Origin of the sequence: Dermabacter hominis NBRC 106157, assembly GCF_001570785.1 — a bacterium.
In the GTDB taxonomy this organism is placed as follows: domain Bacteria; phylum Actinomycetota; class Actinomycetes; order Actinomycetales; family Dermabacteraceae; genus Dermabacter; species Dermabacter hominis.
Genome location: NZ_BCSI01000001.1, coordinates 511,400 through 567,286 on the forward strand (window position 1 = coordinate 511,400; position 55,887 = coordinate 567,286).

The 55,887-nt window shown below is 63.6% G+C and carries 55 protein-coding genes (2 of these 55 only partly in view); 37 read left to right on the forward strand and 18 right to left on the reverse strand.

Annotated elements, in window-relative coordinates; all coding sequences use genetic code 11:
* From gcvP to DEHOM01_RS02305, 3 genes are all read left to right on the forward strand, one after another.
* A protein-coding gene (gcvP, locus tag DEHOM01_RS02295) for an aminomethyl-transferring glycine dehydrogenase (protein ID WP_174519425.1) crosses the window boundary here: on the forward strand, window positions 1-30 show its 3' portion. 2,964 nt of this gene lie to the left of the window's left edge; only the last 30 of its 2,994 coding nucleotides appear in the window; its start codon lies beyond the left edge, outside the window; it ends in the stop codon at window positions 28-30.
* Window positions 31-154: 124 nt separating this feature from the next.
* Entirely contained in the window at window positions 155-1,378 is a 1,224-nt protein-coding gene (locus tag DEHOM01_RS02300) for a cobalamin-independent methionine synthase II family protein (protein ID WP_061211295.1), read from the forward strand.
* A 120-nt stretch (window positions 1,379-1,498) separates the two neighbouring features.
* Window positions 1,499-2,641, forward strand: coding sequence for a glycosyltransferase family 4 protein (locus DEHOM01_RS02305; protein ID WP_061211296.1), 1,143 nt, complete (start codon window positions 1,499-1,501; stop codon window positions 2,639-2,641).
* A 21-nt stretch (window positions 2,642-2,662) separates the two neighbouring features.
* Here the strand turns inward: DEHOM01_RS02305 and DEHOM01_RS02310 are convergent, their stop codons facing one another.
* Window positions 2,663-3,445, reverse strand: a complete 783-nt coding sequence (locus tag DEHOM01_RS02310) for a type 1 glutamine amidotransferase (RefSeq protein ID WP_061211297.1) — start codon at window positions 3,443-3,445, stop codon at window positions 2,663-2,665.
* A 127-nt stretch (window positions 3,446-3,572) separates the two neighbouring features.
* On the opposite strand from DEHOM01_RS02310, the gene DEHOM01_RS02315 reads away from it, so the two are divergent.
* Complete coding sequence (locus tag DEHOM01_RS02315) at window positions 3,573-3,797, forward strand: hypothetical protein (protein WP_082738654.1); 225 nt, start codon at window positions 3,573-3,575, stop codon at window positions 3,795-3,797.
* Between the two features lie 71 nt (window positions 3,798-3,868).
* Here the strand turns inward: DEHOM01_RS02315 and deoD are convergent, their stop codons facing one another.
* Window positions 3,869-4,603, reverse strand: a complete 735-nt coding sequence (deoD, locus tag DEHOM01_RS02320) for a purine-nucleoside phosphorylase (RefSeq protein ID WP_034372715.1) — start codon at window positions 4,601-4,603, stop codon at window positions 3,869-3,871.
* An 89-nt stretch (window positions 4,604-4,692) separates the two neighbouring features.
* Here deoD and DEHOM01_RS02325 point away from each other — a divergent pair, with 89 nt between their 5' ends.
* The gene (locus tag DEHOM01_RS02325) at window positions 4,693-5,925 is read left to right on the forward strand and encodes an MFS transporter (RefSeq protein ID WP_245630636.1); all 1,233 of its coding nucleotides are present in this window, start codon (window positions 4,693-4,695) and stop codon (window positions 5,923-5,925) included.
* 47 nt (window positions 5,926-5,972) lie between these two features.
* Here the strand turns inward: DEHOM01_RS02325 and DEHOM01_RS02330 are convergent, their stop codons facing one another.
* Complete coding sequence (locus DEHOM01_RS02330) at window positions 5,973-6,593, reverse strand: L-threonylcarbamoyladenylate synthase (protein ID WP_061211300.1); 621 nt, start codon at window positions 6,591-6,593, stop codon at window positions 5,973-5,975.
* Between the two features lie 9 nt (window positions 6,594-6,602).
* Window positions 6,603-8,012, reverse strand: coding sequence for an AMP-binding protein (locus DEHOM01_RS02335; RefSeq protein WP_061211301.1), 1,410 nt, complete (start codon window positions 8,010-8,012; stop codon window positions 6,603-6,605).
* Between the two features lie 161 nt (window positions 8,013-8,173).
* Between DEHOM01_RS02335 and DEHOM01_RS02340 the strand changes: the two genes are divergently transcribed.
* Entirely contained in the window at window positions 8,174-8,623 is a 450-nt protein-coding gene (locus tag DEHOM01_RS02340; protein ID WP_061211389.1) for an RNA-binding S4 domain-containing protein, read from the forward strand.
* Window positions 8,624-8,752: 129 nt separating this feature from the next.
* The gene (gene clpB / locus DEHOM01_RS02345; protein WP_061211302.1) at window positions 8,753-11,371 is read left to right on the forward strand and encodes an ATP-dependent chaperone ClpB; all 2,619 of its coding nucleotides are present in this window, start codon (window positions 8,753-8,755) and stop codon (window positions 11,369-11,371) included.
* A 90-nt stretch (window positions 11,372-11,461) separates the two neighbouring features.
* Here clpB and DEHOM01_RS09930 read toward each other — a convergent pair whose 3' ends face one another.
* Complete coding sequence (locus DEHOM01_RS09930; RefSeq protein ID WP_156468285.1) at window positions 11,462-12,667, reverse strand: putative endonuclease domain-containing protein; 1,206 nt, start codon at window positions 12,665-12,667, stop codon at window positions 11,462-11,464.
* A 253-nt stretch (window positions 12,668-12,920) separates the two neighbouring features.
* On the reverse strand, window positions 12,921-15,905 hold the full coding sequence (leuS, locus tag DEHOM01_RS02355; RefSeq protein WP_061211304.1) for a leucine--tRNA ligase: 2,985 nt from the start codon (window positions 15,903-15,905) through the stop codon (window positions 12,921-12,923).
* A 166-nt stretch (window positions 15,906-16,071) separates the two neighbouring features.
* Between leuS and DEHOM01_RS02360 the strand changes: the two genes are divergently transcribed.
* Window positions 16,072-16,608 carry a GrpB family protein gene (locus DEHOM01_RS02360; RefSeq protein ID WP_061211305.1) on the forward strand — a complete coding sequence of 179 codons (537 nt, stop codon included), beginning with the start codon at window positions 16,072-16,074 and terminating at the stop codon, window positions 16,606-16,608.
* On the opposite strand, the gene DEHOM01_RS02365 is transcribed toward DEHOM01_RS02360, so the two are convergent.
* Both DEHOM01_RS02365 and panD read right to left on the reverse strand, forming a co-directional pair.
* Window positions 16,605-17,069, reverse strand: coding sequence for a low molecular weight protein-tyrosine-phosphatase (locus tag DEHOM01_RS02365; RefSeq protein WP_061211306.1), 465 nt, complete (start codon window positions 17,067-17,069; stop codon window positions 16,605-16,607). The two genes, DEHOM01_RS02360 and DEHOM01_RS02365, sit on opposite strands and share 4 nt — an antisense overlap.
* A gap of 48 nt (window positions 17,070-17,117) precedes the next feature.
* A complete protein-coding gene (gene panD, locus DEHOM01_RS02370; protein ID WP_276546829.1) occupies window positions 17,118-17,510 on the reverse strand; it encodes an aspartate 1-decarboxylase in 393 nt (130 codons plus the stop codon).
* A gap of 215 nt (window positions 17,511-17,725) precedes the next feature.
* On the opposite strand from panD, the gene DEHOM01_RS02375 reads away from it, so the two are divergent.
* The 6 genes from DEHOM01_RS02375 (at window position 17,726) to rlmB (ending at window position 24,972) form a co-directional block, all read left to right on the forward strand.
* Window positions 17,726-19,189, forward strand: coding sequence for a DEAD/DEAH box helicase (locus DEHOM01_RS02375; protein ID WP_061211307.1), 1,464 nt, complete (start codon window positions 17,726-17,728; stop codon window positions 19,187-19,189).
* 52 nt (window positions 19,190-19,241) lie between these two features.
* Window positions 19,242-20,657, forward strand: a complete 1,416-nt coding sequence (locus DEHOM01_RS02380) for an L-serine ammonia-lyase (protein WP_061211308.1) — start codon at window positions 19,242-19,244, stop codon at window positions 20,655-20,657.
* An 82-nt stretch (window positions 20,658-20,739) separates the two neighbouring features.
* Window positions 20,740-21,903, forward strand: coding sequence for a LacI family DNA-binding transcriptional regulator (locus tag DEHOM01_RS02385; protein ID WP_061211309.1), 1,164 nt, complete (start codon window positions 20,740-20,742; stop codon window positions 21,901-21,903).
* A 75-nt stretch (window positions 21,904-21,978) separates the two neighbouring features.
* The gene (locus DEHOM01_RS02390) at window positions 21,979-22,485 is read left to right on the forward strand and encodes a phage holin family protein (RefSeq protein ID WP_034372745.1); all 507 of its coding nucleotides are present in this window, start codon (window positions 21,979-21,981) and stop codon (window positions 22,483-22,485) included.
* Between the two features lie 79 nt (window positions 22,486-22,564).
* Window positions 22,565-24,001 (forward strand): cysteine--tRNA ligase, encoded by a 1,437-nt coding sequence (cysS, locus tag DEHOM01_RS02395; RefSeq protein ID WP_061211310.1) that lies wholly within the window; start codon window positions 22,565-22,567, stop codon window positions 23,999-24,001.
* Window positions 24,002-24,009: 8 nt separating this feature from the next.
* Window positions 24,010-24,972: a 23S rRNA (guanosine(2251)-2'-O)-methyltransferase RlmB gene (gene rlmB, locus DEHOM01_RS02400; RefSeq protein WP_061211311.1), complete on the forward strand. Its 963-nt coding sequence runs from the start codon at window positions 24,010-24,012 to the stop codon at window positions 24,970-24,972.
* A gap of 12 nt (window positions 24,973-24,984) precedes the next feature.
* Here the strand turns inward: rlmB and DEHOM01_RS02405 are convergent, their stop codons facing one another.
* Together DEHOM01_RS02405 and DEHOM01_RS02410 are read right to left on the reverse strand one after the other, a co-directional pair.
* Window positions 24,985-26,238 carry a DUF4032 domain-containing protein gene (locus DEHOM01_RS02405; protein WP_016664318.1) on the reverse strand — a complete coding sequence of 418 codons (1,254 nt, stop codon included), beginning with the start codon at window positions 26,236-26,238 and terminating at the stop codon, window positions 24,985-24,987.
* Between the two features lie 99 nt (window positions 26,239-26,337).
* Window positions 26,338-27,417, reverse strand: coding sequence for an ABC transporter ATP-binding protein (locus DEHOM01_RS02410; RefSeq protein WP_034372768.1), 1,080 nt, complete (start codon window positions 27,415-27,417; stop codon window positions 26,338-26,340).
* Window positions 27,418-27,709: 292 nt separating this feature from the next.
* Here DEHOM01_RS02410 and DEHOM01_RS02415 point away from each other — a divergent pair, with 292 nt between their 5' ends.
* Both DEHOM01_RS02415 and DEHOM01_RS02420 read left to right on the forward strand, forming a co-directional pair.
* A complete protein-coding gene (locus DEHOM01_RS02415) occupies window positions 27,710-28,417 on the forward strand; it encodes a peptide deformylase (RefSeq protein ID WP_061211312.1) in 708 nt (235 codons plus the stop codon).
* A 43-nt stretch (window positions 28,418-28,460) separates the two neighbouring features.
* Window positions 28,461-29,204, forward strand: a complete 744-nt coding sequence (locus tag DEHOM01_RS02420; RefSeq protein ID WP_061211313.1) for a hypothetical protein — start codon at window positions 28,461-28,463, stop codon at window positions 29,202-29,204.
* Window positions 29,205-29,278: 74 nt separating this feature from the next.
* Here DEHOM01_RS02420 and DEHOM01_RS02425 read toward each other — a convergent pair whose 3' ends face one another.
* Entirely contained in the window at window positions 29,279-29,791 is a 513-nt protein-coding gene (locus DEHOM01_RS02425) for an inorganic diphosphatase (protein WP_016664322.1), read from the reverse strand.
* A gap of 195 nt (window positions 29,792-29,986) precedes the next feature.
* Between DEHOM01_RS02425 and DEHOM01_RS02430 the strand changes: the two genes are divergently transcribed.
* From DEHOM01_RS02430 to DEHOM01_RS02495, 14 genes are all read left to right on the forward strand, one after another.
* Window positions 29,987-31,486, forward strand: coding sequence for a D-alanyl-D-alanine carboxypeptidase/D-alanyl-D-alanine-endopeptidase (locus tag DEHOM01_RS02430; protein ID WP_061211314.1), 1,500 nt, complete (start codon window positions 29,987-29,989; stop codon window positions 31,484-31,486).
* Window positions 31,486-32,586 (forward strand): tRNA lysidine(34) synthetase TilS, encoded by a 1,101-nt coding sequence (gene tilS / locus DEHOM01_RS02435; RefSeq protein ID WP_061211315.1) that lies wholly within the window; start codon window positions 31,486-31,488, stop codon window positions 32,584-32,586. The genes DEHOM01_RS02430 and tilS overlap by 1 nt, the downstream gene beginning before the upstream one ends.
* Window positions 32,587-32,629: 43 nt before the next feature.
* Entirely contained in the window at window positions 32,630-33,175 is a 546-nt protein-coding gene (gene hpt, locus DEHOM01_RS02440; protein ID WP_439645378.1) for a hypoxanthine phosphoribosyltransferase, read from the forward strand.
* Between the two features lie 119 nt (window positions 33,176-33,294).
* The gene (gene ftsH / locus DEHOM01_RS02445) at window positions 33,295-35,328 is read left to right on the forward strand and encodes an ATP-dependent zinc metalloprotease FtsH (RefSeq protein WP_061211316.1); all 2,034 of its coding nucleotides are present in this window, start codon (window positions 33,295-33,297) and stop codon (window positions 35,326-35,328) included.
* A gap of 27 nt (window positions 35,329-35,355) precedes the next feature.
* Window positions 35,356-35,958 carry a GTP cyclohydrolase I FolE gene (gene folE, locus DEHOM01_RS02450; protein ID WP_061211392.1) on the forward strand — a complete coding sequence of 201 codons (603 nt, stop codon included), beginning with the start codon at window positions 35,356-35,358 and terminating at the stop codon, window positions 35,956-35,958.
* Between the two features lie 94 nt (window positions 35,959-36,052).
* Window positions 36,053-36,949 (forward strand): dihydropteroate synthase, encoded by an 897-nt coding sequence (folP, locus tag DEHOM01_RS02455; RefSeq protein ID WP_369405716.1) that lies wholly within the window; start codon window positions 36,053-36,055, stop codon window positions 36,947-36,949.
* Window positions 36,946-37,872, forward strand: a complete 927-nt coding sequence (gene folK, locus DEHOM01_RS02460; RefSeq protein WP_061211318.1) for a 2-amino-4-hydroxy-6-hydroxymethyldihydropteridine diphosphokinase — start codon at window positions 36,946-36,948, stop codon at window positions 37,870-37,872. Before folP ends, folK begins: the two co-directional genes overlap by 4 nt.
* Window positions 37,872-38,387, forward strand: a complete 516-nt coding sequence (locus DEHOM01_RS02465) for a DUF3180 domain-containing protein (protein ID WP_082738655.1) — start codon at window positions 37,872-37,874, stop codon at window positions 38,385-38,387. Before folK ends, DEHOM01_RS02465 begins: the two co-directional genes overlap by 1 nt.
* A gap of 33 nt (window positions 38,388-38,420) precedes the next feature.
* Window positions 38,421-38,981 carry a PH domain-containing protein gene (locus DEHOM01_RS02470; protein ID WP_082738656.1) on the forward strand — a complete coding sequence of 187 codons (561 nt, stop codon included), beginning with the start codon at window positions 38,421-38,423 and terminating at the stop codon, window positions 38,979-38,981.
* Window positions 38,978-40,600 carry a PH domain-containing protein gene (locus DEHOM01_RS02475; RefSeq protein ID WP_061211321.1) on the forward strand — a complete coding sequence of 541 codons (1,623 nt, stop codon included), beginning with the start codon at window positions 38,978-38,980 and terminating at the stop codon, window positions 40,598-40,600. Before DEHOM01_RS02470 ends, DEHOM01_RS02475 begins: the two co-directional genes overlap by 4 nt.
* A complete protein-coding gene (locus DEHOM01_RS02480; protein WP_259874957.1) occupies window positions 40,597-41,490 on the forward strand; it encodes a Rossmann-like and DUF2520 domain-containing protein in 894 nt (297 codons plus the stop codon). Before DEHOM01_RS02475 ends, DEHOM01_RS02480 begins: the two co-directional genes overlap by 4 nt.
* On the forward strand, window positions 41,487-42,332 hold the full coding sequence (panC, locus tag DEHOM01_RS02485) for a pantoate--beta-alanine ligase (RefSeq protein ID WP_061211323.1): 846 nt from the start codon (window positions 41,487-41,489) through the stop codon (window positions 42,330-42,332). The genes DEHOM01_RS02480 and panC overlap by 4 nt, the downstream gene beginning before the upstream one ends.
* Before the next feature lie 19 nt (window positions 42,333-42,351).
* A complete protein-coding gene (locus DEHOM01_RS02490) occupies window positions 42,352-42,585 on the forward strand; it encodes a hypothetical protein (protein WP_061211324.1) in 234 nt (77 codons plus the stop codon).
* Window positions 42,586-42,716: 131 nt separating this feature from the next.
* Window positions 42,717-43,043, forward strand: coding sequence for a histone-like nucleoid-structuring protein Lsr2 (locus tag DEHOM01_RS02495; RefSeq protein ID WP_034372798.1), 327 nt, complete (start codon window positions 42,717-42,719; stop codon window positions 43,041-43,043).
* A 73-nt stretch (window positions 43,044-43,116) separates the two neighbouring features.
* Here the strand turns inward: DEHOM01_RS02495 and DEHOM01_RS02500 are convergent, their stop codons facing one another.
* Entirely contained in the window at window positions 43,117-44,031 is a 915-nt protein-coding gene (locus DEHOM01_RS02500) for an aldose 1-epimerase family protein (protein WP_061211325.1), read from the reverse strand.
* 10 nt (window positions 44,032-44,041) lie between these two features.
* Complete coding sequence (gene mqo / locus DEHOM01_RS02505; protein ID WP_061211326.1) at window positions 44,042-45,532, reverse strand: malate dehydrogenase (quinone); 1,491 nt, start codon at window positions 45,530-45,532, stop codon at window positions 44,042-44,044.
* Between the two features lie 209 nt (window positions 45,533-45,741).
* Here mqo and DEHOM01_RS02510 point away from each other — a divergent pair, with 209 nt between their 5' ends.
* Window positions 45,742-48,252, forward strand: coding sequence for an ATP-dependent Clp protease ATP-binding subunit (locus DEHOM01_RS02510; RefSeq protein WP_061211327.1), 2,511 nt, complete (start codon window positions 45,742-45,744; stop codon window positions 48,250-48,252).
* A gap of 22 nt (window positions 48,253-48,274) precedes the next feature.
* A complete protein-coding gene (locus tag DEHOM01_RS02515; protein WP_061211328.1) occupies window positions 48,275-48,898 on the forward strand; it encodes a DedA family protein in 624 nt (207 codons plus the stop codon).
* 15 nt (window positions 48,899-48,913) lie between these two features.
* Here DEHOM01_RS02515 and DEHOM01_RS02520 read toward each other — a convergent pair whose 3' ends face one another.
* The 3 genes from DEHOM01_RS02520 to DEHOM01_RS02530 form a co-directional block, all read right to left on the reverse strand.
* Window positions 48,914-49,816 carry an HhH-GPD family protein gene (locus tag DEHOM01_RS02520; RefSeq protein WP_061211329.1) on the reverse strand — a complete coding sequence of 301 codons (903 nt, stop codon included), beginning with the start codon at window positions 49,814-49,816 and terminating at the stop codon, window positions 48,914-48,916.
* Window positions 49,817-50,039: 223 nt separating this feature from the next.
* A complete protein-coding gene (gene mscL, locus DEHOM01_RS02525; RefSeq protein WP_016664342.1) occupies window positions 50,040-50,438 on the reverse strand; it encodes a large conductance mechanosensitive channel protein MscL in 399 nt (132 codons plus the stop codon).
* 70 nt (window positions 50,439-50,508) lie between these two features.
* Window positions 50,509-51,186: an SAF domain-containing protein gene (locus DEHOM01_RS02530; RefSeq protein ID WP_061211330.1), complete on the reverse strand. Its 678-nt coding sequence runs from the start codon at window positions 51,184-51,186 to the stop codon at window positions 50,509-50,511.
* 207 nt (window positions 51,187-51,393) lie between these two features.
* On the opposite strand from DEHOM01_RS02530, the gene DEHOM01_RS02535 reads away from it, so the two are divergent.
* On the forward strand, window positions 51,394-51,900 hold the full coding sequence (locus DEHOM01_RS02535) for a DUF2938 domain-containing protein (protein WP_061211331.1): 507 nt from the start codon (window positions 51,394-51,396) through the stop codon (window positions 51,898-51,900).
* Here the strand turns inward: DEHOM01_RS02535 and DEHOM01_RS02540 are convergent.
* Window positions 51,859-52,464, reverse strand: coding sequence for a helix-turn-helix domain-containing protein (locus DEHOM01_RS02540; protein WP_061211393.1), 606 nt, complete (start codon window positions 52,462-52,464; stop codon window positions 51,859-51,861). The two genes, DEHOM01_RS02535 and DEHOM01_RS02540, sit on opposite strands and share 42 nt — an antisense overlap.
* A 34-nt stretch (window positions 52,465-52,498) precedes the next feature.
* Here DEHOM01_RS02540 and DEHOM01_RS02545 point away from each other — a divergent pair, with 34 nt between their 5' ends.
* Complete coding sequence (locus tag DEHOM01_RS02545) at window positions 52,499-53,500, forward strand: IS481 family transposase (RefSeq protein ID WP_061211332.1); 1,002 nt, start codon at window positions 52,499-52,501, stop codon at window positions 53,498-53,500.
* Here the strand turns inward: DEHOM01_RS02545 and DEHOM01_RS02550 are convergent.
* Entirely contained in the window at window positions 53,497-54,120 is a 624-nt protein-coding gene (locus tag DEHOM01_RS02550; RefSeq protein ID WP_061211333.1) for a 5-formyltetrahydrofolate cyclo-ligase, read from the reverse strand. The genes DEHOM01_RS02545 and DEHOM01_RS02550 overlap by 4 nt on opposite strands.
* A gap of 90 nt (window positions 54,121-54,210) precedes the next feature.
* On the opposite strand from DEHOM01_RS02550, the gene DEHOM01_RS02555 reads away from it, so the two are divergent.
* From DEHOM01_RS02555 to DEHOM01_RS02565, 3 genes are all read left to right on the forward strand, one after another.
* A complete protein-coding gene (locus DEHOM01_RS02555) occupies window positions 54,211-54,804 on the forward strand; it encodes a GNAT family N-acetyltransferase (protein WP_167346635.1) in 594 nt (197 codons plus the stop codon).
* Window positions 54,805-54,876: 72 nt separating this feature from the next.
* Window positions 54,877-55,761: a hypothetical protein gene (locus tag DEHOM01_RS02560; RefSeq protein WP_061211334.1), complete on the forward strand. Its 885-nt coding sequence runs from the start codon at window positions 54,877-54,879 to the stop codon at window positions 55,759-55,761.
* Window positions 55,762-55,781: 20 nt separating this feature from the next.
* Window positions 55,782-55,887, forward strand: partial view of an alanine racemase gene (locus DEHOM01_RS02565; protein WP_369405718.1) — the beginning only. 1,115 nt of this gene lie beyond the right edge of the window; only the first 106 of its 1,221 coding nucleotides appear in the window; it begins with the start codon at window positions 55,782-55,784; the stop codon falls past the right edge of the window.

Genomic DNA, 55,887 nt, shown 5'->3' on the forward strand with positions numbered 1-55,887 from the left:
CAGCCACTTGACGCCTACGAACAGGGCTAATAGCGCAGCCTAAGGGTGGGGCGTTCCTTCGGGAACGCCCCACCTTTGCGTTGGTCTTGGGAAACATGAACGAGCGTGAACTGGAGTTTGGCCACGCCATTGCGAATCTCGTAGGTTGATGGCCATGACAGAGATACTCACCACACACGCGGGCTCGCTCCCGCGCACCCAAGAACTGATCGACGCGAACTACAACAGGGAGCTTGAGGCCGACGGCTTCACCCCAAAGAAATCGCCTGAGTTTGAACGCATTCTCGCGGACGCGGTCGATGGCGTCGTGGCCCGCCAGAAGGAGATCGGTATTTCTGTGCCGGGCGATGGCGAGTACGGCAAGGCGATGGGCTCAGCCGTGAATTACGGCTCCTGGTGGTCATACATCTACGACCGCACCGAGGGGCTCGAGCTCACGGGGACCGATTTCTTCAATGCAAAACCGCAGCGCAGCGAGCCCGGCAAGATTGTCTTGACGAGCTTCGAGGATCGCCGCGACCGCAGCCTTTTCCCTGGAGCGTACGCCGATCCCATTACCGGTGTTCCCACGACCAACGACAAGCCCGAAACGTTCATCATTCCTGCTGCCACCGGGCCGGTTGCCTTCTCCGAACTCGGTAAGGACCTGTGCGCGAACGACATTCGAAACTTCTCGCACGCACTTGAGAAGTCGGGGTATGAAAAGGGCTACCTTTCGACCCTGTCGCCGGGCTCGGGCGCCAGAATTCACGACGAATACTACGGTGATCCGGATGCGTTCCTCGACGCGTGGGTGGAGGTGATGCGCCCCGAGTACAAGGCCATCACCGACGCCGGCATTCAGATCCAGATCGATGACCCTTCGCTTGCCGAAAACTTCGACCAGATCAACCCTGAGCCGAGCGTTGAGGACTACCTCGCGTTCACGAAGAAGCGCGTCGATGCCATCAACCGTGCGATCGATGGAATCCCTCGCGAGCTCGTGCGCCTGCACACGTGCTGGGGTTCGTGGCACGGGCCGCACGTGACGGACTTCGAGTTCAAATATCTCGCCGAGCTCATGCTCGAGGTTAACGCGAAGTACTACTCGTTCGAAGCGGCGAATGTGCGCCACGAGCACGAGTGGGTTGTCTGGAAGGACGTCACGCTGCCCGAGGATCGCGTGATCGTTCCCGGCATCGTCTCGCACTCGACGAACGTCGTGGAGCATCCCGAGCTCGTGGCGCAGCGCATCGAGCGCTTTGCGGACATCGTGGGCCCCGAGCGTGTGATTGCGTCGACCGACTGTGGTCTTGGCGGCCGCATCCACCCGGAGATCGCATGGGCGAAGCTCGAGTCCCTCGTGGAGGGCGCGGGCATCGCCTCGGCGAAGTACTGAGGTTATCCGCGACCAGCCGCGAAAGTCACGGGGGCGTGACGCGTAGCGTTCACGCCCCCGTCACATTGGGGACACGTGTCTTTATCGTGGGCGTTGCTCCGAGGCTGCACAATCGGAAGCGTGAAAATCCTCGTAGTTGCCGAATCGTTCCTTCCCCACATGAACGGCGTGACCAACTCCGTTCTTCGCGTCGTCGAGTGCTTCGCTCTCTCCGGCCACGAGGTGCGGATTGTCGCCCCCGGCGCGCCCGGTATCCCGAATGAATTGACGTTCGGCGCGGAGCGCGTGCCAATCATCCCCGTGCTGTCGATCCCCATGATGGGCTACGGGCAGGTGCGCATGAGTGCGACGACCAACTACCGCATTCGCTCGATCATCGACGATTTTCATCCCGATGTCGTCCACCTTGCCTGCCCCGCCCTGCTCGGCAACGCAGCGTCGAAGGCCGCCGTCAAAAGAGGTATCCCAACGGTCGCGATCTACCAAACTGACCTTCCTGGCTACACGCGCAAGTACGGGGCGCCAGTTCTCGAGGAAGCGATGTGGATGTTCCTCCGCGACATCCATAACCGCTGCGAGGTGAATCTTGCACCGTCGTCAAGCACGCGCAACCAGATCGTCGAGCACGGCATCGAACGCGTGCAGATCTGGCGCCGTGGGGTCGACACTTCGCAATTCTCGCCCTCGCGGCGCAGCGACGAGCTTCGCGAGCGCCTTGCCCCGAATGGTGAAAAGCTCGTGGTGTACGTCGGGCGCCTTGCAGCCGAGAAGCAGGTCGAGGACCTCGCCGTGCTTGAATCGCTTCCCAACGTTCGCCTTGTGATCGTTGGCGAAGGGCCCCTCGAGGCAGAGCTTCGCGCGGCCATGCCGGGCGCGTATTTCGCGGGGTTCAAGAAGGGCGCCGAGCTCGCGGAGGTTGTGGCTACGTGCGACCTGTTTGTGCACACGGGAGAGCTCGAAACTTTCTGCCAGACGATCCAGGAAGCGATGGCTTCCGGGCTGCCGGCGATAGCCCCCCGCTCCGGCGGCCCCATCGACCTCATCGACCATTCGCGAACGGGCTGGCTGTACACACCCGGCAAGCTCGATGAGCTTCGTGCCTACGTCGAGGACCTCCTCGGGGACGATACGAAACGCGAGCATTTCGCTGTGGCCGCTCAGGATTCGGTGCGCCAGCGCACGTGGCCGGTTCTCGCCGAACAGCTCCTTGGTTTCTATCGCGAAGCTGCGCGCGTGCATGAGGCATCAGCGCAAGCCGCGTAACCTTCCATCGCGCGGCCGCTCCTAGTGGCGGGCTGGCTGCACAAGGTGAAGGAAAGCTTCGAGTAGCCGCAAGGCGCCGTCGGAACCGTGCGCCCCCTGGGCGCTCGCGCGCCACTGTTCAATCTCGCGCGCGAAGGAATCGCGTTCTCGTTCGGCGGGCGTGAGTGCGCTCGTAGCGGCCCAGCGCGTCGCAATTGCGGGCGTGACCTCGGGGTGGAACTGCACACCCCATGCCGCCTCGCCAGCCCGGAATGCTTCGAGTCGACCCTCGCTATCGACGGCGAGGGGAACGATGGGCGTGCCACCGGGAGTGGTCGTGGGGAGTGCGGAGACTTCGTCCTTGTGCCACTGGAATGCGCGGAACACCGTCCCGGTTTCGTGAAGCCCGGCATGGGAAAAGAGGGGATCGGTGGCGGCAGCCGGCTGCGTTTTTACGGTGCAGAGCCCGACGGCAGGCTCCGGCCTGCGGGTAATCGCACTTCCTAGTGCAGCTCCGAGAAGTTCCTCACCGAGGCAAATTCCAAAGAGCGGAAATGTGATCTCGACAGCGTCGAGACAGAGCTTTCGGCACGGTGCGAGCCAGTCGTAGCGATCGTCCTCGAGTGGGCCCGGGCCGCCGCCGAGGATGATGAGACCGCGGGACGTGGAGGCGATGCTCGAGAGGGACGGCAGTGTTTCGCCCCGGTAGGGTCGAATAACGTTGAGCGTGAGGCCCGCGGCACGCGCGAGCGGTTCGAGCATGCCCGGTGGGCAGTCGTCCTCGTGTTGAATGACGGTGAGCGCTCGGCGTGCGTTTTTCTCCATGTCCCCGTTATACAGGAGATAGACTCGCCGCGAAGCACTTGGAGGACTTTCGTCCATCGTTTAGACTGAGGTCGCGGCGGCCGCTTGCGGCGGCCGACATTCCTACCCGACCATCATGGAGAAAAGCGTGACCCAGCACAATAACGCCGCGGCAAGCAACGAAACCTCGCAGGGCTACAGCCTCGGCTTTTCGATTCTCCTCACCGCGGTCGTGTTCTTGCTTTTCGCTGGCGGCCTTTACGTTATGAGCCTCTACACGGTTGCCCCGATTTGGTTCGTCGTTGGGCTTGCCATGTCGATTGTCGCGCTCTTTCTGGCGTTCGATATCGTCCCGCGCTTCTTCACGAAGTAGAACAGACAGCGATAACAAAAGGCCTCGGCGCGGTTGCCGAGGCCTTTTCGTTGCGAAGAAGCAGGAGCGAGCTATTGCGCACGCTTCTTATCTGCGCTTTTATCGAGGGCCACGACGGCCTCGAGAGCCATGACGATCATTGAGTCGAACGTCTCCTGGCGTTCTTGAGCGCTCGTTTCTTCACCCGTGAGCAGATGGTCGGAAATCGTGCACACGGATAGCGCCTTGCGGCCGAACTGTGCGGCGAGCGTGTACAGCCCAGCGGTTTCCATCTCGACTCCAAGCACACCGTAGTTGGCGAGGGTTTGGGTGATCGGATTCGGGTTGTAGAACTGGTCGGCGGAGAACAGACCGCCAACGCGATAGGGGAGTTCTTGCGCTTCGGCAGCTTCCACCGTGAGGCGCAGGAGTTCGAAGTCGGCCGCGGGGGCGTAGGTGACGTCACCGAAACGCGCGCGGTTCATGGCCGAATCCGTGCTGGCGGTGCTCGCGATCACGACGTCGCGCACCTTGACCTCCGGCGCCATACCGCCCGCGGTGCCCACGCGGATGATGGCCTGGACGTCGTAGTCGTTCATGAGCTCGTGCGCGTAGATCGCCATCGACGGCTGGCCCATGCCTGAGCCCTGCACGCTCACACGCACACCCTTGTAGGTGCCCGTGTAGCCGAGCATGCCGCGCACCTCGTTATAGAGCTTCGCATCGTCAAGGAAGGTTTCCGCGATCCACCTCGCGCGATAGGGGTCGCCGGGGAAGAGGACGTAGGGCGCGATCGCGCCTTCGGGGGCATTAATATGAGTAGACATGCCTTAAGCCTACGGTGTTTGGAGATGGGATGCCCGAAACTTGTCTGCCAGATCGTGAAGCCGTCCGCGCAAGGTGGGCGGTCTCGCTTGTGTTTCTCCTCAATGGCGTGAGTTTCTGTGCGATTCTCCCGCGCTACCCGGAGATAGTGCGGCAGCTGGGCATCAACAACGCGGAACTTGGACTCGCCGTCGGTCTCGGACCGCTCGGCGGCCTCGCTTTTGGCTTGCTCGCCGCGCCGATTATGAAGCGGCTCGGATCCGGGAAAACCGCGGTGATCTTTCAGATCCTCGCCTCGAGCGCGCACGTGCTCATCTATCTAGCTCCGAGCTGGGGCATGCTCGCGCTCGGCTTCGTGCTCGCGATGAGCTTCGACGCCATCACCGATATCGCGCAGAACGCCCACGGGATGAGGGTCGAGCGCCGTTATCGCCGCTCGATCATCAACAGCTTTCACGGATTTTGGTCCCTCGGTGCTGTGCTCGGGGGCGTGATCGGCTCCGCGTGCGCGCAATTCGGTGTCCCGCTCGCCTGGCAAGGCTGGGGCGGGCTCGTCGTGTTTGGGGCCATCGCGATTGCGAACTTCCCGTTCCTGCTCAAAGGTTCCGACGCTTCCGAGCGCGTCAAAGAGGTCTCGTCTCCAAGCGCCTCCTCCGCGAACGAAGCCCCGGCTGACCTCATGGGGGAGACGAGCGGCGCCCCCCTCTTCGAAAGCACCACGCCACAACGCGGGAAGCTCGGTGCGCTCGCGCTCCTCGGCGCGCTCGGCATGGTTCTTGTATTTGCCGGCTCGACCGAGGATGCGGGTAGCACATGGGGTGCGCTCTTCATGACCCACACCTTCGATGCTTCGCCGTTCGTCGCGGGGCTCGCTTTCGTCGCCCTCCAAGGTGCGCAGATGGTCGGTCGATTCGTGGGAGACCCGATCGTCGATGCGTGGGGCGACCGAAAAACGGCGCGCGTCGGCGCGGTAATTTCGTTCGTGGGTATGGGCTTCATGCTCGTGTGGCCAAACGCCGTGACGGCGGTCATCGGCTTCGCCGCTGCGGGCTGGGGTGTCGCGACCCTCTTCCCGGCTGTCTTCCGTGCGGGCGACAACATTGAAGATTTCGGTCACGGGGTCGGCATCACCGTTGTCGGGTGGTTCGCGCGCATCGGGTTCCTTCTCGCCCCACCGATCGTCGGCTGGCTCGCCGACCTCTTCACTCTCCGCTATGCCCTCGCGCTCGTGCCCCTCTACGCGATCGGGATCTTCATCTTCGCCGGTGCCCTCGAAGACATGACAAAGACCGATAAGCGCGCGAAGGCCGCGGGTACAGCGTAGGCTCGGCAGACGTCGGCCCCGTCCCACGCCCCTCGAGCCCGCTCCTGCTATTCGAACGCGCGTGTGTCGCCCGCACCGTCGCGCAGAACGCGCGGGACATCGCCCGTGAGGTCAATGATGCTCGTGGGCTCTGAGCCTGTGACCTCCCCGTCGATAATCGCAGGAATGAGGTGGCCGAGGCGATCCTCGACGACCCATGATTCCGTGAGCACGGAGCTCTCACCGGGCATGATGAGGCTCGAGCTCATGAGCGGCTCCCCGAGTGCCTCAACGATCGCGCGTGCCACCACGTGATCGGGAATGCGCGCACCAACCGTGTGTTTCTTCGGGTGGAGCATGCGGCGCGGGAGCTCCTTCGTTGCCGGCATGATGAACGTGTACGGGCCCGGGGTGTGGGCGCGCAGCAAGCGGTAGTTGGGATTCGAAATGCGCACGTAGGTGCCAAGCTGACCAAATTCGCTGCACATGACCGTAAAGTGGTGGTCTTTACCGGTGTGGCGAATCGTGCGGATCTGCTCCAACGCCTCGTGAGCACCGATGCGGCAGCCGAGCGCGTACCCCGAATCAGTGGGGTACGCGATGAGCTCGCCGCCCTTTAGCCGCTCAACAGCCTGGTCGAGCAGGCGCTGCTGTGGAGTGACGGGGTGTATCGAAATGAGGCGTGCCATGACCCCATTTTAGTGCGGCGGCGCGGGAGCGAGCGTGACGTAGCCGTCCGCGTCAATCGAGGCGAGCGAAGTGGTCAGCACCCAGCCGTCCGCGCTCAGCACGGCCGTGCTTTTATCGGGCTTCTTCCAATACCCGTGGAACACCTGAGGGCCTTTGATCATGAGCTTGCCGACGGTTCCCGGGCCCACGACGCGCCTGCGGTCATTCAGATCGACGACCCGCACCTCGATCGAGGGGAGCGGTGTCCCCACGGTGTGCTCGCGCCCCTCTTCCGCGGTGCGCAAACACACGGTGACGCCCGCTTCAGCGCCGCTGTAACCGACCATGAGCGGCCAGCCAAGGTCCCGTGCCCAGTCCCGAAAACTCGGTGCATGGTCGCGGCTCACGGGAGTCAGCGCGAGCCTCAACGTGAGGGACCGGCCTGTTGTGCGGGCATGCTCGGCGAGGAAGCGGAAGACCTCGGTATCGCCGGAGATCACCTCGGGAGGGTGCTTCTTGAGAGAGCGCATTAGGCCGGCGCGGTCGAACCGCGGGAAGAGAATCGTGTGCCGACCGTAAAAGAGGCTGGTCGTGAGAGTATCGGCGATCCCGATCACCGAGTGCAGCGGCCAAAGCGCGTAGCCGGTCTCGGTCCCGGCCGGTGCCGACTCGAGATACTCCAGGGACTGGTGCGCGAGCGCCGTGAGATTGTCGTGGGTGAGCATCGCCCCGAGCGAGCTGGCCCGCGTGTGCCCTTCGTACACGATGGCCGCGAGGTCACGCGGGCTGGGGTAGGGGTAGTCGTCAGGGAGCGGCGCTGAGCAGAGCAGGTCCTTGAGGCGCGTGCGCGTACCAAAATTGAGGGGAAGCTGCGCGGGGCCCTTTGGCGGTGACGCAACCCGCATGACTCCCTTGCCTCCCGCTTTCGCAATCTCTGCGAGCGCCCCCGTAAGCGTGAGCCGACGCGGGGCAGTCTTCGGAAGCTCCGGCGCTTGGACGGTGATGACGGTTTTTGGTCGCGCGTGCTGGTCGAGACCCGCGAGCGCATTGAGACGATACTCGGCGATGATGACCGCGACCGGTGTGTAATCGGCAAATTCCCGGCTTAGGCGCATCATCGGTTCGCGATCGGAGTGCTGTACGGCGATCGCTCCGATCCGAAGGACCGCGTGGAACGCGACCACGGCTTCGATGCTCATAGGCAGGACGATCGCGACGCGGTCGCCCGCACGGATTCCCGAATCCAAGAGACCCTGCGCAAGGCATCGAATGCGGCGGCCAAGCTGCCCATAGCTCACGCGCGTTCCGCCCATCTCGATAGCCGTGCGGGAACGGAAATGCGAAATGGCAAAATCGAGAAGTTCCGAGGCATTCAGGGGGAGGGGTTGCGCGCTCGCCTCGGAAGCCGGATCGACGACGTACGGCCGTGCCGCGGGCATGAGCGCCTCCTCTCCGGGATCCTGTTTGGGGCGTGCGAGACTCGCCCCTGCATCTGACGTGTGCAGTCTAAGGAGCGAACCTGCATATTAACCCGAGACACCCGGGGTGCTTCATGGGAGGAGTAGCAACGTCGCACGTGGTTGCACTTTGGGCAAGCCGAGTGTGCGAAAGTAGCACCGTGAATGAGAACAAGCAGGCGGGAGCGGTGAGCGTGCGTCTTGATACGTGGCTGCACGCGGTGCGGCTATTCAAAACGCGTTCCCTCGCCGCGAGCGCGATCAGAGCCTCGCACGTGCGCGTCGATGGCGAGGTCGTCAAGCCGAGCTTCCGCTTGAGCGTGGGCAGCACGGTTGCCATACGCCACCCCGGTTACACGAATGAGTACGTAGTCAAAAAACTGCTTGCGAAGCGTGTGGGGGCGCCACTCGCGCGCGAGGCCTATACCGACATCTCCGTTCCGCCGCCCCCGCAGCTCTTCGCGGCGCCACCGCGACGTGAGCGTGGGACTGGCCGCCCCACGAAGAAGGAACGCCGGGCGCTCGACCGTCTGCGCGGTCGCGAATCGCAAAACGGCAGGTGGACGACCATTTTCGACAATGATGAAAGTTGAGTGGAATAGACTCAACTTTGGTGGCGTTGCATAGAGCGTAAGCGTGAGAACGAGGAAAGCTCGGCAACCGTCGGACCTGCCAGGCCACAACCCCGCTCCACGCACACCCACGTGAAAGGAGCGGAAAATATGCAATTTTCCTTCACCCAACGCTCGCGCGAAGCCGTCGAGTCGGCAACGCGCGCGGCGGAAGCACTGCGCAACACCAACGTCACCGGTCTGCACTTGCTCGCGGCACTGCTCGAACAAGAAGACTCAATCGCGACGGCTGTCCTCACCGACACGGGCGTCCACATCGGCGCGCTCAAAGAGCGGATCAACCAAGAAATCCAGCGCTTGCCACGCCTCACCGGGAGCACCGACCAAAAACCCGTCTTCCAGGGCGATGGCTACGACGCACTTGAAGCCGCCGGGAAAGAAGCCGGCGCCGGCATGGGGCGAGGGGCAGAAGGGTACATCTCGACCGAGCACTTGCTCTACGGCATCGCCAAGGCCGTAAAAACCCCTGGCGACATCCTCAAAGACTTCGGCGCGACCCCGAAAGCGATCCGCGCCAGCATCGCAAAACTCACCAAAGGAACAAGCATGAACAAAGAAAACCCGGAAGGCTCCTTCAAGAGCCTCGAAAAATTCGGGGTCGACCTCACCGCCCGCGCGCGTGAAGGCAAGCTCGATCCCGTCATCGGCCGCGATAGCGAAATCCGCCGCGTCGTCCAGGTGCTCAGCCGCCGCACGAAGAATAATCCCGTGCTCATCGGCGAGCCCGGTGTCGGCAAAACCGCCGTCGTCGAAGGCCTCGCCCAGCGCATCGTTGAGGGAGACGTGCCCGAATCGCTCCGCGGCAAGACCCTCGTCTCGCTCGACCTTTCCTCGATGGTCGCCGGCTCGAAATACCGTGGCGAATTTGAAGAGCGCCTCAAGAGCGTCCTCGACGAAATCCGCGACTCGAACGGCAACGTCATCACGTTCATCGACGAGCTCCACACAGTCGTCGGCGCAGGCGGCACAGGCGAGGGTTCCATGGACGCCGGCAATATGCTCAAACCCATGCTCGCGCGCGGCGAACTTCGCATGGTAGGTGCGACGACCCTCGACGAATACCGCGAACGGATCGAAAAAGACCCGGCTCTCGAACGCCGCTTCCAACAGGTCTTCGTGGGCGAGCCAAGCGTCGAAGACACGATTACGATCCTCCGCGGCCTCAAAGATAAATACGAGGCGCACCACAAGGTCACCATTTCAGACTCGGCGCTCGTCGCGGCGGCCTCGCTTTCCGATCGCTACATCAACAGCCGCCAGCTCCCCGATAAGGCCATCGACCTCATTGACGAAGCTGCCTCGCGCCTGCGGATGGAACTCGACTCCTCACCCGTTGAGCTCGATGTCCTTCGCCGCCAGGTCGACCGGCTCAAGATGGAAGAGCTCGCCCTCAAAGGCTCGGATGATCCAGGGTCGCTCGCGCAACTCGCGAGCGTCCGCGAGCATCTCGCCGCGCGCACCGAGGAGATGAACGAGCTCTCCGCCCGCTGGGAGCGCGAGAAGTCCGGCCTCAACGAGGTAGGCGAGCTCAAGGCAAAGCTCGAGGATCTTCGCATGCAGGCCGATCGTGCCCAACGCGAAGGCGACCTGAGCCGTGCCTCGAAGATCCTTTACGGCGACATCCCCGAGCTCAAAAAGAAGCTCGTGGAACTCGAGCACGGGGAAGGTGCCGAGAGTCGAGCTGATGACGAGGAGCAAAAGCCGCTCGTCGCCGACAAGGTCGGGCCCGACGACATCGCCGGCGTGGTGTCCTCGTGGACCGGCATCCCCGCTGGCCGACTCCTCAGGTCCGAGACGCAAAAGCTTCTCGACATGGAGGACATCATCGGCAAACGCCTCATCGGTCAGCGCAAGGCCGTCGCCGAGGTCTCTGATGCCGTGCGCCGCTCACGTGCTGGAATCGCCGACCCGAACCGTCCTACGGGATCCTTCCTCTTCCTCGGCCCCACGGGCGTTGGCAAGACCGAACTCGCCAAATCCCTCGCCGAGTTCCTCTTCGACGACGAACGCGCAATGGTTCGCATCGACATGTCCGAATACGGTGAAAAGCACAGCGTCTCCCGCCTCGTGGGTGCGCCCCCGGGCTACGTTGGCTACGAAGAGGGAGGGCAGCTCACCGAGCAGGTCCGACGCCGCCCCTACACCGTCATTCTCCTGGATGAAATCGAGAAGGCTCACCCGGACGTTTTCGACATCCTCCTCCAGGTGCTCGACGACGGCCGCCTGACCGACGGCCAAGGGCGCACGGTCGACTTCCGGAACACCATTGTGATCCTCACGTCCAACTTGGGCGCGCACTTCCTCCAGGACGAGAGCCTCGACGACAGCGCGAAACGCGAGGCGGTCATGAACGCTGTTCGCGCCGCGTTCAAGCCCGAGTTCGTCAATCGTCTCGACGACATCGTCATGTTCGATTCCCTCAGCCGCGAGGAGCTGCGCCGCATCGTTGGCCTCCAGGTGGCGTCGCTTGCCGCGCGTCTCAAGGATCGCCGCATCACCCTCGAGGTGAGCGACGCTGCCGAGGACTTGCTTGCGGAACGCGGATTCGACCCAGCGTATGGCGCGCGCCCGCTCAAGCGTCTCGTGCAAAAGGAGATCGGCGATGCGCTCGCGCGCCTCATCCTCACGGGCGAGGTCACGGACGATCAGAAGGTCACGGTTGACGTGGAGCACGAGGAGGGGGCGCCGGCCCGCCTCGTCCTCCACTGAATTCCATAGGGGTTGTGGGGGGTTATTCGCACCCTCCACTGGATTCCATAGGGGGTGTGGGGGTTATTCCTCGGGTTTAGCCCCCGCAACCTACCGCATTGCCTGGCGTCGGAATGCTTCGCGAACCTTGACGACGAGAGGCCACTCGCGAGGCTCCGGCGCCAGCGCATATGGCGATGACTTAAAGTTGACGCGATTGATGCGAGGCATCCCCGGCGCGTCTATTCGGTATTTTGTTGGAAACTCGTCGCACCAACCGACATACGGGAGGTCATCTTTAAAAATCGGGACGACCTCCCACCCCGCCTCCCGAAGAATCTCGGCGTGGTAGTGATCGCGCGCCGCCCGTTCCGGCTCCTCGTGGGAGCTTCCCTGATACTCCACAACGACCTTCTGCGCCGGATAGACGAGATCGCGGTCGGGAATCACAACCCCGCCGGGAAGAAGAATCGGAATGTTGAGCTTCGGTTCGGGGAGACCCGCCTCGACAAGAAGGAGGCGGCACAGAGTCTCTTGGGGCGAATCCGAGCCCACGCGAATATTGTCGAGTGCCCATCGCGTATTGGTGGCCCCGTCAATCTTTGGGTATCTCTTCCGTGCGTCCTCAAGGCAAGCAATCGTGCAGAAGGGCTGGCTTCGCCCCTCGTAGTTCGGGCGCGGTCGACGCACGAGATAGTCGCCTACGGCCACGAGCTCAAACGGGTTCAGCACCGTCGCAAGATCAAGAAACGTTCTCTCGCGGGACATGATCCTGAGCGGCTTTGTCCACAAGGGCGCGGTGGAGGGGTGCCACGGCATTCCGACGCTTGCTGAGCCACCGTCGGCACCTAAACCCGCACAAATCTGCTCGGGCCCCACAACAATGACATCGTCGCTTGCCAAAAGATGCTGCCGCCACTCGGCACATGGCTGCGTGGGGGAGCGGTGATGGTAGGGGTAAACAAAGTTCGGAAGGCTATTGAGTTTTTCGGGTATGCGCGCGTGAGCGCCTTGGATACGCGCCAGTTCCGGAGCTGGTGGGCATTCCTGCGCGAGGAATCTGGCGGGTAGAGGAAATCCCCACAGGAGTGCAGCAGAAATCTGAGAGAGTGCGGCTGTGGGGCATGCGTGAGTCACGATGCGCGCGTAGTCCCAACTTGTGGGCGAAAGATCCGTCGGAGCATAGATTCCCCGGTGGAGCTGCTGATAACTCGGCCCGCGGAGCTGATCGCGCGTGACAGCCTGCGCATAGGCCTCTTGGGACGTGAATGCGGTGTGCGCGAGGGCGGCCGGGATAGGAGCTCGGGTGCGTGCCATGGCTTGCATGCTATGGATCGGCAGCTGTCACCATGCGCGCCCCTGGGCGGAGTGGGAGAAACCAAGAAATGTGGAGCGCGAGCCGCCTCAGAGCGTTCGGCGAGAGTCGCTGTTCCGTCTCGAAGTGTCCCTCACATCCAAGAAGTGTGGGGGCCTGAGTCACGCGACTCAAACCCCCACAACCCCTATGCAATCCAGGGAGAGGGAGCCTGAGCCACGCGACTCAAACCCCCACAACCCCTATGCAATCCACTTAGGAGAGGACGATATTGACGAGCTTCGGTGCGCGCACGATCACCTTACGAACCTCGTGGCCCTCGATGAGTTTTTGCACGCGCTCCTCGGCAAACACTGCCTTCTCGAGGTCCTCCTCCGAGATCTCCGGATCAACTTCGATGCGGTGGCGAACCTTGCCCTTGACCTGGATGACGCACGTGACGGCGTCGGCAACGAGGTACTGCGGATCCGCGACGGGGTAGGAAGCGCGTGCGAGCGACTCGTCGTGGCCGAGCTTCGCCCACAGTTCCTCGGCGAGGTGCGGGGCGAACGGCGAGACCATGAGCACGAGAGCCTCGACGGCCGATCGCGGGGCGCCGTCGGCGTCGCTCGCGACCTTCGTGAGGTGATTGACGAGCTCGATGAGGCGCGCGATAGCGGTGTTGAAACGCATGTGTTCCATGTCGGCGCTCACCGCGTCGATGGTCTTATGCACGGCACGCAGCGTATCCACGCTGGCCTCGGCGTCGCTCACGACGCACTCACCGGTCTCTTCCGATACCGCGAGGCGCCACAGACGCTGAAGGAAGCGTTGCGAGCCAACGACATCGCGCGTGTTCCAGGGGCGCGACAGATCGAGCGGCCCCATCGACATTTCGTAGACGCGGAACGTGTCGGCGCCGAACTCGTCGTACATGTCGTCCGGGGTCACGATGTTGCGCAGGGACTTGCCCATTTTCCCGTATTCCTGGCGCACCGGCTTGCCGTCGTGAGTGAAGGTACCGTCGGCTTCCTCGACAACCTCGGAGGCGTTGACGTAGACGCCGCGCTCGTCGCGGTACGCGTAGGCCTGCACATACCCCTGGTTGAACAGGGTGTGGAACGGCTCTGCGCTCGCAAAGTAGCCGCGGTCGAACAGGACCTTGTGCCAAAAGCGCGCGTAGAGCAGGTGGAGAACGGCGTGCTCAACACCGCCGACGTACAGGTCGACACCGCCCGTGGGCGCGCCTTCGCGCGGGCCCATCCAGTACTGCTCGTTGGCGGGCGCGGAAATCTGTTCGTCGTTCGTGGGGTCCGTGTAGCGGATTTCGTACCACGAAGAGCCTGCCCACTGAGGCATGACGTTCATTTCGCGGCGGTAGCGCTTCATGCCGTCGCCAAGATCAAGCTCGACCCAGGCCCAGTCCTCCGCGCGTGAGAGCGGGGTCTGCGGCTCGGTGTCGGCGTCTTCCGGGTCGAACGTCTTGGGTGAGAAGTCGTCGAGTTCGGGCAGCTTAACGGGAAGCTGATCGAACGGGAGCGCGATCGGGACTTCGGGTGCGTCTTCCGCGTACACGATCGGGAAGGGTTCGCCCCAGTAGCGCTGGCGACTGAAAAGCCAGTCGCGCAACCGGTACGTCGTCTTTGCGTGGCCGAAGCCCTTCTTCTCGGCGAATTCGGTCGCGGCGGCGATCGCCTCGTCCTTGCTCATGCCGTTGAGATCGAGCTCGTCGCTGCGCGAATTGATCTTCTTCCCGTCGCCCGTGTAGGCCTGTCCCTCTTCGAAGTCGGCGGGCGGCTGAACGGTGCGGATCACGGGAAGCTCGAAAGCGCTCGCGAACGCGTAGTCACGTTCGTCTTCGGCGGGAACGGCCATGATGGCGCCCGTGCCGTAGCCCATGAGTACGTAGTCGGCGGTGAACACGGGAAGCGCACGGCCGTCCATCGGGTTCACGGCGAAAAGGCCCGTGAACACTCCCGTCTTTTCGCGCGAATCGGCAGTGCGCTCGGTGTCATCGAGTGCGGCGGCACGTTCTTTGTAGGCGGCGACGGCCTCGCGCGGGCTCGACGCTCCGCCGGTCCACGCGGACTTCGTGCCTTCGGGCCACGCCTCGGGAAGAGCGCTGACGTCAGACAGCAGCGGATGCTCGGGCGAGAGCACCGTGAAGGTCGCGCCAAACAGCGTGTCAACGCGCGTCGTGAAGACGTCGAACGTGGAATCGGCGAAGGCTGGGCAACCGTCGGAATCCAGCGTAAACGTGACCTGCGCACCGCGCGAGCGGCCGATCCAGTTCCGCTGCATGGACTTGACCGATTCGGGCCAGTTGACGGTGTCGAGATCCTCGAGAAGTCGATCGGCATACGCGGTGATGCGCAGGTTCCACTGGCGCAGGCGGCGCTTGAACACGGGGAAGTCGCCGCGCTCGGATCGGCCCTCGGCCGTGACTTCTTCGTTCGCGAGCACTGTGCCGAGGCCGGGGCACCAATTGACCGGCGTGTCGCTGACGTAGGCGAGGCGGAAGCAGTCGACGAGCTCCGTCATCTCCTCCGGCGTGTACTGGATGAGGAAGTCGAAGGGAGTATCGTGCTCGGGATTCCAGTGCTCGTGATCCGGCTTGCGGTCGTACCACATCTGCGGAATGTCGATGCTCTGCTGCTCGGCTAGGGCGTACGGATCAACGTCGCGATCCTGGATCGCACCCTTGAGTTCCGAAATGGGTCGTGCAGAGCCGCGTGTGCCGTCAGCCTTCACGAAGTTCGGGTCGTACCACGAGTCGAACAACTGGAGGAAGACCCACTGTGTCCACTTGACGAAATCGAGGTCGGTTGTGCGAAGCGAGCGGCGCGAGTCGTGCGAAAGGCCCAGGCGGAAGAGCTGACGGGCCATGTTCGCAACGTTTTCGTCGGTCGTGACGCGCGGGTGGGTGCCGGTTTGAATCGCGTACTGCTCCGCGGGCAGGCCGAAGGCGTCGTAGCCCATCGTGTACAGGACATTCTTGCCGAGCATGCGGTTGTGGCGCGCGACGGCGTCGGTCGCGATGTAGCCAAGCGGGTGGCCCACATGCAGTCCCTTGCCCGAGGGGTAGGGGAACATGTCCATAATGAACATCTTCTCGCCGAGTTCTTCGGCGCTGCGCCCATCGGAGAGCTCGCCCACGGGATTGACGGCGTTGAAAGTACCCTGCTCGAGCCACAGCTTCTGCCATTTCTGCTCGATCTGTCCCGCGAGTTCGGCGGTGTAGCGGTATGGGGCCTCAGCCATCGTGTCCCTTTCCTCGTGTCGGTGTCGTGCGCCCTCGGTCTCGAGCGCGCATTCAATGTCTCTAGTCTACGTGCTGTGCCTTTGGGTGACCTCGTGAGGGCCCGACGGCCGCCGAGCCACCATCAGCCCGGCTGTACGCCCCGTTTCTCGCCCGTAGGATGGGTGCATGGCGATTCATTTGAGCGAGTATTCGGAATCTTGGGTGGGCGATTTTATGGGGGTCGCAACGACCCTCGTAGACGCCCTCGACGGCCACGGCGGCCAGGGGATTGAGCACATCGGCGCGACCTCGGTTCCGGGCATGGTTGCAAGACCGATCATCGATATCGCGGTGGTCGCGGCGCCACTCGCGCTGGACGAGGCGTGCGAGGCGCTTGCCCCGCTCGGCTACGTGCCCGGCGGCGACGACCAAGAGGGCGAGGGGTTCCGAAAGCTGAACACCCCCACGTCAAGTGTGCTTCACTCCCTCACCGTTTTCGATGAGGGATCGCCGCTGCTTCACGCGAGCGTTGCGGCGCGTCAGGTTCTCATGAACAGTCCCGAGCTCGTGGCGGAGTTTTCGGGCTACAAGCGGGGTCTTGCGTTCACGGGGGCGATCGACGTGGACGAGTACCGCCGAGCGAAGGCGCCCATGTTCCAGAAGGTCCTGCGCGAGGCAGGGATGGACGAGGACGCGCTTACGAGCCTCGCCGCAAGTTTCTAGGACTCTTTCACGAGGCGCTCGGCGAGGCGCGGCATGGCGCGCTCGAGAACGTCGAGCGTTCGATCGAAGTCCTCGGCGCCGCCATACCAGGGATCGGGGAGGGGATCGCCTGGCTCCGAGTCGGGGTCGAAGTCCGTCATGAGCGCGAGTTGTTCCTCGCGCGCGCCGAGCGCACGGAGCCGGTCGAGGTGGAACTGCTCGGCTGCCACGAAGAGATCGGTGCGCTCAATGTCGGAAGCGCTCACCTGTCGAGCGGCGTGGCCGCCCGCGTCGTAGCCCTGGGCTTCGAGCACGCGAGCCGCGCGGGCATCCATAGGGTTGCCGATTTCCTCGCTGCTCACCCCGACGGAGTTCACGGTAATGTTCTCGCCGCCGTCGAGAGAGGAAAGCGCGGAAAGAAGAATGCGTTCGGCCATCGGGGAGCGGCAAATGTTGCCCCAGCACACGGTAGTGACGATCATGCCTCGACCCTAACCAAAGAGGCTCCTTGCAGCCTTGAGAGCGGGGTATTACCTCGAGGGAATCTGGTCGGGAGCTCCCGGCACGGCCTGGGCAGGATCGTTGCCGATTGCGACGATCCGATTCTTGTCATCGACGTGGACAACCCGCGGCGTGTGAGCGGCGGCCTCCTCCGGCGTGAACTGACCGTAGGCGATCAGGATCACGAGGTCGCCGGGGTGCACGAGGTGGGCCGCAGCCCCGTTGATCTTGATCTCCCCGCTACCCGCTTCGCCTCGAATCACGTAGGTTTCAAGCCGAGCCCCGTTCGTCACGTCGACGATGGCGACGAGTTCGTTTTCGATGAGGCCCGCGGCATCGAGTAAATCGGCATCGACGGTTACCGACCCCACGTAGTGAAGGTCGGCTTGCGTGACGGTGGCGCGGTGGATCTTTGAGGTCATGAGTGTTCGCAACACGATGCTCAAGTATTCCACCCCGTGGGCCATCGGGCAGCAGTCATAGACGTGAGTTTGCAAACGAATTGAGCGACCGTCTCTTCCGGTGCCGAGATGGCTCGCGGATACTTGAGGTGTTTACCGCCCCCTTGGGGCCCGGCGCCACGGCGCCCATGAGAAGCACAAGACCGCGCACACGCGCGCAGAAAGGGGCCGCTGCCATGCCCAAGTCACGACGGACACACAAAGCCGAGCGCTTCGATGCGATGGCGCTTCCGGAAGAGCTCGTTCAAGAACTCCAGGCGCAGGGTTTCGAGCGTGCCTTCGAAATCCAAGAAGCAATCTTGCCCGATGCGCTCGCGGGACGCGACGTTCTTGCCCGCGCTGAAACTGGATCGGGTAAAACCCTCGCTTTTGCCCTGTCGATGTGCGCGCGTTTTCGGCATCGCAGCTCCCACAGGCGTCGCCCACTGGGAATGGTGCTCGTGCCTACTCGCGAGCTCGCCGTCCAGGTCGTCGACACAATTCACCCGTTCGCGCGTGCCGTCGGTATCAAGGCTCAGCTTGTTTCGGGCGGCATGAACATCGACAAACAGGCCGATGCGCTGCGTCGGGGCGTTGAGATTATCGTCGCGACACCGGGGCGCGTCGTCGACCTCGCCCAGCGGGGAGATCTCTTCCTTGACCGCATCGAGACGACGGTTATTGACGAGGCGGATCACATGGCCGACCTCGGTTTCCTTCCCGTCGTCACCGAGATTCTCGCGCACGTTGAGATGGGCACGCAGAAGATGCTCTTTTCGGCAACGCTCGACGACCAGGTCGATGCGATCACCGACCGCTTCCTCGTCGACCCCGTGACGCACGAGACGACCCCTGTCGCCGCGGCGGTGCAGAACATGCGGCACGTCGTCTACGCCATCAACCCAAAAAAGAAGCGCCAGATCACGGCCCAGATCGCGGCGCGCGATGGTCGCACCCTCCTGTTTACGCGCACGCAACTCGGTGCCGAACGCGTCGCCCAGGAACTCATTGAGGTGGGCATTCCCGCCGCGGCTCTTCACGGCAATAAACAGCAGGGCCTGCGCACGAACGTCCTCGCGGGGTTCCGCCAGGGGGCCTTCGACGTGCTCGTCGCGACCGATGTGGCCGCTCGCGGCATTCACATCGACGACGTTTCGCTCGTGCTGCACGTCGATCCTTCCGATGACGCGAAGGAGTACGTGCACCGCTCGGGCCGCACGGCACGCGCCGGGGCTTCGGGCGTCGTGGTCACTCTCGCCCTCCCACACCAGAAGGACAAGACTCGCCAGGTGCTCGAGACTGCCCAGGTGAGCCCCGAATGGAGCGAGGTGAATTCGGAAACTGACGAGGTGATCCGGTATGTCGGAGGAAGGACACCGAGCGGGACCCCCGCCCGGGACCCTCAGCTCGTCAAATACAAGGGCGCGCCCCGTAAGCTCGATGTCACCAGGATGCGCGGAGCTAACTCGAGAAACGCCGCGGAACGGCGCGAGAACGAGAAGCGCCGCGCGGTTTACGACGAGAACGAAAAGTCACCTTTCTCGCGTACGTCGGGTTCTGGCAAAGGCCGCCGCACGGGCGGGAAGAAACGAGGGCCCGACGCTCGCCGGGCACGCGGTGCTTCCCCAGCCCGGTCGCGTGGCCAACGCCGGTCGCGCTAAAGCTTCACCACACGTCATATGATCCGCGTTCGACACGATAAGGAGTCCCTCGATGAGCGTCAGCTTGTTTGACCTGTTCAAGATCGGGATCGGCCCCTCGAGTTCGCACACCGTCGGCCCTATGCGCGCCGCGAAAGAATTCGCCGACGAGGCCCTTGCCCACCCCACGATTGGCCCCGACATCGCCGATGTCGAGGTGCACCTGTACGGCTCGCTAGCGGCGACCGGCATGGGCCACGGAACACTCGACGCGGTCGTCCTCGGTCTCGAGGGCAACGACCCCGCCACAATCGATCCCACCGAAGCCTGGGCGCGAGCGAAAGACATCGACGCCAACGGTGGACTCATGCTCGGCGGGCGCGTCCCGGTCAGCCTTCGTCCGTCCACGATCGTGTTGCACCCCCTCACCTTCCTTCCCGAGCACTCGAACGGCATGACCTTCGCGGTGCTCGATGAGGACGGCAACGAGCTCGACAAGCGCACGATGTTTTCGATCGGTGGCGGCTTCGTCGTCGACAAGGAGGAGCTCGAAGCCACGCGGGCGTCGGAAGCCGCCGAAGGCGACAGTGCATCGGGCACCGAAGACGATGTGAAACCGATCTTCCAAAGCGGAGAAGAGCTTCTTCGCGTATGCGAAGAAAACGGCATCACGGTTTCGCAAGCGATGCTCATGCGCGAGCGGCAATGGCGAACCGACAGCGAAATCCGCCAGGGGATCCTCGATATTTGGGCGGTCATGGAAGCCTGCATCGAGCGTGGCATGCAGACCTCCGGTGTGCTCCCGGGCGGCCTCAACGTGCGGCGCCGCGCAGCAACCTGGCACGACGCTCTTCAGCTCGAAGACCCGAACCATCGCGCCGACAACGCGTTCGAATGGGTGAGCCTCGCCGCGCTCGCGGTTAACGAGGAAAATGCGGGCGGCGGGCGCGTCGTGACAGCTCCCACGAACGGCGCGGCCGGAATTATCCCCGCGGTGATGTACTACGCACTCACCTACCTCAACTACGACGATCGCGACGACGTCATCGTGCGCTTTATGCTCGCAGCGGCCGCGTTCGGGTCGCTGTGCAAGGAGCGCGCGTCGATTTCCGGCGCGGAAGTGGGCTGCCAGGGTGAAGTTGGCTCGGCGAGTTCGATGGCCGCGGCGGGGCTTGCCGAAGTTATGGGCGCGAAGCCCCGGCAGGTCGAAAACGCTGCCGAGATTGCGATGGAACACAACCTCGGCCTCACATGCGACCCCGTCGGTGGCCTCGTGCAGGTGCCTTGCATCGAGCGCAACGCGATGGGCGCGATCAAGTCGATTACCGCGGTGCGCTTCGCGATGCGCGGCAATGGCGAACACTTCGTCTCGTTCGACACCGTGCTCGAGACCATGCGGCGCACGGGTAAGGACATGCACGAGCACTACAAGGAAACCGCAATGGGCGGCCTCGCCGTCACGGTGCCCGTGTCCTTGCCCGCGTGTTGAGGCACGTGGGCTACGGTTAAAGGCGAATGTCACGCGCCATGTGGGCGCGACTTCCAGGACAGAAAAGGACGGCCAAGGCCTCATGAACGATAAAGCACGCGGCGACATCAACGGCGATTTCGCACCCGGAGAGAGCCCCGAAGAGCTCGAAGCGGCGGCGAAGGTCGCCCCGGAGGTCTCGGAGCAGCGCTCCGAAAGTGAACGCGCAACGCTCACCGAGGTTGCCAACTCCCTCGGCATCACGGCCGCGGTTGCGCTTCGCGCCCTTCGCGGCGAATCCGACATCAATTCGAAACTCGTGACGTCCGTTCGCGAGACCGCCGAGCGGCTCCACTACCCGCTCGAAGATCTCGCCCAGGAAGATGACCACCGCGGTGTCGTCGCCGTGCTCGTGAACACGATGCGCAACACGTGGATCTCTGATCTGGTTCGCTCGATCCGCATCGAGCTCGCTGCGACCGGCCGCCACGTCGTGGTGGTGCCCACTCGCCGCCGCATGCCCGAATATCCCGTCACGCTCGAGGAAGAGACGATCTCCTCACTCACGGCACTCGGGGTGGATGGCTTCATCATGGCCAGCGAGCTTCCCGAGCTCGACAAGGTCTTCGAGGCCATCGGCAATCGCCCCCTCGTCGCGATCGGTGGCTCGAAAGAGCGCATCGGGAAGTCGGACACGGTCCGTATCGACGATGAAGCGGGCTTTGGTCTCCTCGTCGACCACCTTGTGAGTCTCGGCCACAAGGACATCGCTCACGTGGGCGGCGTGGGGTATGCCGTGGCGAAGGAGCGTGCGACTGCCTTCAAGGCCGCGATGAAGCGTCACGGACTCGAGGATCGTGCGCGCGTGGAGCCGGCGGACTTCAGCGAGCAGGTTGGGCAGACCGCCGGAGCGATGCTTCTGCGGGGCAGCCAGGTTCCCACCGCGATCACGTGCTCGAACGACGTGACCGCCGTCGGTGTGCTCTCAGCAGCAGCCGACGCCGGCTTCGATGTTCCCGCTCAGCTTGCAGTGACCGGCTATGGCAATACGTCGCTCGCGTCCTCGGGAATTGCGCAGGTGACCAGCATCGACCCGAACTCGCGCCGCATTGGGGCGCTTGGCGCGCAGATGCTCGTCGAGCGCATCGGCGGTTTCGAGGGCCCCGCACGCGACACCGCGGTTTCGCCGCACCTCATCGTGCGTCGTTCCTCGTCGGCAGGGCCCCGCCCCGAGCAGCAGCGCCGCAAGCGCGTGACGATCGACTAAACATCACACGACTAACCGGAGAAAACCCTTCGAAACCCCTGAATGACGCAGGGCCCGCATTGATAGGCTGAATGCATGATCAATTCCTCGAACGACCGCTCCTCGAACGAACGCCGAGCGAGCACGACCTCGCGGTCGATTGGCGAACTCGTCGCCTCGATCAAGAACGAATTCACCTCCGTGATCGACCAGCAGGTCGCGATCGCGAAGAAGGAAATCACCGGGATCGCCGTTAAGGGCGGCGCCGTTGCGGCGCTTGCCGCGGTTCTCGTGTTCTTCCTCCTGAGCGCGTGGGTGATGTTCCTCTTCTTCTGTGCGTGGGGGCTCGTGGCGCTCGGTCTGCCGGCATGGGCGTCGTTCCTCATCGTGTGTGGCGCGCTCGTGGTACTCGGCGCGATCCTCGGCCTCATCGCCTTCCTGATCGTCAAGAAGATCACCGCGCCCGAAGTCACCATCGAGACCGCTAAGAGCGCCGTCGAATCCGTTCAGGGCAAGCGCCGCGCCAATAGCGTTGACTACGACGACGCTTTCGAAGAACTCTACGGTAAGCAGGTCAGCGCCGCGACGCCGCGCGAGATCTGACATTACGACCAACACGAAGCGAGGGGCGCCGCAAGCGCTCCTCGCTTTTTCGGTACCCACGAGAGGCTAGGCTTAAGACGTGACTCTACGACTGCATGACTCGAAGACCAGGACCGTTTCGGACTTCACCCCGCTCAAGGACGGTGAAGTCTCGCTCTACGTGTGTGGGCCGACTGTCCAGGACGGTCCCCACGTGGGGCATATCCGCACGTTCCTCGCGTTCGACGTGCTCGTGCGCTGGCTGCGCAGGAGCGGTTACCGCGTGACTTACGTGCGCAACGTGACTGACATCGACGATAAGATCCTCGCGCGCGCCGCCGAGGAAGGTGAGCCGTGGTGGAAGTGGTCGTACGCCAACGAACGAAAGTTTGGCGAGATCATGGACCGGCTCGGCGCCGTGCGCCCCGACTACGAGCCCCGCGCGACCGGTCACGTCACGGAGATGATTGACTTCATGCAGCGTCTCATTGAGCGCGGCCACGCGTATGCCGACGGTGAAGGAAGCGTCTACTTTGACGTGTCCTCCCTGCCCGAATACGGCTCGCTCACCAACCAATCCATCGAGAACATGGTTGACGATGCGGAAGCCGCCTCTAACCTCAAGCAGGACCCTCGAGACTTCGCCTTGTGGAAGAAAGCTAAGGACGGCGAGCCTGCGACAGCGAAGTGGTCAACCCCGTTCGGCGACGGACGGCCCGGCTGGCACCTCGAGTGCTCGGCGATGGCGAAAAAATACGTGGGGGAGAGCTTCGACATTCACGGTGGCGGCCTCGATCTCCGCTTCCCGCACCATGAAAACGAGCAAGCGCAAAGCTACGGAGCTGGCTACGGCTTTGCGCAGCGCTGGATGCATTCGGGGATGCTGACGGTCGACGGGATGAAAATGGGCAAGAGCCTCGGCAACTTCATCACGGCCGAAGACGTTCTGGCCAAGCACTCGGCAGCAGCCGTGCGCCTCGCGATCGTTGGCTCCCACTACCGCACCAACGTGGAGTTCAACGAGACTACCCTCGCGGAAGCCGAGACCGTGCTCTCGCGCCTCGAGGGCACCCTCACGCGCGCACTCGAAGCAGTCAGCCAGCAAGGCGCGAGCGAAGCCCTGCGCGAGGTGGGCGAGAGCGAGCTTCCCGCGCGCTTCGTCGACGCGATGAATGACGACCTTTCCGTCGCCGAAGCTCTCGCCGTGATCCACGAGCGCCAGGGCGAACTGAACTCGCTTCTTGCCGAGCACACGAGCGACGCCCACGAGATTGCGCGCCGCGTAGGCGAGCTTCGCGACATGCTCGATGTTCTGGGACTCGACCTCGCAGGGCCCCAGTGGGCCGACGAATCAAGCGCCACCAATGCCGAACACGACGCCCTCGATGCGCTCATTAGAGCCCAACTCGAGGAGCGCGCCGAGGCACGTGCCAACAAAGACTGGGCGAGCGCCGACGCGATCCGAGATCGCTTCGCTGCCGCCGGCATTCGCATCGAAGACTCCGCGGGCTCCTCCCGCTGGAGTCTCACGAACTAGGAGAGACCATGGCAGGACACAAGAGCTCCCGCAAGGGCCCGAAGGTCGGATCCGGCGGCGTGCGCCGCCGCCGCCTCGAAGGGCGCGGCCCCACCCCGAAGGCGGAGGATCGCCCGCATCACAAGGCCTACAGGGGAACGCACGACACCGTCGGAAAATCCGGTGCCAAATCCGGCAAGCGCCGCCCACCGCGCAAGTCCCCTAAGGACACTGCAAACCGCCCCACGGTGATCGCGGGACGCAACTCCGTTCTCGAGGCGCTCCAAGAAGGCGTGGAGGCGCTTTCGCTCACTCTTGCCATCCGGCTTGATGCAGACGAGCGCGTACGCGAGATCATGCGCCTTGCCCATCAAAAGGGCCTTCAGTTGCACGAAGCCACGCGGGCCGAACTCGACCGGCTCACCGACGATGCTATTCACCAGGGCGTCGCTCTCACGCTCCCGCCCTACGAGTACGCGAATCCCGCGGATCTCCTCGAGATCGCCGCGAATGATTTCGATACCCCGCTTCTCGTCGCGCTCGATGGCATCACCGACCCACGCAATCTCGGGGCGATACTCCGTAGCGCGGGCGCGTTCGGCGCCCACGGTGTGATCATTCCCGAGCGTCGAAGCGTCAACATGACCGCGAGCGTCTACAAGGTTGCTGCGGGCGCCGCGACGCGCGTGAAGGTCGCCCAGGTGACGAACCTCAACCGCGCGATCGATTCGCTCAAGAAACAGGGCGTCTTTGTCGTTGGTCTCGATGCCGATGGTGAACTCGAGCCGCGGGATATGGACCTCGCAACGTCCCCGATCATGCTCGTCGTCGGTGCCGAAGGCAAGGGAATTTCGCGCCTCACGCGCGAGAAATGCGATGCGATCGTATCGATCCCCATGGCGGCCACGACCGAATCGCTTAACGCCTCTGTAGCCGCCTCGATCGTGCTGTACGAGATTGCAGGCACGCGCGCTCGCACGGGCCGAGCCTAAGGTCAGCGGGGTCTAGAACTCCGTGTCCGTCACGATCGGGATCGCCGAGGTCTCCGACGTGATGAGGGCGCGTTCGTCTTGGCGATAGGTAAGGACGTTCAGGATGTAGTCCTGGACGGCCTTATCCCACGTCACATCCTTGCCGAGGCGCTGCGACATGAACCACTTGTGTTCGAGAAGCTCGTGGTAGAACTCGGGAGCCGGGAGCTTCTTGCGCATCGAGCGGGGGATCGCCCGCACGACCGGCTCGTACTGCTCCTGAAGCCACTCGTGGGCGACGAACTCTTCTTCCTCACCCTGCTGATTCGTGAGAACCCGGTACTGGTCGAGGTCGTTGAGGAGCCGGCGCGCCTGGTTTTCTTGAGCGTCGATTCCCGTAAGGCGCATGAGCCGCCTTCTGTGGTGCCCGGCGTCCACAACTTTCGGCTGCACCGACACGGTCGTGCCGTCGAGGTCGGTTGTCATGTCGAGCTCGTCGACGTCGAAACCGAGCTCGTTAAGTTTCTCGATACGGGCGCTCACGCGCCAGCGTTCATTCGCGCTGAACGTTTCGCGGCCAGTGAGCGCATCCCACAGCTCGGTGTACCGCTCGAGTAGGAGATCACCGATGGCAATGGGATCAACGTTGTCAGGCAGCTGCTCTGCAGCCTGGAGATCGAGCATTTCGCCCACGATATTGGTGCGCGCAATGTCGAGATCGTATTCGCGCTGGCCTGTCGTCAGCTGGCTTTCGAGTTGACCCGTTTCGACGTCAACGATGTAGGCGGCGAACGCGCCCGCATCGCGCTTAAAGAGGGTGTTGGACAGCGAGACGTCACCCCAGTAGAAGCCGACGAGGTGGAGGCGGACGAGCAGCACGGCAAGCGCGTCAAGAAGCTTGCGTGCCGTGTCCTCGCTGTTGAGCTGGGAGAACACCGCCCGGTAGGGGAGGGAGTACTGAAGGTGCCTCGTGATCAGGATGGCGTCGAGGTCGCGGCCGTCCTCGGCCGATTCGCGCCCGCTCACAACCGCAAACGGTTCAACGGCGGGGATTCCGAGTTTTCCGAGCAGACGCAAGGTCGTGAATTCGGCGCGCGCGAGGTTTTCGTTGATTTCCTTGAGAGCGAGAACTCGCCCACTTACACGGGCAAAACGGACGACGTGTCGCGAGATGCCGCGGGGGAGCGATGCGAGGAGCGAATCGGGCCAGTCGGCAAGGGGGAGGCTCCACGGCAGATCGAGGAGCGCCTCGTCCGCTCGCGCTGCGGAGATCTCGATGGGTGCCATGCCTTCTATTCTCTCCTACTCTCGGGCGATGTATGCAAAGAAGGCACGCGATTCGCGTGCCTTCTTTGTGAATGTTTCCTCGTTTGAGGAGTGGGGCGATTAGTCGCCGAGGCGGTTGCCCGACTTCAGGTCGAACAGGTGCACGTGGTCAGCCTTCGGCTGGAAGTGCACGGTTTCACCCTTCTGCGGAGGGCGGCGGCCGTCGACGCGAGCGATGATCGGCTTGTCCGTTTCACCCGCGCCAGCGAGGCGGCCGTACACGTAGGCGTCAGCGCCGAGCACCTCGACCATGTCGACCTCGACGGGGAGGCCGTCCGCGGCGAGCTCGAGGTCCTCGGGGCGCACACCGACGGTGACGGCTTTTTCGTTCGACTCGGAGAGGGTCGAGCGATCCACGGGGATCACGGAGCCACCGAAGGCGACGCCCTGGTCGGTCAGGGGCTGTTCGATGAGGTTCATGGCGGGCGAGCCAATGAAGCCCGCAACGAACACGTTGTTCGGGTGATCGTACATGCGCTGAGGCGAGTCGATCTGCTGGAGAACGCCACCGGCGAGAACGGCGACGCGATCGCCCATAGTCATAGCCTCGGTCTGATCGTGGGTCACGTAGACGGTTGTGACGCCCAGGCGACGCTGGAGCGAGGCGATCTGAGTACGGGTCGAGACACGAAGCTTCGCGTCAAGGTTCGAGAGCGGCTCGTCCATGAGGAACACCTGGGGCGAGCGCACGATTGCGCGGCCCATGGCGACACGCTGGCGCTGACCACCCGAGAGAGCCTTGGGCTTACGGTCGAGGTACTGCTCGAGGTCGAGGATCTTTGCGGCCTCTTCAACGCGCTTGCGGATCTCATCCTTCGGCGTGCCTGCGATCTTGAGTGCGAAGCCCATGTTGTCGGCAACCGACATGTGGGGGTAAAGGGCGTAGTTCTGGAAGACCATCGCGATGTCGCGGTCCTTGGGCGGCACGTTCGTGACGTCGCGGTCGCCGATGAAGATGCGGCCTGCATCGATCTCTTCGAGACCGGCGAGCATGCGCAGCGAGGTGGACTTACCGCAGCCCGAGGGGCCAACGAGGACGAGGAATTCGCCGTCTTCGATCTCGATGTTGAGGTCGTCAACCGCGGGCTTGTCGCTGCCCGGGTAGATACGGCTTGCGTGGTCGTAAATAACCTTTGCCATGGGTATTCCCTTCACCGGCAGGTACGTGCCGGACGATCCGTTGTGAAGTACAGTCAGCGGTCTTTGCTGACGTATGGACAACAATACCCCACTGTGGCGCCGACCATACGGGACGCGCCGAGGGGTGTTCCCGACCTTCCACACTCGCGGAGCCGTAGTGTTGTCGGGGGAGTCCGACGCTTGCCGCCTCCCGGAGTTCCTTCTGCTCTCGCAGCGGAGAGGAACGCGGGAGAAATGGGCGTGGCCCGGGCCTTCGAGGCGATGACGATAGACGACGAAAGGCGGCGATGGCATGACGAGCCTCGCGCAACTGATTGAGAAAACCCTCGCAAAGAGGTCGAGCGAAAACGCTCCGCTCCGGATCGTGCAGGCGGGACATCCGGCACTTCGCGCCAAGTCAAAGGACGCCGCAGGTTCGCTCGATCCGGAGCTCCTTGCGCAGTTCATCGACGCGCTCGTCGTGACGATGCACGATGCTCCCGGCGTCGGGGTCGCTGCCCCGCAAGTGGGGATCCCGATTCGCCTCGTTGTCATGGAGGATGTCGTTCGCGAAGAGGGGGAGGAGCGCGACGCCGATGACGAGCTGTACGACCGTGACAATCTTCCCCTCATGGCAGTGATCAACCCGCGCTACGAAGAGATTGATGGCGAGGACACCGTGACGTTTGGGTGGGAGGGTTGCCTCAGCGTCGAGGGCTGGCGCTCACTCGTTCCGCGTCCAAAGAGCGTACGCGTGCGCGGCACGGCGATCGTCGCCGGCGGTGAGGTTCGTGAACTCGACGAGGTCTGGACCGGCTGGCGCGCACGGATTTTCCAGCACGAGAGCGATCATCTCGATGGCATTTTGTGTCACGACCGCGGTGTTGAACGTTCGTTTGTTCAGGATTCCTACCTGCATCGATACACCGAACTTTCAGACGCGGTTCGCTACCTTGGTCTGCGCGGTGGCGTGGCCAAACTTGAGCCCGGCGCCGTTGATCTTCACCGCACGCGGGCGTGAGAACGCCCGGATGCGCCCGATAGCGTCCACGATAAGGAGAGCAATGGCCTCGAAGGACCTGCGCACGTCTAAGAAATCGAGCGGGAAGGAACAGGGCGAAAATTCGCCCATCGATGACAAACAGTTTGAACTGATCGATAAGGCTCTTGCACTTCAGGGGCCGATCGCCCGCAAGTACGTCGACTCTCTTCGCCGCAAGAACCCCACGTGGAGTGATGAGCAGATCATCGCTCGACTCGAGGGGCACTTCACGAAACTGGCCGTCGCCACGGGCGTCGGCATCGGCGGCGTGGCCGCACTTCCCGCGGTTGGCACCGCTACCGCGGTCGCGCTCACCGCGGGTGAGGGCTTCGCCTTTGCCGAGGCATGCGCCTTTTTGACGCTCGGCATTGCCCATGTGCGTGGCGTCGACATGAGTGATCCGACAGTGCGCCGCACGGTGATTCTCGCCATTCTCGGTGGTGAGCGAGGCACCGAGATCGTCACAAAGGCCCTCGGCAAGAGTGGCCTGCAGTGGTCGACGGTGCTCGATGGCATGGCGCCCCCGTTTGTCGCGGATGCGGTGAACACACAAGTCAATCGCTGGATTCGACGTACGGTCACGCGTCGCTTCACGGGGCTGTGGGCCGGGCGCCTCATCCCGTTTGGCATCGGCGCAGTGATCGGTGGCCTCGGGAACAAGGCGCTCACGAAGACCGTGATCGAGGCGGCCCGAGAGGTCTTTAGCCACGTGGATGATCCGGTCCCTTCGACGCTTGCCGAGAAAACAGAAAATAGCGACGAATAGCGAAAACGCTGCTCGCGAAAGAACGAGGGCGCTCCCGATGAGACGGGAGCGCCCTCATTATTGGGGGATACGGACTAGATGTCCTGGGTGAACTCGTTTTCGTGTTCCGTGCCCTTCGCGCGGCGGTAGGAGGCGCGGATTTCCTCTTCCGCGTCATCCCGGCCTTCCCAGTGAGCACCTTCCACGCTCTTGCCTGGCTCAAGATCCTTGTAGACCTCGAAGAAGTGCTGGATCTCGAGTCGGTGGAACTCCGAAATGTCGGTGAGCTCCTGCCGGCGGATCTGGCGCTTGTCACCAACGGGGACCGCGACGATCTTGTCGTCGCCGCCCGACTCGTCGCGCATGCGGAACATTCCCAGTGCGCGGCAGCGAATCAGGCAGCCGGGGAACGTCGCCTCTTCGAGAAGGACGAGGACGTCGAGCGGGTCGCCGTCCTCACCGAGCGTGCCCTCAATGAAGCCGTAATCATCGGGGTAGCGGGTTGCCGTAAAAAGCATGCGATCGAGTCGGATGCGACCATTGTGATGGTCGACCTCGTATTTGTTGCGATTCCCCTTCGGGATCTCGATCGTGACGTCGAATTCCACGTGCGTGACTCCATTGCCTAAGGTGTTCTATGTTGACCGAGGGGCATGCCCTCTGCGTGTAACAATAGCGAAGTTCAGCGCTCACAGGCGCTCGATTGTGCCGCGAGTGGTTCATGCGCGCGTAAACTTTGCACGAAGTCACAGACACACGGGGCGCGTCGCGCGTTTTCTTGAGGCGGGAAGGAGTGGGCAGCAATGGCGAACTCGAAGGCAGTGGAGGTTCTCGCTGCCGCCCTCGCACTTGCGCTGCCGCTGTCCTTTTATACGTTTGGCGACCTCGTCGATGCTTTTCCGGGTGTGCTCACCGTGCGCACGCAGAAGAAGGCCGTGGTCGAAGGGGTTCCTGCCGAAGGTGAATCGTGGGAGCGCACGGATGACGAGCGTCCGTACGATGCGGTATCGCCCGCAGCACGCGTGGGCGCCGATCAGATTAACGCCGCGATAGCGGATCTTCCGCGGCTCAAGGAGTTCTCGGGCAAGATCTCCTATGCGGTTGTGGATGCGGAGAGCGGCGACACCATCGCCGAGCACGGATCAGGCGTGCAGCTCACTCCCGCCTCGACCATGAAGCTTCTGTCCGCGCTTGCCGCTGCGAAGGCTATTGGTCCGGATACAACGTTTACGACGCGAGCCGTGCTCGATGGGGAGCGTCTCGTGCTCGTCGGTGGTGGCGACAACCTCCTCACCGTGCAAGCGAAGGAGACAAAAGAGGGCATCGAACGAGCCTCGCTCGCCTCGCTCGCCGATCAGAGCGCAGCAAAGCTCAAAGAGGAGGGGCGAACCAAAGTCCAGCTCGTTTTCGACGACTCGCTTTTCGGCAACGATCCGGTCAATCCGGCGTGGGGCGATAACGGCCCGGCCGGTGGGTGGGTTGCTCCTATTACCCCGCTCGGTGTGGATGGTGGCCGCGCCGATGGTACTCCCTATGGCCCGAAAGTCGAGGATCCGTCCCTCGAAGCAGCGAAGGCATTCGCGCAGCTCTTGACCGAGCGCGGTATCACGGTGGAGGCGGCACCTACTCGCGCTTCCGCTCCCGAGGGGGCGCGCGAGATCGGCGCCGTGCACTCCGCGCCGCTACGCGACTGGATCAAGCACACACTTCTGTATTCCGATAACTCGCTCGCAGAAACGCTCGCGCGACTTTCCGCGGTGCACACGGGGCATCCCGGAACGGTCGCTGGGGCGCGAGAGGCGGTCAAAGCCGAGCTCGACGACGTCGCTCGGGAGGGTGGCTTCACCACCGAGGGGCTCGTGATTGCTGATAATTCGGGCCTCTCGAAGGACAACCGAATCTCACCGTTGCTTCTTGCGCAGCTCACGGCGTGGGCGTCGGGGGAGGCGCCCACTGCGATCAAGGATACTTTCGCGCTTGTCCCAATCGGTGGCCTTACGGGGACTCTCACGAAACGCTTTGGCGAAGGTGGTGCGGAGCAAGCGCGCGGAATCGTGCGCGGGAAGACGGGCACCCTCTCGGGGACCTCGACCCTTGCAGGCACGATGGTGCTGGCTGACGGCCGTGTGGTTGGCTACGCGATTTTCGCCTACGATTCAACCTCGGCAGGGTACGGGGAAGCACGAGCAGTCGTGGACTATGTGGCGAGCGCCATTGTCGCCGCGGGGGGTCCGACGCCTGCCGGCCTCTATGACTCTTCTGCTTCTCCTGCCGGCGACGGAGCGCCCGAGGAGGCCGGGTAGTGAGCGGCCCGCCCGAACCAGTTGCCCGTGCTCGCGTAGCGGTGAACGCCGCCCTCGCCCCCCGGCTCGAGGAATGCGCCGATCGCTCCGACGGGGCGGGCCTTCTACCGCGCGTTCTCGTGGGGGTGAGCGGCGGCGCAGATTCGCTTGCCCTCGCCGCGACGACCCAGTGGGTCGCGTCACGGCTCGGACTCGAAGTCGAAGCGGTGCTCATCGACCACGGCCTATCAGAGCACTCCGCCTCGGTGTCTGAGCGGGCGGCGCTCCAGTGTGAGCGGCTCGGGCTTGCACGCTGCCACATTCGCCGGATCCACGTCGATACCGCCGGAGAAGGCGGACTTGAGAACGCGGCGAGGGTCGCCCGCCACGAAGCCTTCGCGGCTGCCCTCGAGGAGCGCCACGCGCTCGGGCTTCTCCTCGGGCACACCCTCGACGATCAAGCTGAGCAGGTGCTGCTCGGGCTTGCACGCGGAGCGGGGGCGCGCTCCCTCGCGGGGATTCCCCGCCAGCGAGGAGCACTCCTTCGCCCTTTCCTCGGGACGGGAAGGGACGAGAAGACGGGGCTGTGGCGGCGTGACACCCGGGCCGTGTGCGACGCCCTCGATCTCGACGTTTGGGACGATCCCATGAACGACGACGAGAAATACTTGCGGGTCGCGGCCCGTACGCGCGCCTTGCCGATGCTCGCCGACGTTCTCGGCGAGCACGTGGCCGCGAACCTCGTGCGGACCGCCGACCTTCTGCGAGACGATGCCGACTACCTCGACAAGGAAGCGGAAGAGGCCTATGAGGGCCTGCGTCGGAACCCCCCGAGTGCCACCCCCGGACTACTCGCGCTTGACGCTTATTCCCTGGCCCCGCTTGACCGAGCCCTGCGCACGCGCGTGCTGAAGCGCGCGATCGCCCATGCGAGCGCGCGTTCGGGCTCGAGTTCCGGGAAGTCGCTCCTTCGGCGTCAGATCCTTCACGTTGACTCCCTCGTTTCCGCCTATCGAGGCCAGGGCCCCATCCCCCTTCCGGGTAAGATCGAAGCGGTACGCGACGAAGGACTCATCGTTTTCCGGGCCCGAGACAGTCGCGTGCGCGATACATCAGGCTGAGGCCCCGTGACCTCGATAACGCGACGCACCGGGAAGGACCCCCATGACCATGGATGAGGACGTCGAGCGCATCCTGCTCGACGAGCAGACGATCCGCGAGCGGATCAGCGAACTCGCCGCAGAGATTGACCGCGACTACAAAGATGAGGCCCCGATTCTCGTTGGCGTGCTCAAGGGCGCAGTCATGGTCGTGGCCGATCTCGCGCGCGCCATCACGCTTGACGTGGACATGGATTGGATGGCCGTGAGTTCTTACGGCAGCGGCACGAAATCTTCGGGTGTCGTGCGTATTCTCAAGGACCTGAGCGCTGATATCACCAATCGCCATGTGCTCATCGTCGAGGACATCATCGACTCCGGCCTGACCCTGAGCTGGCTTCGCACCAACCTCCGCTCGCGCGGGCCAAAGAGCGTCGAAATCTGTACCCTCCTGCGCAAGCCGGAGGCGGTCAAGGTCGATATCGACGTGAAATACGTTGGTTTTGACATCCCAAACGAGTTCGTGATCGGTTACGGCCTCGACTATGCCGAGAAGTACCGCAACCTTCCCTACATTGGGATTCTCAAGCCAAGCGTCTACGCCGATTGAGAACATTGGGGCTTCTGACAGCCCCTGTCCAGCGATTCGGGGTAGATTCGCGCTCATTCACCACACGCGCGCGGGGCGTTTGCTCCGCCCTCAAGAGAACGTAAGAATTAGCACCTCACATGGCAGAAAAAAAGAAATCCCCCGCCCGTAATCTGTGGCTGTGGAGCCTCGCGACTCTCGCGATCGTCCTTCTCGCCCTGAACTTTTTTGGACGCGGCGGTTTCCAGGACATCGACACCGAGCAGGGGCTTGAGCTCCTCAAAGGCAACACCGTTGAGCAAGCCGAAATCATCGACGGCAATCAACAGCGCGTCAACCTCGTGTTGACGAAAGACTTTGAGGACAAAGGGAAGCGGGTAGCGTTTTCGTACGTCACCGACCGCGGCGATGACGTCGTCAAAGCGGTAAGCGAAGCGAAGCCGGCGAAGGGCTACACGGATAAGATCGCAACGCCATCGTGGTGGAGCCAGCTTCTGCTCACGTTCTTCCCGCTCCTCGTGATCCTTGGCCTCTTCTGGTTCTGGATGATGAATGCCCAGGGTGGCGGGCGCGCCATGCAGTTCGGCAAGTCGAAGGCGAAGCTCTTCAACAAAGACATGCCGAAAGTGACGTTCGCGGATGTTGCGGGTGCTGACGAAGCGGTCGAGGAACTCGATGAAATCAAGCAGTTCCTCGTGAGCCCCGAGCGCTATCACGCCGTGGGCGCGAAGATTCCGAAGGGCGTCCTCCTCTACGGCCCTCCGGGCACGGGTAAGACCCTCCTCGCGAAGGCCGTTGCCGGTGAGGCAGGGGTTCCGTTCTACTCCATTTCGGGCTCCGACTTCGTGGAGATGTTCGTGGGCGTTGGTGCGAGCCGCGTGCGCGATTTGTTCAATACGGCGAAGGAAAACGCACCGGCGATCATCTTCATCGACGAGATCGACGCCGTGGGGCGCCACCGCGGAGCCGGTATGGGCGGCGGCCACGACGAGCGCGAGCAGACCCTCAACCAGATGCTCGTCGAGATGGACGGTTTCGAGGAGCACCAAAACGTCATCCTCATCGCCGCGACCAACCGCGTCGACATCCTCGATCCGGCACTACTTCGCCCGGGTCGTTTCGACCGCCAGATTGCGGTGGAAACTCCGGACCTCAAGGGTCGACGCAAGATCCTCGAGGTGCACGCGAAAGGCAAGCCTCTCGCTGCCGACGTCGATCTCGATAACATCGCGCGCCGTTCGATCGGCATGAGCGGTGCCGATCTCGCCAACGTTCTCAATGAGGCTGCGCTTCTCACGGCTCGTTCGGGCAATCAGATCATCGACATGCGTGCACTCGACGAGGCGATCGACCGAGTATCGATGGGCCCGCAGCGCTACTCGAAAGTCATGACCGAGCGCGAGCGCCAGATGACGGCCTACCACGAGGGTGGGCACGCACTCGTCGCCGCGGCACTCAACAACTCAGCACCCGTCACGAAGGTGACGATCCTGCCGCGCGGTCGCGCGGGCGGCTACACGATGGTGGTGCCGACGGCGGACCGCAACTATCAAAGCCGCAACGAGCTACTCGACCGCCTCGCCTACGCAATGGGTGGCTACGCGGTCGAAGAGGGCATCTTCCACGATGTCACGACCGGCCCGAGCTCCGATCTCAAGAATGCGACGGGCATCGCCCGCGCGATGGTCACTGAACTCGGTATGAGCGGTGTCGTGGGCCAGGTGGCCCTGAGCAAGGGACAGGACGAGGTCTTCGTAGGCATGCAGCAGGGCCAGGGTCCCGGCTACAGCGAGGACACGGCTCGCCTTATTGATGAAGAGATCCGCCGCTTGCTCGACAACGCGCTCGATGAGGCCTGGAGCGTGATCAAGACCAACCGCCCCGTGCTCGATCATCTCGTCGAGGAACTCCTCGAGAAGGAGACTCTCGGTGAGAAGGAGCTCGCTGAAATCTTCAAGGACGTCACAAAGCGCCCGCCGCGCGAGGTGTGGCAGTCGAGCGAGGACCGCCCCGTGTTCAACGAGCCGCTCGCGGGTAGCGACCGCCCCGGCACGATCGGTAGCAGCGTTCCTGACGGTACCGAGAACCAGCAGGCTGGCGAGGAACTCGGCGGCACCCCTCCCGAGCTACCGCAACCGGGTGACGGTTCTCCGCACATCCCGGGTGCCGAGTAGCGAGCCCGGGAAAAGAAAGTAGAGATGATGAGCGAGAGTCACAACGCGGTGGGTAGCATCGATCACGCGAGGATCGAACACGCCGTTCGTGAGATCCTCGAGGCGATTGGTGAGGACCCAAGCCGCGACGGGCTTGTGGATACTCCCCGTCGCGTCGCCCGCATGTACGCGGAGGTTTTTCGCGGCCTCCACGAGGATCCCCGCGTCCACATGCAGACGAAGTTTGAGGTCGAGCATCGCGAGCTCGTTCTTGTGCGCGATATCCGCTTCTATTCCATGTGCGAGCATCACCTCGTGCCTTTCTTCGGCCGCGCCCACGTGGGGTACGTTCCCGGCAAGGACGGAACTGTCGCGGGGCTGTCCAAGTTCGCAAGGCTTGTCGAGGGATACGCGGCGCGGCCCCAGGTGCAGGAGCGGCTCACCAGCCAGATCGCCGATGCGATCCACGAGGAGCTCCAGGCGCACGGCACGATTGTTGTTCTTCAGGCCGAGCACCTGTGCATGGCGATGCGTGGCGTGAAGTCTCCGAATGCGGAGACCGTGACGAGTGCCGTGCGTGGTTCCCTGCAATCGAACGCGGCCACGCGTTCGGAGGCGATGAGCCTCATTCTTACGGGTCTGCACCACTGAGATTGGCGATGTCGCCCACCGAGGCGAGAAAGGGCATCACATGAGCAAAGTGCGATCGGTTTTGGACTTCTCTAGCGCTCCCGCTTGGCGGCATGTGAAAGGCCTGCCCTCCTCGCTCACGTGCGAGCGGACGCTCGTCATGGGGGTGCTCAACGTGACCCCGGATTCGTTTTCCGACGGTGGCCGGCACAACCAGTTTGAGGATGCGATCGTCCATGCCGAGCGCCTGGTGAGCGAGGGCGCGGACATCATCGATGTCGGGGGTGAATCGACGCGTCCGGGGGGAAGTCGCGTGAGTGAAGAAGAGGAGCTTCGCCGCACGGTGCGCGTTGTTGAGGCCCTTGCACAGCGCGGCATGTGCGTGAGTATCGATACGATGCGCGCTTCGGTTGCGCGTGCCGCGGTCGAAGCGGGCGCGCTCATCGTCAACGACGTGTCGGCTGGACTCGCTGATCCCGCCATGTTCTCCACGGTCGCCGGCCTCACGACCCATCTCGGTACCGCCCCCGTCTATATCGCGATGCATTGGCGCGGCCACTCTCAGGAGGCAATGTCTCGCACAGGCTACGAGGCCATTGGCACAGACGTCGCGCGCGAATTAGGCGAGCAAATCGACAGGGCGGTGAGCGCGGGCATTGCCCGTGAAAGTATCGTCGCAGATCCCGGCTTCGGTTTTTCGAAGACCGGCGAGGACAACTGGGATCTCTATGACCAGATCGGTGAGGTCGAGGCACTCGAGCTCCCACTTCTCATCGGCGTGAGCCGCAAACGCTTTGTGAGCGCTCTCGATGTTGATCGGGACGCCGGCACGGCGGCGTTGAGTGGCCTTGCGCAGCTTCGCCGCTCGTGGGCGGTGCGCGTCCACGACGTCGCCTCGAGCGTCGCGAACATCCGCGTCATGCAGCGACTGATGGCGGGTCCTGATGGGCGCGATATGGGGCTCGGCGCAGGCTTTGCGGACCGCAACTATGAAAGCGGTGCTCGAGCATGACGTGGAGTGATATTGCCTTTTCTGTACCCGCGCCGCTATCCCACGTCGCGGTCGACGGCGTGCGCGTACACGGCAAGCACGGCGTTTTCGAGAGTGAAAAAGCGCAGGGTCACGACTTTCTCATCGATGTCGATATGCGTGTCGACACGCGCTCGGCGGGGCGGGATGACGCGCTCGAGCGCAGCGTGAGTTACGCGGACGCCGCGGCAATCGCCGAGGAAGTCGTCGCGGGGCGAAGCGTCGACCTGATCGAAACTCTCGCCGAGCGCATCGCTCAGTGCGTACTTGAGCGGCATCTCCTCGTGCGCGAAGTGAGCGTGAGCGTCCACAAGCCCACCGCGCCGATTCCGCAGCCGTTCACCGACGCACGCGTTCGTCTCACGAGGCGCGCGGCACCCGTGAGCGCCTTTATCGCGCTCGGCTCAAATCTTGGCGATAGCGAGGACTTCCTCGCCGGCGCTCTCGCGGCACTTGCGCGGATCCCCGAGACCCGTCTCATCGCCGCGAGCCGCGTTTTTGAAACCGATCCCGTAAGCGATATTGATCAGGACGTGTACCTCAACGCCGCCGCGCTCCTTGAGACATCGCTCAGTCCGTGGCAGCTTCTCGACTCACTTCACGAGATCGAGAATGCTGCAAGGCGCACCCGCACCCTTCGGTGGGGGCCGCGCACCCTCGACCTCGACCTCATTTCCTGGGGACAGCTCACGTGCGACGATGAGCGACTCACGCTTCCGCATCCGCGAGCACACGAACGCGCCTTTGTTCTCGCACCGATGCTTGACATCGACCCCGAGTGGAGTTTCCCCGATGGCCGGCAAGCGTCGGACCTCGTGAAGGTCGCCCCTGACCGTGCGGGGCTGCGCCCCGGTCCCCGCGTTGCTGGTTTCGCGAGCGAGGCTCGCCCACGCAAGGGCGTGTGATGTCAAAAACTCCTGCGCTCCGACTTGTAGGAATAGCCCTCGTGGCAGGCCTAGCGGGCCACGGGCTGTCTCTCGCGTTCGCCTCGCGAGGTGCCCCGGTCCCCGTTGCCGGCATCATGCCGGGAATGGTGTTCCTGGTTCTTTCCGCCGTCGTTCTTGCCCTGGGGCTTCGCGTGAAGAGATATCTCGATGAATCCCGTGAGCGCGCGCGAACTCACCCGCTCACGCCGCGCAAGCACCAGCTTGACATGGTTGTTGCCTATCAGATTCTCATCGCCGCGCGTGCCGCGGCCTACACGGGGGCAATTGGTGCAGGCTTTTACGCGGGTATGTGCGCGTTTCTCGCGACATCCGGGGGCGGGACGCTTTCCGGCGCGATTCTTCCACTCGGATTCGACGCGCTTAGCGCGCTCATCCTCGCGGTGATCGGGCTTATCGTAGAACGGTGGGGGACTCTGCCGCCTACCGACTCCGGGTCCGTGGGCCGCGCGGGTGAGAGCGCAGGCTCCCTTTGAAGCCCCCGCAGCCGCTGTGCTAGAAAGATTCTCATGAGTAACTCAGTAGTTCCGATGCCGACTCTCGAGGCGGCCGACATCGAGCGCACGATGCTCGACGAGCCTTTTTCCGCAACCGATCCGCGTACGGCACGCGTGTCGCCAAAGCTCGTGAAGGCGCGTTTTCTCGGCAACCTCGCCTGGTGGGTGCTCATGATTGCGGCGTGCATCGCGCTCCACATTGTCACGGCCGTGTTGTCATGGCCGTGGTGGGTGCACCTGTGCACCATCCCCGTGTACCTCCTCGTGGCCCAGTCGATCGTGTTCACCCCTCGCCGCGCACGCGCTCTTGGCTACCTCACTCGCGACAACGACATCGTGTTTCGCAGCGGCATTATGTTCCGCTCAGTCACGATCGTTCCCTACGGCCGCATCCAGGACATCAACATCGACGAAGGCCCCATCGAGCGCGCGTACGGGCTTTCGACCATCACGCTGAAAACCGCGGGAGGCTCGATCTCGGACCTCTCGATTCCGGGCCTCGAGCGCAAGGAGGCCGAGCGCATTCGCGACCTCGTGACTCGCGAGGCAAGTGAAAAGATGGCGGCGCTGTGACCGAACAGTCTCCCGCTCTCGCCAATGACCCACCGGAGTCCGCATACTCGAGGTTCCACCCTCTCACGCCGCTCGTCATGGGCTGGAAATTCGTCACGGCGATCGTGGCGATCGTCGGTTTTCAAAACTACGAGCTCATCGAGGACCTCGCCAAGCACGGAGTCGTGAACGCCGATAATCTACGGCTCTTCGGGCTCGGCGCCCTTGGCATCATCCTCGTGGCGATTGTTACCGGCGCGCTCCCGTGGTGGATCACGACGTATGCGGTGACGGAACACGGCGTTTTCGTGCGTGAAAAATTCTTGAGCACGAAACGCAGAATTGCCCCGCGTGAGCGCATCGACTCGGTATCTGTTGAACGGCCTTTCATGGCGCGGCTTGTGGGGCTCTCCAAGGTGCGCATCGAGCTTGCAGGCGCGGGCGAGTCCCACGTGGACCTTCAATACCTAGGTAGGGCGAAGGCCGAAGAAATCCACTCGACGATACTCGAGCTCGCCCGCGGGGATGTGCCGCCTCATGGGCGTGTGGCGGCGAACCCCGCACCCGGTGAGACCGCGCCTGAGGCTTCCGAAAACGCGGTGCCAGGCGAAGTGGGCGAAGGCGCACCGAGCATCGTAGAACGCGCCGAGTCTGTTGCCTATGACTCGGATTCCAATGGCGAACTGCTGGCGCGGATCCCGACCTCGCGCATCCTTCACTCGCTCGTGCTTGATATTTCGCTCATGATCTGGCTCGCGTTCTCGATCGTCATGACGGCGATCTGGCTTATCGCGTCCTTTGCAAGTGGCGAGTTTTCGCTCTCGGCAGCATCGCTCTTCACGCTGGTTCCCGCGCTGCTTGCGGCTCCTCGAATGATTTTCTCGCGCGTCGACTCCGGCTGGGGCTTCACCTCACGCGCGACCGAGACGGGTCTGCGTGCGCGGCGAGGACTTTTGAACTCGCGCAGCGATAACCTCACAGCCTCGAAGCTTCAAGAGGTAGAGATTTCGCAGCCGCTCCTGTGGCGTTCACGCGGTTGGTGCGACGTGACCGCGAAAACCGCGGGCATGGAGGAACTCGAGTCCGTGACGGAAGGCTCCGGCCGTATTCTTCCCGTGGGAACCGCCTCCGAACTCGAAGCGACGCTCTCGCATCTCATGCCGCCGACGGGCGATCTCATCGTGCACCCCGCGATGCATGACGGGGCTGAGGCGCCGAGCCCCGCTGTGCTGGGCACGAGCGACACGGCCCTGCTCCAGGGTTTTCTCGCGGCGCCGCAATCGCAGCTGCCCGGCGCGCGGCCCTTCCACTGGTCGAACCCGATCAGCCGGCGCACCCACGTGTACGCGCTCACCCGTCACGCGCTTCTTGGGCGCAAGGGGTGGCTTACTCGCACCGTCGCCGTGATCCCTCGCGACCGCATCCAGGGGGTTGAACTTTCGCAAGGACCAATCTCTCGGCGCATAGGCTGCGCTGATCTGTCAATCGCCTATGCGGGCGGGTCTTTCGAGATTCACGATATCCCCGTTGCTGATGCGGCAGCTCTGTGCGCGACCCTCGGCGCGGACGCAGGACTGTCACGCCGCTTTAGCGCGCGTGAAAGCTGGCTTCAGCCGCGATTGTTGGGCGGAACGGCGTGAGCCCTGCGGAGCCTGCACGCATGGGCGTCGGCATCGTTTCCGCGGGGCGCGTGGGCGCGGTGCTCGGCAACGCGCTTCGTGCGGCGGGGCACCAAGTCACGGGCGTGGTGGCACGGTCCGACGCCTCCCGGGAGCGCGCCGAGGTTCTCCTTCCCGGTGCGCCCCTCCTGGAACCCGAAGAGGTTGTGGAGCGCAGCGAGCTCGTCATCCTCGCCGTTCCCGACGACGACCTCGCCCCACTCGCGGCGAGCCTCGCGCAGCGCGGGGTCGTCCCGGGGGCGCAGATCATCGCGCACACCTCCGGCCGCTACGGGATAGACGTTCTTCGGCCCCTCGAAGAGGCGGGGGCGATCACCCTCGCGCTCCACCCGGCGATGACGTTCACGGGAACCTCGCTTGATCTTGGCAGACTCGTGGGCTGCCCATGGGCGATTACGGCCCGGCCGATGTTCGCGCCAATTGCGAAAGCGCTCGTGCTTGAACTTGACGGAATAAGCGTCGATATCGCGGAAGGGGACCGCGCGGCCTACCACGCGGCACTCGCGCACGGGTCGAACCATCTCGTCGTGCTCGTGAGTCAGGTGCTTGCGATCCTCGATTCGATCGGTGTCGAAGACCCTTCCCTGCTCGTGAGCCCCCTCCTTCAGGCGAGTCTCGAGGAGGTGCTTCGGCGTGGACCCGGCGCGCTCACGGGGCCCGTGCAGCGCGGTGATGCGGGAACCGTCGGAAACCATATTGCAGCACTTACTGAGCTGGACCTTGGCTCCACCTTGCCCACGTACCGAGCCCTCGCGCGTGCCGCGCTCGACATCGCGCCGATCAGCGATGCGGATAAAGCGGCATTAGAATTGCTTCTTGCACGCGATCACGAGACGAGGCAGGAGACATGACCACGCTCATCCGCACAGTTAAGGAACTGCAGGCATACCGGGCTGGCATCAAGGGCAAGGGGAGTATCGCGCTCGTACCTACGATGGGGGCGCTCCACGAGGGACACCTCAGTCTCATTCGCGAGGCACGCTCGCGTGCCGACCACGTGATCGTGTCGAACTTCGTGAACCCTCTTCAGTTCGGCCCCGGCGAGGACTATGAGCGCTACCCGCGTACGCTCGAAGCAGACCTCGAACTCGTCGACACGCTCGCCGATGCGATGTTTGCCCCCGAGGCTAGCGACATGTACCCGTACCCGGAACCGTTCCAGGTTGATGTGGGGCCGATTGGGCGCATGCTCGAGGGTGAGATTCGCCCCGGCCACTTTAATGGCGTGGCGACCGTCGTACTCAAGCTTTTCCTTCTTGCTCAGCCTCATGTCGCGATCTTTGGCCAAAAGGACGCGCAGCAGCTCGCGGTTATCCGTCGGCTCGTCCACGATTTTAATCTGGGCATCGAAATTGTGGGGGTGCCGATCGTGCGCGAAGAATCGGGTCTCGCGCGCAGCTCGCGCAATAGCTATTTGAGTGAAAGCGGGCGGGCGGATGCCCTCGCGCTTTCGGGTCTCCTTTCTCAGGCGCTTGAGTGCCCGACGGCGGCTGAGCTTCTCGCGCTTCTTCGCACGGATGAGGAATCTTCGCGAGTGACGTGGGATTACCGGCTCGCGGTCAACCCGGCGACTTTCGAGGAGATTGACCAGGCTTTCGTGGGCGAGGCGCTCGTCGTGCTCGCCGCGAGGGTTGAGGGTGTACGTCTGATCGACAATGCGCTCGTGAACCTTGCTCCTGCCGACGAACAGTAACCATCGAAGGAGGCGCACAGTGGGAAATATTGATTGGGCATTCGAGCTTGGAGCGCTCGTGCCTTCGATCGGGATTGGGCTCCTTTTCTGGCTCGTTCTTCGCTCGATTGTGCGCGCCGATAAGCATCAGCGTGAGGCAGAAAGACAAGCCGAGCGCGAGTACATTGCCGCGCATCCCGAGGCGGCACGCTTTGTAAGAACGGGACAAACCGCCAACGAGGAAAAACGTAAAGACGCAACGACGTTGAAATAAAATCGCGCTTTCTAATTGCGCTAAAGTGGTTGCCACCTTTGTTGTGAGCGATTATCCTGCCTTTAACCGTTGACGCGCTTCGCCGCTGAATCGGTCGACCAACGTTCTAAAACTTTAAGAGGATGGCCTCGATGGCAACCAAGACTTTCACCGAACTCGTCGATGATCTTGACGGCTCGAAGGCGGATCTCACCGTCTCATTCTCCCTCGAGGGAGTCGACTACGAGATCGACCTCTCGGACGCTCACGTCGAGGAACTCCACGCGGATATGACCAAGTGGATCGTCGCCGCCCGCCGCGTGGGTGGTCGCGCGCGTCGCAGCTCGCGCACGCCAAGCAGCGCGAAGGAAACCGCGAAGATCCGCAAGTGGGCGCTTGAGAACAACTACAATGTTTCGGATCGCGGCCGCATTGCCGCCGAGGTTCGCGAGGCTTACTACGCCGCTCACGAAGGCTGAGCGTTTCCGTACCTCAAAAGCGCCGCGCCGGAGATTAATCCGGGCGGCGCTTTTTCTTTGCCTTGGGAAACCGCTAATCGAGTACGGTGCCGCCGATGGTCCACGAGGCGGTGTGCGAGGCCCCGGGGGTGAGGTGCACGAGGTTCGTGCCGGAGCGAAAAGCATCGGGTGGGCACGTCATGGGTTCGACGGCGAGGCCGGCACGATTCTTGCTCGGGTCCGGGTGATCGGCCGTGTGGATTTGTGCCCAGGGGAGTTCCTTCGGATCGAACTGGACCCACACTTCGCCGCTCGCGCTGCGCACGCTAATGCGTCCTTCAGAAAATCCCGTGTAGGCGTGGTCGATGGCGCGCTCGCCGATGGGGGAGCCGTTGAGGTCGAGGTCGGGGTTGTTTTGGACCGGCGAAAGGGCGACGGGAAGGAGCCGGTCGTCGACTTCGAGAACGTGGGAGGCTGGCACGAGCGTGCTCCATTCGGCCATGTCTTCGGGCCCCGGCACAACATAAGGATGCGGGCACACGCCGTACGGGGCGGTGCGCTGACCGAGATTGGTTGCCGTCACTGCAGTCGCGATCGAGCGGTCGTGAAGCGTGTAGCGCACACGAATCTCGAGCGGGAAGGGATACCCCAGCACGGGGACGATACGGTGCGCGAATTCGACCGAGTTTTCCGTGCAGTTTTCTACGGAGAAATCGCTCCAGCATACGAGCCCGTGAAGCGCATTTCGCCTTTCGTGTTCGTTGAGCGGAAGTTCGTATTCAACTCCGTCATACGTATAGACGCCGTCGCCGATGCGGTTTGGCCACGGCGCGATGATGCCGCCGCGATAGCCGAATTGCACCTCGTCGAGGGGGCTCGGCACGAGAAAATCTCGGCCGCCAATGCTGAAGCGATTGAGGGCGGCGCCCACGCTCGTGAGCTCTGCGCGTGCGTCACCGTTTGTGAGGGTAATAACCGTGCCCCTGAAAGGGGAATTGGTGAAGCTCATGAGTGTCCTTTCATCGAGGTGGTTGCGTAAGGCCAAGAATGCGGCTCGTGCGGTCGAGATTGTCACGCGGGCTCTCGCCCTCGGGGAACATCGCTCTCAGCCGCGGTGCCCACGCGCTGCTGTGCTCGGGGAAAGCGCGCGTGAGCAGGCCGAGCATGATGGAGGTAGCGGTCGAGGCACCGGGGGAGGCGCCTAGAAGTCCGCTCATGGTGCCATCGGCCGACGTGATGAGCTCGGTGCCGAATTGCAGCGTTCCACGTGTGCGCGATTTGGGCGCGATCACCTGCACGCGCTGACCCGCGGTGAGCAGTTCCCAATCCTGAGCTTCGGCGCGCGGCATGTACTCCCGAAGAGCTGAAAGGCGATCCTCGAAGCTCTGCGTGAGCTGGCTCGTGAGGTAGGCCAAGAGATCGAGGTTTCCCGGGGCCACGGATGCCATGGGAAGGGCGTTCGAGGGGCGAACGGAACGGAAAAGATCCGTGACGGAGCCGGACTTGAGGAACTTGGGACTCCAGCCGGCGTAGGGGCCGAACATGAGCTCGCGAGTCCCATTGATGATGCGCGTATCAAGATGGGGAACGCTCATCGGGGGCGCTCCGACGGCTGCCTTCCCATACACCTTCGCCTCGTGTCGCGCGGCGAGCTCGGGATTCGTGCACCGCAGCCACTGCCCCGAGATGGGAAAACCGCCGTAGCCGCGAATCTCATCGATACCGGAGCGTTGGAGGAGGGGGAGTGCCGCGCCGCCTGCGCCCACGAAGACGAATGGGGCTCGAACGACGTGCGTGCCGTTGCTCGTGCGGGCCATGACGCCCCACTCGCGCCCCATGCGCCGCAGGTCAACGACATCGGCGCCGTAGTGAACGCTGGTGTGAACGCTTTCGGCTGCGGCGAGGAGAGAACGGGTGAGCTCACCAAAGTCGACGTCGGTTCCCGCAAGGGAGCGGGTCGCCGTGAGAGTCTCGCGCGTGGATCGGCCCTCCATGACGAGCGGAGCCCACTCGGCGAGCGTAGCTGGGTCTTCGGTGTAGTCGAGCGAGGCAAAGAGCGGATGCGCGGCAAGGGCTTCGTGCCGGGCCTTGAGGAACCGTCGATTCTCGTGCCCGAGGACGAGGCTCATGTGGGGGACGGTTCGGATGAACTCGTGCGGAGCCTCGAGGTGGCCGGCGTCGACGAGATGGGCCCACCACGACCTCGAGATCTGAAATTTCTCGTTGATCGCGACCGCCTTTTCAATCGCGATACGGCCGTGCGCATCCACGGGCGTGTAGTTGAGTTCGCACAGTGCGCTGTGGCCGGTGCCCGCGTTGTTCCACGCGTGCGAGGACTCGAGCGCCGCCCCGTCAAGTCGCTCTAGCACGACAATCGTCCACGACGGCTCTAGCTCGCTTAGCAGCATTGCGAGCGTCGCCGACGCGATGCCCGCGCCGACGAGCACCGCATCGGCGCGCTCGACGGTGAGAGGCGCCTGATCGCGCGAAACAGTCGCGAAGTGACTCATAAGTGGCGTTGCTCCTTCGATGTGTGAGGCGGGCACCGTACGTACGGCTCGCCAGCCGCGTCTCAGCTGTGAATGCGACACCGGCGATGACTCGTCATTCAATCCTAGGCGCTTGTGCGCGGGCCTTTCACGCCGCTGGCGAACAACCGCCCCTCGAAAGTAGGCAGGCAGTAGGCTCGTAGGCAACGCCGAAACACCAAGGGAGATTCATGTTCGAGAGGTTTACCGATCGCGCCCGCCGAGTCATTGTGCTCGCGCAGGATGAGGCGCGTCTTCTCAACCACAACTACATCGGCACCGAGCACATCCTCCTGGGCCTCATCCACGAGGGTGAGGGCGTGGGAGCCAAGGCCCTCGAATCACTCGGAATCACACTCGAGGGCGTGCGCGAACAGGTGCGTGAAATCATCACTGAGGGCACCCAGGCCCCCACGGGGCACATCCCGTTCACGCCCCGCGCTAAGAAGGTCCTCGAGCTGAGCCTTCGCGAGGCGCTTCAGCTCGGCCACGGCTACATCGGCACCGAGCACATCCTCCTCGGCCTTCTGCGCGAGGGCGATGGCGTGGCTGTCAAGGTCCTCACGCGCATGGGCGCCCAGCCCGCTGCCGTGCGCCAGGAGGTCATCGAGCGCCTCTCGGGCTACCAGGGCAAGGAAACCGTGAACGCCGGTGGCGGCAACCAAGAGGGGACACCGTCGGGCTCCCTCGTGCTCGATCAGTTCGGGCGCAACCTCACGCAGGCGGCTCGCGACCAGGAACTCGACCCCGTCATCGGCCGTGAGCGCGAAGCCGAACGCGTCATGCAGGTGCTCAGCCGCCGCACGAAGAACAACCCCGTTCTGATCGGCGAGCCGGGCGTCGGCAAGAGCGCCGTCGTCGAGGGGCTCGCCCAATCGATCGTCGCGGGTGACGTCCCCGAAACGCTCAAGGATAAGCAGCTGTACACGCTGGACCTTGGTTCGCTCGTGGCGGGCTCGCGCTACAGGGGCGATTTCGAGGAACGCCTGAAGAAGGTGCTCAAGGAAATTAAGACCCGCGGTGACATCGTGCTGTTCATCGACGAGATCCACACGCTCGTGGGTGCCGGTGCAGCAGAGGGCGCAATCGACGCGGCGAACATCCTCAAGCCGATGCTCGCGCGCGGCGAGCTGCAGACCATCGGTGCCACGACTCTCGAGGAGTACCGCAAGCACATCGAGAAGGATGCAGCGCTCGAACGCCGCTTCCAGCCGATCCAGGTCGAGGAGCCGAGCGTGGAGGAAACGATCGACATCCTCCGCGGGCTGCGCGATCGCTACGAGTCCTTCCATAAGGTCACGATTACGGATGATGCCCTCGAAGCGGCGGCGCAGCTCGCTGCCCGCTACGTCAATGACCGCTTCCTCCCGGATAAGGCGATCGACTTGATCGACGAGGCCGGTGCGCGCCTGCGTATCCGCCGCCTCTCGGCTCCGCCCGAACTGAAGGAGTACGACCAGAAGATCGAGGAGGCCAAGCGGGCGAAGGAGTCTGCGATCGATGCGCAGGACTTCGAAAAGGCTGCGAGTCTCCGTGATGACGAGCAGAAGCTCACGGCCGAGCGCAAGGCCAAGGAAGACGCGTGGCGCAACGGCGAATCCGATTCGATCAGCGTCGTGAACGATGACGTCATCGCCGAGGTGCTCGCTGCTGCGACTGGCATCCCGATCGTCAAGCTCAACGAGGCCGAATCCACGCGCCTGCTCAATATGGAAAACGAGCTGCACAAGCGCGTCGTTGGCCAGAACGAAGCGATCAAGGCGCTGTCGCAATCGATTCGTAGGACCCGCGCGGGCCTCAAGGATCCGAAGCGCCCTGGCGGATCGTTCATCTTCGCCGGTCCCACCGGCGTTGGCAAGACCGAGCTCGCGAAGGCTCTCGCCGAGTTCCTCTTCGGCGACGAGGATGCTCTTATCACCCTTGATATGTCGGAGTTCGGTGAGAAGCACACGGCTTCGCGCCTGTTCGGTTCGCCTCCGGGCTACGTCGGCTACGACGAGGGCGGTCAGCTCACCGAAAAGGTGCGCCGCAAGCCGTTCTCGGTCGTGCTCTTCGACGAGATTGAGAAGGCGCACGTTGACATCTTCAACTCGCTCCTGCAGATCCTCGAGGATGGCCGCCTCACCGATTCGCAGGGCCGCGTCGTGGACTTCAAGAACACGGTCATCATCATGACGACCAACCTCGGCACGCGCGACATCGCGAAGGGCGTTTCGATTGGTTTCCAGGCCGGCGGCGACCTCTCGACGAGCTATGAGCGCATGAAGGCGAAGGTGAATGAGGAGCTCAAGCAGCACTTCCGCCCCGAGTTCCTCAACCGCGTCGACGACATCGTGGTGTTCCCGCAGCTGTCTCGCGAGGAGATCGCGCAGATCGTCGACCTTATGGTCGGACGCCTCGATACGCGCCTCGCGGAGCGCGGCATGTCGGTGACGCTGACGCCGCAGGCACGCACGCTTCTCGCAGAAAAGGGCTACGACCCAGTTCTCGGCGCCCGTCCTCTTCGCCGCGCCATTCAGCGCGACATCGAGGATGCGCTCAGCGAAAAGATCCTGTTCGGCCAGGTGAAGGACGGCGACGAGATCGTTATCGACGCCGAAGGCGAGGGCCCGCTCGGGGTCTTCACCTTCGCAACGAAGAACGCCGAGGGCGAGCTCGAGCCGATTTCCGAGGACATTTCTGTTGAGGACATCGCTGGCTAACCTTCGTGCGTGAGTCCTAGACATGCACGTCGTTGAAGAGATTGTCGTCCACGCGGGAGAAGCGTGGTGGGTCCACCTCGTGGTCGCCGCCTTCTCCCTCGTGGACGCTTTCTTTCCCACGGTTCCCAGCGAATCGTTGCTCGTCGCGCTCGGGTCCCTGTGGGCGACCTCCGGTAAGCCGTCGCTTATTCTGCTCATCCTGGCGGGCTGGGCAGGGGCCGCGGTCGGCGACCACGTGACCTACCAGATTGGCCGTATGCTTCCGTGGCAGAAGCTCTCTTTCTTTAACGAGGGCCGTCGCGGGCATCGAGCGGTCGAGGCCGCGGAGCGTGGCCTCGAGCGGCACGCCTTCACCTATCTCATGACGGCGCGGTTCATTCCCCTTGGGCGCACGGCGGTGAACCTCGTCGCCGGTGGTCTTGAGTATCCGCGTGCTCTTTTTACGCCGCGCATTATTCTCGCGACCTTCATGTGGGCCGTCTATTCAAGCCTTATCGGGGCACTTGCCGGCCAGTGGTTCGAGGCGCATCCGCTGCTTGGAATCGTCGCGGCGCTCGTATTGGCGTTCGCCTTCTCGCTTCTCGTTGAGCGCGTCGTCCGAAAGTTTCACGCATTGAAAGCGAAGCAGACGACGGAACGGGCCTGACCCGCGCGCGAACCGCTAGTTCCGCGGTGAGAATCGCGAAGGCGAACCGAGAGCGATTTTTCCCTCCGGCGTGCGCGAGATGAACCCTTCGTCAAGGAGGTCGGCGAGAAGCCTTTCGAAGCGGTCTGGGTCCGTCCCGCTTTCACCCTCGAGGGTTCCGACGGTGGCCTCACCACCCTCGCGCAGAGTTTTGAGGATTTTTCCGCGGATCTGTCGATCTGTTCCTTCATACCCTTGCGGGCGTGTTGTGCGTTCGCCGAGACCGGGGCGTCCAGCAGCAAGCCACGCGCAGTGAGGCGCGAGTGGGCATGCCTCGCATAGGGGCGTGCGGGCACGGCACACGAGCGCGCCGAGCTCCATGATGCCCTCATTCCATATGCGTGCCCGTTCGGGGTCCTCGGGGACCAGCGCACCGAAGCGGTCTCGGTCGTGCTTCGTCACGTGTGCTTTAACCGAGGGTTTGGCGTCGAGCACTCGCGTCAGTACGCGCCTGATGTTGGTATCGAGCACGCAAGCGCGCTGCCCCTGCGCGAAACATGCAACTGCCGCGGCGGTGTAGGAGCCGATTCCCGGTAGCGACGTGAGCGCGTCGACGCCCACCGGGAGTTCTCCGCCGTAGTCCCGCTCGACAATGCGCGCGCAATCGAGAAGTCTGAGGGCGCGCCGGGGGTAGCCGAGAGATCCCCACGCGAGCAGGACTTCGGCCGCGTCGGCATGGGCGAGCGCGTGCGCGGTTGGCCAACGCTTCATCCACGCGCGCCAGGGTTCTGCAACGCGGGACACGGGGGTTTGTTGGCTCATGATTTCGCTGACGAGAACGCCCCATGGGCTCGTGTGCGAATCACGCCAGGGTAGGGGCCGACGGTGGGTCGCAAACCACGTGGCGACTGGCTCGTAGAGGTCGGGGCATGAATGCATAGCGCTCCATGCTACCGAGGTTCGGCAGGCGCTCGCGAGGACTGCCTATGGGGCGCGCCGTTGAGGGGATGCAGGTAGGCGCGGTTGATCTTAAGGTCCGGGACTGGGCTTCGCTGCAGGAAGAAGCAACCGGTCATGAGAAAGCCCCGGGGCCGGGCGAAACCGTGAGGTTCGCGCCGTGCCGCCGGGGCGCGGTGCTCAACTCGCATATGCGAGTTGAGGCTTACTTGGTGTTCTGCGCCTTGAGAAGGTCGCGGATGTCGGTGAGAAGGTCGATGTCGGTGAGTTCCGTGACCTCCTCCGTGATGCCGCGGCGCTTCTTGTCGAGTTCACGCGCCTTGTTGACGGGCAGAACGAAGACGAAGTACACGACTGCCGCGGTGATGAGGAACGAGATGACCGCGGAGATGATCGCACCAAAGTCGAGGGTGGTCGCCTTGTTATCGGCGATGATGCGGTAGGCGAAGCCATCAACGTTTGCGCCGCCGAAGACGGCGACGACGGGCTGAATGAGGTGATCGACGAAAGCCTTGATGAGGGCGGTGAATGCACCGCCGATGACAACGCCGACCGCGAGGTCGAGAACGTTGCCCTTCATGATGAATTCCTTGAATCCGTTCACGGCCGTTCCTTTCGATAAGGGTATTCGGAGTAGATCTGGCGATAGCCAGTTTAAGTTTTCGAAAGACAAACTAGCGGACAACAGCGACAAACGGGGGAGTACCGGATGTGCAATGCGCAATAGTTGAAATGTGCGCACGATCGATTTCGACCGTGGCCGTGGGTGAGCCGGAGGCCGCGAACATCGTCCCAGAGCTATCCGCGGAGCCATGAGATTCGCGCAAAACTGCGCGGACCTCGCTGAGAGTAACGGGGCGGTCTGCATTTATCGACGACGAGGGGCGTTCGCACACGAGCCTCAGTTGAGTTCCCGCCTCGGCACCCTCAACGACACTCCCCGGCGCGATCGGGATCGACACGAGAGCGTGCTCGGGGTCGAGTGAGGGAGCGGCCTCGCGAAGATTCTCGCGAAGAACCAGGTCGCCTTGGTTGATGGTGCCTGCCGTGCTTTCGCCTACGAGCTCGTGTGGCTGCCGTGACGCACCGGCGGGGATGAGATCGGGCCTCACCATAACCGTCGTGAGGTCACTGTCGTCGAGAGTCTCCCCAGCGGCGATTGCGTGCGCGGCGACAACGACCGGGGTCCCCGGAAGCACGTGCGCAGCGAGTGGCGGAGCGCTGAGGCTCACGAACCCGGCGATGGCGACGAGGGCCAGTAGCGCTCTGTTCTTTCGTATTGCGCGCCTCACGTGTGGGGCTGCCGTGGCGAGCGCGCGACGAGCCCGCTCGAGCGATGAATGTTCTCCCATGTGCCCCACGCTAAGGCCGGATTTCGGCGCGTGGGGCGTCTAGATCTGAGGTGGGGAAGGCAGAGCGATGTGGAGCGCGTACCGCTGCGAGGGCAGCGGTAGATGTACTGACCGGGCACGTTGATCAAGTTTGCTGAATCAGCAAGAACAGTTGCTGGCTCTTTTGGTGGTGTGCGGTAATGGAACTGTCTACGAGAGGTAAAGGTTATGCGTATCGGTGTCGGAGAACTTGTCCAAGCTGCTGCTGTCGGCGTGGGAGCAACCATCGTGATGGACGGGGTGGCGGAGATGCTGCGCCGTACTCGTGGCTCCAGGTCATTGGACTACGCGATGGTTGGTCGATGGCTTGGGCACATGCCCGCCGGTGTCTTCCGGCACGATTCGATCATGGCAGCCGAGCCCGTCCCTCACGAGAAGGAGTTGGGCTGGGCGGCCCATTACGCCATCGGGACGGGCTTCGCCGTTGCGCTGGCCGCCGCTGATCCAGGCTGGCTCGAGCGGCCGCGTTTCATACCCGCGGTAGCATGGGGACTGGCCACGCTGGGGGCGCCTTGGCTGCTCATGCAGCCTTGTTTCGGGATGGGCGTGGCGGCGGCCAAGACCCCCAATCCCAAGCAAGCACGGCTCGGCAGCCTGCGCGCCCACACTTCCTACGGAGTGGGCATCTGGCTGTCAGGGCAGCTCGTCCACACGGTTGTGCATCGCTGCGCCTGAGTTGGCCTCCACCGAGCCAGCGAGGTGGATTCTCTGCCCTCGGAGTCCCAGCAGGCTGAGGACCTCCACGGCCGATGTCCCAGTGCTACCGAACCAGTGCGGTGTGGTGGTGTCGAACTCAGCTGCCTGTCCCACCGTGAGTAACACGTCATGGTCCCCGACGATGAGCCGTAGTTCGCCAGACAGAACGTAAAGCCATTCGTAGCCATCGTGTCGGCGAAGGGCGGGCGTCGACTTCGTGCTGGGAATCACCATCTTCAGCGCTTGCTGCGGGCCCGGGAAGTGCGTCAGGGGCACCACCGTCATGCCGTTGCGCCGTAGAGGACGCGGATAGACCCGTGGATCTCCCACTGGCGGGGCTCCCACCAGATCGTCCAGGGGTAGGTCATACAGGGCGGACAACGCGAGCAGCAGCTCCAGTGTGGGTCTCCGGCCCCCTGATTCCAGTCGTGACAATGTCGAGGCCGACAAGCCTGTTGCCTCGGCCACGTCGCCCAACGTCAGGTCACGCGACAGGCGGATGCTCCGCAGCCGAGGACCGACTCCTTTGAGGACTTCATCCATCACCAGACCTCCTACTCATTCCCCCGAGGACACCGTGTCACACGCCAACGCCGCACTCACCCCACGGTATCGACTGATCGTCGGTCGCCTCGTCGTCGGTCGCCTCGTCGTCGACGAGGGCTGGCCCATCAGCGAGGTCGCCGCCCGCTTCCAGGTCTCCTGGCCGACCGTGAAGCGCTGGGCAGAGCGCTACCGCACCGGCGAGTCCATGCAGGACCGCTCCTCGCGCCCACACCACTCGCCCAACAATACCGATACGAAGACGACGAAGCGCTGCATCCAGCTGCGGCTCCGCTTGAGGGAAGGTCCCGTGCAGTTGGCCTGTCGACTGGGGATCGCGCCGTCGACGGTTCATCGGATCCTGACCGACGCCCACCTGAACCGGCTGTCGCATGTTGATCGCGCCACCGGTGAGCCGGTCCGTCGCTACGAGCACGACCATCCCGGTGCGATGCTCCATGTCGACGTGAAGAAGCTCGGCAACACCCCCGACGGCGGCGGCTGGCGCTACGTCGGCCGACGACAAGGCGAGAAGAACCGAGCCGCCACCCCCGACAACCCCAGAGACAAGTACCGGGACCCGTTGATGGGCAAGGCCTTTGTCCACACTGTCATCGACGACCACTCCCGCGTGGCCTACGCCGAGATCCACGACGATGAAATCTCGATCACCGCCACAGCGGTCCTGGTGCGGGCTGTCGAGTGGTTCAACGCCCGCAGCATCACCGTCGAGCGCGTCCTGTCCGACAACGGTGGCGCCTACCGCTCACACCTGTGGCGAGACACCTGTGCCGAGCTCGGGATCAAGCACAAGCGCACCCGTCCGTATCGGCCGCAGACCAACGGCAAGATCGAGAGATTCCACCGGACCTTGGCCGACGGCTGGGCCTATGCCCGCTGCTACACCTCCGAGGCCGAACGCCGCGGAGAACTCGACGGCTGTCTGCACTACTACAACCACCACCGGCCACACACAGCCTGCGGCAACCAGCCGCCCTTCTCACGATTAACCAACGTCCCCGGCCAGTACAGCTAGACCGGAGTGCTGAGGCTTTCGAGTCCGGCCTCGGTGAGAACCTCGGGGATCGGAACATCGTGTTCTTCGCGGGGCAGCGCGCCGGCATCGAGAAGCTCGGTTTCGTGGATCAGGGTGAGTACGCGGGTTTCTGGACGGGCGTACGCGAGGGCCCGGTCATAGTAGCCCTTGCCGTGCCCGAGGCGCGTGCCGGATCGGTCAACCGCGACCGCGGGCGTAATGACGAGGTCGGCGTGGGCGAGGCCTTCACTCCCGAAGGACGTGCCCGTCGGCTCGGAACCAAATTTCGCGCCGTCGGAGGGGGCGAGCGTTTCCTCCCCGTCCCACGCGCGCCACCCCAGGAGCTCTCCTTCGAACGTGGGCAGGATGACCGTGTGGCCCTCGCGCGCCTTACGGCGAAGCCAGCCGAGGGCGCTCGCTTCGGCTGACACGGGGCTGTAGCCGGCGATGACGAGGCAGCGGTCGCGGGCGCTGATCCACGGGTCAATGTGCTCCTCGAGCTGCGCTCGGATGCGCGCGGAGCTCTCTCGGGCTACCTCGGCTACGTAGGTTTCACGGCGAGCGCGGAGGATCTCGCGGCGGAGCTCGCGCTTCGTTGCGGGTGTGAGGGATGCGTTCATGGACCCATCGTGTCACAAGGACCATCGTTCTAGCTGCGCGGCGATCGACCGGTGCGGCTGAACATGCTCCTAGGCGCTAGGCTTCGCTTCATGAGACTCCGTGATGCTCCGCTCACGCTCCGGCCTTTCGTCCGCCGTGATCGCAAAGCGTACGTGCGCGCGCGTGAGCGCAGCGCTCAATGGCTCGAGCGGTGGGAAGCGCGCGATCCTTCGTGGGGCGATGGGGGCGATGGCGAGCCCTATCCTTCCTACGGGGCACAGTTCACCGCTCTGAGGCGTCAGGGCCGCGAGATTCCGTGGTCATCGCTTGGGGTTTTTCACGAGCGTGCCTTCGTGGGGCACATCGGTTTTTCGCCGATCGTGTTCGGGTCAATATCGACCGCACACGCGGGGTATTGGGTGAGTCCCGAGTGGGCGGGGCGTGGGATTGCGCCGCGTGCCCTCGCTCTCGCGCTCGAAGAAGTCCTCATTGGGGAGGGGCTTCACCGCGTCGAAATCCTTGTGCGACCCGCGAACTCTGCTTCCCTCCGAGTCGTCGAAAAACTGGGGTTGCGGGAAGAGGGCATTCGCGAGCGCAGTATCTATGTCGCGGGGGCGTGGCGTGATCATCGCGTATTTGCGATCACCAGCGAGGAGATCCCCGCCAGAGGCCTTTTGCTCGATCGGGTCCCACCCGTGCGGTGAGGTGCGCCCTACGGGCGCGACACGCGGGCGAATGTGCGAGGTGGGGGCGGGAGGAGTCCCTACGATCGAGGGGTGGACAGCTTTAATCTCGGTGCGGTGCTGATCGCCCTCCTCGTAGGCGTGTGGCTCCTGTATACCGTCCCCAAAACCGCTGACCGGCGGTACACCCTGGGGGAGGCAGAAAAGGTCGCTCAGCAGCGCCACTCCGAGAGCGCCAGGGACGTCACCGACGCCTGCCGCACCTACTCTTCTTTTTCACATGAGGTGACCGACATGCCCGAGAACCGCAGCCTTCTCCGCCCCGCGGATCCAACATCCCGCCCGCGTTTTGGTGTTGAGGAGCGCACGGATCTCGTGCACGACCGAGCGCCGCGTTCGGCCCTCAATACCGCACTCACCGTGCTTCTCGTTCTCCTCGTCGCCGCGACCCTCGTCAGCGTCGTCACGACATCGCTTTCGCTCACCAGCATTTGGCTTCCGCTAGGGGCGGTGGCCGCGCTCGGCCTGTACCTCGTCGCGTTGCGCACCACGCGTTCACTGCGCTCGAATCACGCTCGGGCCGAGGCTAACGAGACCGAAGAAGCATCCTTCGAGGAGAGCGACGCCGAGGGCGAAAAGGGCGCCGCTTCCGACGCCTGCCACGATGACATCGCGCAAACGTCGGCCGTTGAGACCGCGCGCACGAGCGAGATGAGCCCGGCCGAGCGCCACGAAGCCTTCTTGCGTCAGGTACTCGAGGCCCGTGAAGCCGGGGCGGGCAAGGCTCTCGCCGATGAGCGCTTCGCTTCGCGCGTGAGCTTCCGCTACGGCGCGCTTTCGACCGGAAGCGCCCTCGAGGCCGCCGATGTCGAAGAGCGTGAGGCCGAGGCCGAACAGGGTGCCTACCACGCCTCTAACGCCCAGGTCATCGGGTCTGGGCTCACCGTCGACGACGTCATGCGCCGCCGCCGCGCCTAAGGCTTGCGGGCCCGAGGATCGTGAGAGGGGATTCGGCGCGACCGAGCATGGGCGACATCGCCCGTTATGAGCGTGCCCTGGCAGAAGCCGGCATAGCTCGACGCCCAGTGGTTGTCCTGGACCTCG

What these genes read in the sequence shown, in the direction of transcription:
- DEHOM01_RS02510 (WP_061211327.1), top strand. Translation starts at nt 45,742, where the DNA reads ATGTTCGAGAGGTTTACCGATCGCGCCCGCCGAGTCATTGTGCTCGCG.
- DEHOM01_RS02385 (WP_061211309.1), top strand. Translation starts at nt 20,740, where the DNA reads ATGAACGATAAAGCACGCGGCGACATCAACGGCGATTTCGCACCCGGA.
- DEHOM01_RS02540 (WP_061211393.1), bottom strand. Translation starts at nt 52,464, where the DNA reads ATGGATGAAGTCCTCAAAGGAGTCGGTCCTCGGCTGCGGAGCATCCGC.
- deoD (WP_034372715.1), bottom strand. Translation starts at nt 4,603, where the DNA reads ATGTCTACTCATATTAATGCCCCCGAAGGCGCGATCGCGCCCTACGTC.
- DEHOM01_RS02420 (WP_061211313.1), top strand. Translation starts at nt 28,461, where the DNA reads ATGGCCTCGAAGGACCTGCGCACGTCTAAGAAATCGAGCGGGAAGGAA.
- DEHOM01_RS02520 (WP_061211329.1), bottom strand. Translation starts at nt 49,816, where the DNA reads ATGCATTCATGCCCCGACCTCTACGAGCCAGTCGCCACGTGGTTTGCG.
- DEHOM01_RS02495 (WP_034372798.1), top strand. Translation starts at nt 42,717, where the DNA reads ATGGCAACCAAGACTTTCACCGAACTCGTCGATGATCTTGACGGCTCG.
- folE (WP_061211392.1), top strand. Translation starts at nt 35,356, where the DNA reads ATGAGCGAGAGTCACAACGCGGTGGGTAGCATCGATCACGCGAGGATC.
- DEHOM01_RS02430 (WP_061211314.1), top strand. Translation starts at nt 29,987, where the DNA reads ATGGCGAACTCGAAGGCAGTGGAGGTTCTCGCTGCCGCCCTCGCACTT.
- DEHOM01_RS02365 (WP_061211306.1), bottom strand. Translation starts at nt 17,069, where the DNA reads ATGATCGTCACTACCGTGTGCTGGGGCAACATTTGCCGCTCCCCGATG.
- DEHOM01_RS02330 (WP_061211300.1), bottom strand. Translation starts at nt 6,593, where the DNA reads ATGGCACGCCTCATTTCGATACACCCCGTCACTCCACAGCAGCGCCTG.
- DEHOM01_RS02500 (WP_061211325.1), bottom strand. Translation starts at nt 44,031, where the DNA reads ATGAGCTTCACCAATTCCCCTTTCAGGGGCACGGTTATTACCCTCACA.
- mqo (WP_061211326.1), bottom strand. Translation starts at nt 45,532, where the DNA reads ATGAGTCACTTCGCGACTGTTTCGCGCGATCAGGCGCCTCTCACCGTC.
- DEHOM01_RS02470 (WP_082738656.1), top strand. Translation starts at nt 38,421, where the DNA reads ATGAGTAACTCAGTAGTTCCGATGCCGACTCTCGAGGCGGCCGACATC.
- DEHOM01_RS02555 (WP_167346635.1), top strand. Translation starts at nt 54,211, where the DNA reads ATGAGACTCCGTGATGCTCCGCTCACGCTCCGGCCTTTCGTCCGCCGT.
- DEHOM01_RS02530 (WP_061211330.1), bottom strand. Translation starts at nt 51,186, where the DNA reads ATGGGAGAACATTCATCGCTCGAGCGGGCTCGTCGCGCGCTCGCCACG.
- ftsH (WP_061211316.1), top strand. Translation starts at nt 33,295, where the DNA reads ATGGCAGAAAAAAAGAAATCCCCCGCCCGTAATCTGTGGCTGTGGAGC.
- DEHOM01_RS02415 (WP_061211312.1), top strand. Translation starts at nt 27,710, where the DNA reads ATGACGAGCCTCGCGCAACTGATTGAGAAAACCCTCGCAAAGAGGTCG.
- clpB (WP_061211302.1), top strand. Translation starts at nt 8,753, where the DNA reads ATGCAATTTTCCTTCACCCAACGCTCGCGCGAAGCCGTCGAGTCGGCA.
- hpt (WP_439645378.1), top strand. Translation starts at nt 32,630, where the DNA reads ATGACCATGGATGAGGACGTCGAGCGCATCCTGCTCGACGAGCAGACG.
- DEHOM01_RS02535 (WP_061211331.1), top strand. Translation starts at nt 51,394, where the DNA reads ATGCGTATCGGTGTCGGAGAACTTGTCCAAGCTGCTGCTGTCGGCGTG.
- rlmB (WP_061211311.1), top strand. Translation starts at nt 24,010, where the DNA reads ATGGCAGGACACAAGAGCTCCCGCAAGGGCCCGAAGGTCGGATCCGGC.
- DEHOM01_RS02380 (WP_061211308.1), top strand. Translation starts at nt 19,242, where the DNA reads ATGAGCGTCAGCTTGTTTGACCTGTTCAAGATCGGGATCGGCCCCTCG.
- DEHOM01_RS02515 (WP_061211328.1), top strand. Translation starts at nt 48,275, where the DNA reads ATGCACGTCGTTGAAGAGATTGTCGTCCACGCGGGAGAAGCGTGGTGG.
- DEHOM01_RS02310 (WP_061211297.1), bottom strand. Translation starts at nt 3,445, where the DNA reads ATGGAGAAAAACGCACGCCGAGCGCTCACCGTCATTCAACACGAGGAC.
- folK (WP_061211318.1), top strand. Translation starts at nt 36,946, where the DNA reads ATGACGTGGAGTGATATTGCCTTTTCTGTACCCGCGCCGCTATCCCAC.
- DEHOM01_RS02410 (WP_034372768.1), bottom strand. Translation starts at nt 27,417, where the DNA reads ATGGCAAAGGTTATTTACGACCACGCAAGCCGTATCTACCCGGGCAGC.
- DEHOM01_RS02550 (WP_061211333.1), bottom strand. Translation starts at nt 54,120, where the DNA reads ATGAACGCATCCCTCACACCCGCAACGAAGCGCGAGCTCCGCCGCGAG.
- panD (WP_276546829.1), bottom strand. Translation starts at nt 17,510, where the DNA reads ATGACCTCAAAGATCCACCGCGCCACCGTCACGCAAGCCGACCTTCAC.
- DEHOM01_RS02300 (WP_061211295.1), top strand. Translation starts at nt 155, where the DNA reads ATGACAGAGATACTCACCACACACGCGGGCTCGCTCCCGCGCACCCAA.
- DEHOM01_RS02405 (WP_016664318.1), bottom strand. Translation starts at nt 26,238, where the DNA reads ATGGCACCCATCGAGATCTCCGCAGCGCGAGCGGACGAGGCGCTCCTC.
- DEHOM01_RS02465 (WP_082738655.1), top strand. Translation starts at nt 37,872, where the DNA reads ATGTCAAAAACTCCTGCGCTCCGACTTGTAGGAATAGCCCTCGTGGCA.
- DEHOM01_RS09930 (WP_156468285.1), bottom strand. Translation starts at nt 12,667, where the DNA reads ATGGCACGCACCCGAGCTCCTATCCCGGCCGCCCTCGCGCACACCGCA.
- DEHOM01_RS02375 (WP_061211307.1), top strand. Translation starts at nt 17,726, where the DNA reads ATGCCCAAGTCACGACGGACACACAAAGCCGAGCGCTTCGATGCGATG.
- DEHOM01_RS02335 (WP_061211301.1), bottom strand. Translation starts at nt 8,012, where the DNA reads ATGCCCGCGGCACGGCCGTACGTCGTCGATCCGGCTTCCGAGGCGAGC.
- DEHOM01_RS02360 (WP_061211305.1), top strand. Translation starts at nt 16,072, where the DNA reads ATGGCGATTCATTTGAGCGAGTATTCGGAATCTTGGGTGGGCGATTTT.
- leuS (WP_061211304.1), bottom strand. Translation starts at nt 15,905, where the DNA reads ATGGCTGAGGCCCCATACCGCTACACCGCCGAACTCGCGGGACAGATC.
- DEHOM01_RS02390 (WP_034372745.1), top strand. Translation starts at nt 21,979, where the DNA reads ATGATCAATTCCTCGAACGACCGCTCCTCGAACGAACGCCGAGCGAGC.
- panC (WP_061211323.1), top strand. Translation starts at nt 41,487, where the DNA reads ATGACCACGCTCATCCGCACAGTTAAGGAACTGCAGGCATACCGGGCT.